This is a genomic window from Kiritimatiellia bacterium, from assembly GCA_026417735.1.
In the GTDB taxonomy this organism is placed as follows: domain Bacteria; phylum Verrucomicrobiota; class Kiritimatiellia; order PWTM01; family PWTM01; genus CAACVY01.
This window is the reverse complement of record JAOACR010000009.1, coordinates 1-57015: the sequence shown is the minus strand read 5'-3', so window position 1 is coordinate 57015 and position 57015 is coordinate 1. Positions and strand designations below refer to the sequence as shown.

The following is a 57015-nucleotide window of genomic DNA, read 5'->3' as shown; positions in this document are numbered from 1 at the left end:
GCGCGACGTGATCTCGCGGCTGGAGACGATGGTGCTGATGGCCGGTATGGACCTTCCGCTGCGCGCGATCCGCGAACAGATCGGCTCCGCGATTCACCTGATCGTGCACGAGGCGAGGTACAGCGACGGCACGCGCAAAGTGAGCCGGGTCGCGGAAGTGGTGGGGCTGGAGGGGGATCAGATCACGATGCAGGATATTTTCGTCTTCGAACAACGCGGCGTCGACGCGCGCGGGCGGGTGATCGGCCGACTGGTCCCGACCGGCTCCGTGCCGACGTTCGTCGAGGAGATGAAGAGCCGCGGCCTGTCGCTGGATCATTCGATTTTTGATCCCTCGAGGGCGGGATGAGCGCGCTGCTGGGCCATCTGCTGATCCCGGCGCTGTTCGGGCTCTGTTTTGCGCTGCTCGGCTGGGCGCTGCTCAGCGGACTGCGGGAAGGGATGGAGCAGTACGCCCGAACCTTCTCCGCCGACACGGCGCGGCAGTTTGAGGACCTCTTCCTGTTCATCCCGCCGAAGCGGATCGCGGACCTGGCCCGGTACGGCGCGTTGGGCGTGTTCCTGCTCTTCTACTTGCTCTTCGGTGACCTCGGCAGCCGTGCGGGCGTGATCCGCGGGGTGGTATTCGCTTCCGTTGGTGCGGGGCTCGCGCTGATGGCGCCCCGCGGCCTGCTGCACATCCTGCGACGCCGACGGTTGGCGCGATTCAACCAGCAGCTGGTGGACAGCCTGATCGGGATGAGCAGCGCGCTGAAGGCCGGGTTCAGCATCCTGCAGGCGTTCGAGACGATCGTGAAACAGAACGAAAATCCGATCTCGCAGGAGTTTTCACTCTTTCTGCAGCAGGTGCGGGTTGGCGTGAGGTTCGAGGACGCGCTGCGCAACATGGAGGAGCGGGTCGGCAGCGAGGACCTGATCCTGATGAACCAGGCGATCGAGATCGCGCGCCAGACCGGTGGCAACCTCACCGAGGTGTTCGAAAAGATCGCGGCGACGATCCGCGAACGCATGCGCATTCAGCGGCGCATCCGATCGCTCACCGCCCAGGGGCGCCTGCAGGGCATCGTGGTGGGGTTGATGCCGCTGGCGCTGCTGTTCCTGATGAGTCTGGTGGATCCGAAGATGATGCAGGCGTTTTTCGCATCGCGCCTGGGCATCGGGCTGATCGTCGCGGCGGGACTGCTGGTGGCGACCGGCGCGGTGGTGATCCGCCGGATCGTGGACATCCGCATATGACGGGCTGGCCGGCGACGGACATCTTACTCGGCACGCTTTGGGCGGCCGCCGCAGCGCTGCTCGCCTGGCACATTGGCCGGATTGCGGCCGATATCACCTACGTTACGCTTGCAGACGGCCGCCGCCGGGAACGGCGGCTGCCGCTGAGCTATCGGCTGTTGTTGCCGTTCGCGCCGAACCTCGCGCCGCTGGTGAACCGGCCGGAGTTCGCGCGGCTGCGCGAGGAACATGACCGGCGGCTCATCGCGGCGGGCTTCGAGGGTCTGCTGAGCGGCCGAGAGCTCATTGCGCTGCGCTTTCTGATGCCCGTGGTGTTCGGCACGTTGACCGTGATCGCGGTCCACGCGGTTCTCCGCCGCGTGCCGGGAGCGGTCGGCGCCGCGCTCGCGCAGCGCGCGGTGCTGTTTGATCTGGTGCTGGTGCTGTACTGGTTCATTCAGCCCTCGCTGTGGCTGCAGCGCCGGCTCCGCGAGCGGCACCTCCAGATTCAGCGCGCGCTGCCGTTCGTACTGGACCTGCTCACGCTTTCGGTCGAGGCGGGGCTTGATTTCATGACCGCGATCAAACGCATCATTGATCGCCGCGAACTCGACGCGCTGAACGAGGAGCTGATCCGCGTGTTTCGGGAGGTGCAGCTCGGGCGCACACGGCGCGAGGCGTTGCGGGATCTGGCCGACCGCGTGCAGCATCCCGACGTGCGCGCAGTGACGAACGCACTGGTCCAAGCGGACGAGCTCGGGGTGAGTATCGGGTCGATCCTGCGCATCCAGGCGGATCAAATGCGCGTGCGCCGGTTTCTCAACGCGGAACGCATGGCGAACGAGGCGCCGGTGAAACTGCTGTTTCCGCTGATCGTCTTCATCTTCCCCTCGGTCTTCCTGATCTTGCTGGGACCCATCGTGGTGCAAGTGCTGCAGCACGGATTCTGAACACAAGACCAGCGAGCGGGATTTTGCGCGCCGCAGTTGACGAAAAAAATTTTTCCACTATATGTTCCGCTAATGCGACGTGTGATCACGATGCGATCGGATCGTCGGGGCGACCCATCAGCCGTATCGTGGCACGTTCGTCCCAACGCTGCTTCTTCCGCCGTCTTGGTTGCGCCGCGGGGTTTCGCGATGCGATGTGAACGAACCGGATCCATGGATCCGGGCTGAAAGGGGGGAATGCGAAATGCCAGCGAAGAAGGCTGCGAAGAAACCGGCGAAGAAGGCCGCGAAGAAGAAGTAAGAGCGTCGCCGCCCGGCCGGGTGCCGCGAGCGGCAGCTCTTCACAAGGAAGCGGCGGACGCTGTCCGCCGCTTCTTTGCGTTCACCGACGCCGGCCGCGCTCCGAGCCGAGGAAACTCAGCGGACGCCCTCCGGAAGCTGAGCAGAGCGCTCGTCCACCGCACGCACCACAATCCGCACGCCGTCCACCGCGACCACGCGCACCGGCCGCCCCGCCTCAATCCAAGTGCCTTCGGCGGTGACGTCCACCCGGCGGCCGCCGATGCGCGCGATGCCGGCGGGTCGCAGATCAGTCACCGCCTCGCCCGTCATGCCGACAAGCGCGCGCCACTCCGCGGACGGCGCTTTGAAGTCCCGGCCATCGGCGGTCAATGTGAGCCGCTGACCTGCGCGCGTGCGCGGAAACCAGCGGATCCATACCCATACGCCGATGCCGGTCCCCAACACCACCGCCGCTGCGCTGAGCCAGCCGACCATCGGACCGAGCGTAAAGCCGATCGCGACCGCTCCCGCCAAACAGAGCAGCCCGAGCACGCCGAGCACACCGCCGGGCACGTAGATTTCGAGGCCGAGCATCACGATGCCGGCCAGAATCAGTGCCAGGTAGAGAAGGGTCGGCGGGCTCATGTGGTGAGGCGGCTTTCGGCCGCGCGGTCGCGCTCCACAATAATCCGGAACCCCTCGACCCGAACGATGCGCACCGGCGTGCCGACGGGGATGAACTCGCCATCGGCAAGCACATCAAGCCGGCGCTCGCCAAACAAGGCGACACCGGCGGGCCGCAGATCGCTCATGGTGACGCCCACCAGCCCCGTCAGGCCGGAGGGAGGTTCGTGGCTGACGAATCCTCCGCTGCGGGAGGTCGAGGCGGTCAACACCAGCTCGCGATAGGGGGCGGTCCGCGGCAGCACTCGCGCGGCGAGCCATCCGACTGCCGCGGTGCCCAACGCGGCGGCGGCCAGATGGCCGAGGGGGCGCAGCAACATCTCGGGCGTCGGCAGCCACCCGCCGGGCGGCCGCTCGGTCATCGCCAGCACGATGCCGCCGATCAGAAAAATCGAACCGAGCGCGCCCGGAATGCCGAACCCCGGCAGCGCGGCCTCCACGGCCAGTAGCACCGTTCCCACCACAATCAGCGCGAGGTCTTCGTAGCCCGCCAGCCCTGCGACATGATGACCCCAAAAGAACACCGCCAGCCCCAACAGCCCCAACGTGCCGGGCAAGCCGAAGCCGGGTGTTCGCAGTTCGACATAGATGCCGCCGATCCCGATCAGGAGAAAGAGCCAGCCGAGCGACTCAATCCAGCGCGCGATCCGTTCCGCCGAGGTCACCCGGAGCTCTTCAATGCGGCAACCGGACAACCCGGTTTCGCGCAGTACGCCTTCCAGGTTCGGAATCGTACCGGAGGACAGCAGCGGCTTGCGCTCGGGGCCGACCGGCCGGGCCGCTTCCTGGTCGGTCAGCGTTAACAGCCGGCCGGCCGGTTTGACCAGATCATCGCCGATTTTCAGTTCCATCTCTGCCCGTACCATCGCCTCCGCGACCGCGGGGTTGTGACCCGCCTGCTCCGCGGTTGCGCGAGCCAGCGCGGCGGTCGCGGAGACAATCTTTTCCTTCAGATCGAGGGGCATTTCCTGCGGACCCACGAGCGGAACGACCATGATCGGCAGTGCGTCCCCGATCACGCTGCCCGGCGCCATGTAGATGCGGTCGGCTGCGAGCGAGATCAGCGCACCCGCGGAAAACGCCTGCCGCTCGATCCACGCGTATCTCGGCACCTTGATCGAGCGAATCACGCGGATCAGCCGCTCCGTTGCCTCCAATTGGCCCCCTGGCGTGTCGATTGTGAACACCACCGCCCGAATGTCGTCCGCGGCGGCGCACTCCTGCGCGCCGCGCCGGACGATGTAGAGCAGCGCCGGCTCGATCGGGCCCCGAATCGGAATCACTAAGACCCGCCCGGCAGCATCTGCCGCGGAGACGGCTGTCGGCGGCGCAGCCGTTTCGCCCGCCGCGTTGAGCGTCGTCACGACCGCTGCCAGCTTCACAAACTTCCATCGCTGGCGAGGGTTGCTCATTTGCCTCCTGCCTGCCGAGCTCAGTCTAGCCCTGCCGCGGCGCCCGTTCAACGTGTGCGCCGAACGGTGGCGCAAGCGGCGATCGACACTTGTAGGCAGCGATTTCCCGGGCCGGGGTCTTCGGTGAGGCCGGCAGTCGAGATGCGTCGTGTTCTCAATGGGCGGCGCAGAAGGACGCCGGGGATCACGTCCGGCAGAGGCGTCGGTTCGGGAGCACCCTGAATTCTGCCGGCCAAGAGGACAGGGGCATGCGGGTTGGGAAAGACGGTAGGCTCTGACATTCTGACCGCAAAGTTCGCCAAACTCATGCCGGCGACCTATAATAGTTTTCACTGCGTATAAACATGCGGAGTACGTTCGATGAGAGACAATCCCTATCGTGAGTTTGTCGAAGGATATGTGAGGCTGATGGAACGGGGGCGGGCAGTGCAGCGAAGCGAGCTACAGTTCCCGTCTCCGCCGGCGCCCTCGGCGGGCTCTCCGGTGCTGATGCTCTTTTCTCCGCATCCGGACGATGAAGCGATAACCGGAGCGCTGCCGTTGCGTTTGGCGAGGGAAAGCGGTGTGCGGGTCATCAACGTCGCAGTGACGCTGGGTTCGAACGTGGCACGCCGCGAGGGGCGGCTGGCGGAACTGACGGAGGCCTGCCGCTACCTGGGCTTTGAACTGCGATTGAGCCGGCCTGGCGGCCTGGAAAAAATCAATCCGAAGGGGCGCGCGGAGGATCGGCGGAACTGGGCGGAGGCGGTCCGTCTGATCGCAGACATTCTGGTGGAGGTGCGGCCGCAGGCGGTCTTGTTCCCGCACGAACATGACTGGAACAGCACACACATCGGTACCCACCTGCTGGTGCGCGAGGCGCTCGCCGCGGCGGCGCTGGATCCGGCGCCGCTGGCGATTGAGTCGGAGTTCTGGGCTCCGATGGCGGCACCCAACTTGATGATCGAATCCACCGTGGCGGACGTCGCAGATCTGGTGGCGGCGGTCTCGCTGCATGCAGGCGAGGTGTCGCGCAATCCCTACCACCTCACCCTGCCGGCCTGGATGCAAGACAACGTGCGGCGCGGCGCGGAAATTGTGGGAGGGCAGGGCGGTGCGGCCCCCGCATTCGTGTTCGCGACGCTCTACCGCGCGGGCGTGTGGCGGGGGCAGCAGTGGTCGCCGGCTCCGCGAATGCCCCGCATCGTCGGCGCACGGGACCGGCTGGATCTTTGGTGAAGGGAGGAGGCAGGCGATGGAGGTGATCATTCGACCCGACGCGGAGACGGCCGCTCGGCTCGTGGCCCACCTCATCGCCCGGGCGCTGCGGCGCAAGCCGGATATCGTTCTCGGTTTGGCGACCGGCCGGACGATGGAACGGGTCTATCAGTTGCTCGTCGAATTTCACCGCCGCGACGGTCTGGATTTCTCTCACTGCACCACGTTCAACCTCGACGAGTACGTGGGCCTCTCGCCCGAGCATCCGGGCTCGTACCACCACTACATGCGGCGTCATCTGTTTGACCACGTGAACATCGATCCGTCGCGAACCCACCTGCCCAATGGCATGGCGCCGGATCCCGACGCGGAGGGGCCGCGCTACGAGGCGCTGATCCGCGCGGCGGGTGGAATCGATCTGCAGCTGCTCGGGCTGGGCCGCAGTGGTCACATCGGTTTCAACGAGCCGCTGTCGGCGCTGCGTTCGCGCACGAGAGTGAAGTGCCTCACCGAAACCACGATTCGGGAAAATCGCAGCCAGTTTCCGAATCCGGACGAAATGCCCCGCCGCGCCATTACGATGGGTGTCGGCACGATCCTCGAATGCCGCCGGCTGATCATGCTGGTCACCGGCGCGGCGAAGGCGGAGGTGCTGGCGCGCGCGGTGGAGGGCCCGATCACCGCGATGATCTCCGCCAGCGCGATCCAACTGCACCCTGCCTGTACTGTCGTAGTGGACGAGGCGGCCGCGGCGAATCTGCAGGAAAAGGAGTACTACCGCTGGATTTTCGCGACGGAGCCGGAGTGGCGCGAGTTTCAAAACCTCTGAGCGCAGCGTACCGGCCGCAGCCCGCGGCGACAAACGCTTGCCGCAGTCCGCCGGCACCGCTATGTTGAACGGTCCAATGAGCGGCGCTGACCCCCAAACGCTGTTCGAAAAAAGTGTGCCCGGCCGTCGCGCGGTGCGATGGCCCCAGCCGATTGGGCCGGCGCCGATCGAGTCGCATCCGGAACTGCTGCGCAGCCGACCGGCCGCGTTGCCGGAGCTCTCGGAGCTGGACGTCGTGCGCCACTTTACGGGCCTGTCGCGCCGGAATTTTTCGGTCGACACGCACTTTTATCCGCTGGGTTCCTGCACGATGAAATACAACCCGCGCGCCGGTGAGCTTGCCGCCGCGCTGCCGGGATTCGCGCATCTGCATCCCCTCTGGCCGCAGCTGCGACACGGCGGACAGCTCACGCAGGGCGCGCTTCAGCTGCTCTACGAGCTGGAGCGCATGCTCTCGGAAATTTGCGGCATGGCCGAGTTCACGCTGCAGCCCCTTGCTGGCGCGCACGGCGAGCTGACCGGCATCATGCTGATCGCCGCCTACCACCGCGACCGCGGTCATCGAAAAACGCACATCATTGTGCCCGATGCCGCGCACGGCACCAACCCCGCCAGCGCCGCACTCGGCGGTTACGACGTCGTCTCCATTCCGTCCCGCCGGGACTTCCACATGGACGTGGACCGACTGCTGTCCTCGATTCGGTCCGACACCGCCGGCGTGATGCTGACCTGCCCCGATACGCTCGGCGCGTTTCCCGCCCGGATCCGCGAGATTGCGGACGCGGTGCATGCGGTGGATGGCCTGCTCTACTACGATGGTGCGAACCTGAATGCATTGCTCGGGCGCGTGAAGCCGGGGCAGTTGGGGTTCGACATCTGCCATGTGAATCTCCACAAGACGTTTTCCACCCCGCATGGCGGTGGCGGTCCGGGCGCTGGGCCGGTCGGCGTCGTCGAGCGGTTGCGACCCTACCTGCCGATCTCCCGAGTGCGCGCGCGCGGCGACGGCACCTTCTACCTCGACTATGACGCGCCGAAGAGCATCGGCTACATCGCGCCCTTCTACGGCAATTTCGCGGTGCTGGTGCGCGCGTACGCCTACCTGCGGCTGCTGGGCCGGCAGGGGCTGCGCGCGACCAGCACCGCCGCCGTTCTGAACGCGAACTATGTGCAGGAACGGCTGCGCCCGCACCTGGACGCAGTGAACCCCGGCCGATGCATGCACGAGTGCGTGTTCACCGGCCGCCGACTCACGGCGCTCGGGTTGCACACGATCGACCTCGCAAAGGCGCTGATCGATCGGGGCGTGCACCCTCCGACGGTGTACTTCCCGATCCACGTGCCAGAGGCGATCATGATCGAGCCCACGGAGACCGAGTCGCGCGAAACGCTCGATCAGTTTTGCGATGCGGTAATCGAATGTCTCGCGCTTGCGCAGCGTGATCCGGAAGCGCTGCGGCGCGCACCGATCACCACGCCGGTCGGCCGTCTCGATGAGGTTGCTGCGGCCCGGCGAATGGACCTGGCCGCGCCGGAGTGAATCACGTGCGCGCTTCCGCTGTCGGCAGAGTCCTCCGACGGCTCCCAATGCGGGAGGCGGCCACCTCGCTGGTGTTCAATCCTTGGACCGCGCGGGGCCGCCCGCTCATCGCTCGGCCGTGCGACAGGAGCGTGACGGATCGCAGCAGCGGCCCGCGCGCGCAGCGTCGGGGTCGAACTCGCACGAGCACGCGCCAATGCGACGGCGCCGGCCCGCCAGCACGCCGATCCCGAGGCCGACGAAACACAGTCCGACCACGACCGCGGCGGCGAGCAAGCTGATCCATGGCGATGTGCTCATGTGGCGAACCTACGCGAGGGCGGCTGCCCGCGCAAGAGCGCCCGCCGCTGCGCGGCGTGATCTTCGACATGGACGGCGTGTTGTGCGATTCCGAAACGCTGATGGCCGAGGCCGCCTGCGCGATGTTTCGGGAACTCCACGGGGTGTGGCCTTCGCCAGAGGAATTTCGGCCGTTCATGGGCCGCGGCTCCGAAGCCTACTTTGGCGGCGTGGCGGCCCGGCATGGTGTGCGTGCGGTGCTTCCCCGTGACCGCGACCGCACCTACGAGATTTTTCGTGCGATGCTGCCCGGCCGCCTCCAACCGCTGCCCGGTGCCCGGCAGTTCATCTTGGACGTACGCCGGGCGGGGCTGCGGACCGCGGTCGCGACCAGCGCGGACATGATCAAGCTTCGTGCGATTCTCGACGCGATCCGGTTCCCCACCGAGTGGTTCGATGCGTTGACCGATGCCGAACAGGCGCCCCGCAACAAGCCGGCTCCCGATGTATTTCTCGCGGCGGCGCGGGCGATTGACCTTCAGCCTTCCGAGTGTCTGGTCGTCGAGGACACGGTGCCCGGGATTCAAGCCGCGCGCGCGGCAGGGATGCGGTGTCTGGCGCTCTGGACCACATTTCCGCCCGAGGCGCTCGCGGAGGCAGGGCCGGACTGGCTGGCGCCGGATCTGGCGACGGTGCCGACGGATCTGCGCGTCGCACTGGGCCTGGGGAGCCTCGGCGGCTGAACTGGGGACAGCCTGCGGCCGGCTACGGCCGCAGCTCACGCCAACACACGTTTCGCAGGCGCTTCCAGGCCCGCCGCCTTTGCTCATCAATCTGGCGATCCAGCAGTGTCCGCCACTCCCTCAGCAGACTGCTGAGCTGCGGATGGCCGGCGGCGGGGCGCAGTGCCATCAGCTCGTGCCGCACGGTGGCCAGATCCTGAAGGCGCCCAAGTTCATCCTGCAGCCCCGCCAATCGGCTGATCGCCTTTCGCACCGCCGGATCGCCGAAATGCCGCAGCAGTTCCAAACGGTATCGCAACGTTTTGCAGCGGATTCGGAGCTCGTGAAACTCTTCCAGCGGGGTGTCCGCACTGATGCGCCGTGCGGCGGCGCGGGCGGCTTTCCGCGCCGCATTGGCCTGTGCGCGAATCAGCGCGCGGGCGCACTCCGAACTGTCACTGCGGATCGTCTGCAGCAGCGCCGGCAGCCGCCGGTTCCATCGCTCTTGTGCGGGGTCGTGCAGCAATCGCCGCAGCCTCCGCAACCGCCGCTGACGTTCGCGCGCGAGCAGCGCGGTCATTTGCCCTCGCGCGGCCGGCGCGACGAGTGCACTCTCTCGCGCTGCGGGCTCCCGGCTCCATGCCAGCACGATGTCGAGATCGCGCACCCGTCCGGCAGCACGTGCGACCGACTTCAAGTCCTTCAACCACGCGGTCAATGAGGGCGTCAAAACTGATTCGAGCGCGGAGGCGGTTGCGCGCATTCGCCGGATCGCGACCCGCAGATCGTGCAGGAACTCCGGGTCGAATCCGGCTGCGGCACCCGGCCGGTTCCACTGGTAGTGGGCCCAGTACGCGGCGAGCACGCGGCGCGCCATTTCTGCGGTGGTCGCGTTGGGCGGTAGTTCTAGCGGTCGCTTCGCGGGTGGCTCGGGCAGTCGGCGTCCGGCGGCTCGGCAGGCGCGCTCGAGCTTGGAGACCCGCAGCGGCCGCCAGGGCGTCAGCGCCCGCAGCGACTCGATCGCGCGCTCCGCCGTCGCGGCGTCGGGGGGGCTTTCAATCTCGACCTCCGCAAACCGCACCCGCCGCACGCCGACCCGCGCGCAGACGTCGTCGGCGCACACCGTCACGGTGTGCCCCTGCGGCCACCGCGCGGTCCATGTGGTTCGCGACACCGTGAGCCGGGCGAGGGGCCTCATGCGAAGCGCCAGGCCGGCCTCGCGCAGAATTCGCCGCAGCTTCGTCCCGGGCACGGGTGCCAGCCCTGGGCGGTAGCACCATTCGCGGACAGTTTCAGACCACTCCAGCCGCTCAGCAAGGTCGGCGGCGATCCGGCCGGTCTTTAATGTTGCAACGGTGCGGCCCCCCATGTGCCGCACCCGGAACCCGACACCAGCGCGCCAAAGCCTCGCGTCGGGCGTGTCGAGATAAACGTCTTCATAGAGGACGGACCGCGCTCGGCCGAGTCGCACCCCCAGTTCCTGAAGGCGCAAGGGGACGGCCGCCAGGTGGGAGACATCCGGCAGCGCGAATCTGGCTTCCCGCTCCAGTCGCGCGCGGCTCAAGCAGTGTCCCTCAGCCCAGTTGTCGCAGTGCCCCCGGCTGGATCAGCCACTCCAGGCATCCGCGACCCGCCGCCGGCTCCCCGTCGAACTCGATCAGACAGGCCGCCGCTTTCTTGAACGTCATCGAGAACAACACCCGCCCGGTCAGACATCGTTGCGCGAACTCCGCGATGTCCGGCATGTGCCCGACCGCGAGAATCTCCTCCGCGTCCTGCTGCTCCACCCAGCTCATGAACTCGGCGAAGTTGCCGCCCGGCCGCAGAGAGTCGAGCTCCTGCACCTCTACCTTAGGTGCCAGCAGCTCGGCAACGATCTCCGCGGTCTCGCGAGCCCTGACCAACGGGCTGCTGACAATGATCCGGGGGCGACAATCGAGCGTGCGAAGACCACGGGCCACCTTCCGCACCCGCTCGCGTCCCTCCTCGGTCAGCGGGCGAAGTTCATCCGATGCCGCCGCGGCGCCATCCACCGCAATTCCGTGCCGCATGAACACGATCCGCATTGCCCACCTCGCGTTCTGGGCTCTCCGCTTGGTCGATCATACCTCGCCGGCTCGCTGTTGCCGAGCCGGAATTGGCGAGTGCGGAGACGGGAACGGTTCAGCGCGGCGGAGGTTCGTAGCTGAGCACGACGCTCCATCGCGAGGTCACGCCCACGCCGACGGTGGCGATGAAACCGACAACTCCAAGACCGGGGTTCGGCTCGTCGTATTCCGACTCCGGCCGCTCGGCGGGCCAACGCTCAAGCTGCGTGCGCTCCGGTGAGATCACCGTGATGCGGAGCCGGCGACCGCGTTGCATCAACACACCACCCGGCTCGAGCTCGGCACGCGTGACCAGCCCCCATCGCACCGTGGCCGGCCGGTCGCCGCCGACCAGTTCGTCGGCGATTTCCACCTCGCGGTTGTTCCGCACCGTGAAGCGGCGTCGCGCCGCGCGAAGGTGGTCGCGATAGGCATCGGACATTTCGACCACCGCAGTGATGCCGTCGGGGCGGGCCTGGTAGGAGGTGATCGGCGACTGGCTCTCGACACGCTGTTCGGCGCCGTTGACGACGAGGGTGCTGTGGCCCCGGGTGTGGTACCGGAAGAGCTTCCACCGGTCGCCCCCCTGGCGACTGTCCCACAGCCCGAAACCCCGTCGTTCGAGCTGGTGATAGTCCTGGGCGCCAGGATCGACCGACCACCGAACGCCGCCGGCCTCCAGCACGAACGAGCCGATGTCCATGTGCGCGTGGCTGGCGCTCGGCGTGCCGCCCTTCAGAGCGAGGTAGAGCGCATCCGGGTCGGTCCACGAGGCGCGGTAGATGGCAAGGGGATTCTCGCCGCGGCCGTACCACGCTCGCGCGGCGGGCACGGTGCCGCGCAGCGCGGGGTCCGCCCAAAGGAGGGCGACGCCGAACAGCCGGTCCTGGCCCGGCCGGCCGCGGGCGAAATGTTCGATCGCGGCGGGCCAGTCGCGATCGGCCCACCACAGCAGTTCCGGCCGCTGGGTGCGTGCGGCAAACCACAGAACCGCGGGCACAAACCCTGCGTCTCGCTCCGCGCAGTCCGCGTAGTTGTACAGCAGCCCGCTCGGGGCGCGGGTGTGGAGCAGGTAATCGGCCGCGTTTAGGAACCCCGGCCGCGCGCTCAGTCCGAAATCGGTCCCCAGCGCGGACTCGAGCATCGCGATCAAGATCACGTTGAAGGTGGTGCCGTAGATCCAGTAGCCGGGACCCTCCGGGTAGTTGCCGTCTGGTTCATACACTCGCATCGCGTTGGGGAGGCCCGCCAGCGCGCGCTCCACAACCTGTGCGGCGCGGTCGCGGTCGTGTTCGAGCAGCGCGAGCGCGCCGGCGACCATTCCCGCGTGGCACACCTGCGTCCAGTTGTTTCGCCCCCGTTCCCATCCGTGCGCGCGCGGCGCATCCAGATAGGGCGCCAACCCGTGACGTTCGATCGCCGCGCGGACGCTCTGCAGCTCCGATGCCGGCAGATGGTCGTGTAACCAGTCGTACCCGATCGCCAGTGCGAGCGTCATCTCCGCGGTGTCAAGGAAGTGGGAGGGATTCCAGTCGGGCATCCCCGCTGCGGCGGCCATCTCCGCCATCGCGCGGCGCGCATAGCGGTCGTCGCCGGTGAGGCGCGCGCACATGGACAGGTGCAACACGCGGTGCAGCGCCTCGCGGGAGCGGTGCAACAGGCGACGCCCCTGTTTCTGGTAGCGCACCGGCTGTTCGGAGAGCATGCGCTCCGCTGCGTTCGAAATGGCGGACCAGCTACGGCGGAGCCGCGCGTCGGCGCCGAGCCGGGCGCGCAGTGCCGCGTCACCGCCGGCGGGCCACAGCAGCCGGGGATGCGGTGCAGCCCGCTCGATCTGCAGTCGCACCGCGTCGATGCCGCCGGTCGCCGCGCCCAGCGCCACTGCGCACAGCCACGCGCTCATGCGCGCAGCCTACCAGTGGGCACCGACCGCTGCAAACGCGCTCGCCACCCAGCGTGCGGGGGACTAGCATCGCGGATTGATGCCGACAACGGAGGCAAACATGAACCAGCCGTGCAGACGAACATGGGTTGCGTTCTCGCTGGGGGTTGCGGCAACCGTGTGCGCTGCGAACTCCACTTCCTCACCGCCGGCACGTGCGGGCGGGATGCGGCCGGACCAACGCTACGCCTGGCTGGCGCTGACGAACCTGCCGCCCGTCGAGGTCTTCCTCGCCACGGTGACCAACGCGGAAGTGGAGACGACCGATGAATCCCACTGGCGCCGGCGCATGCGGCGGGCCGCATGGGTGCCGCGTCTCGAAGTCCGTTACGGGATGGCGGAACAGGGGCTGCGCCGGTACGGTTTTGTGATGCGGCCGGTGGACGGTCTCGACAGCTACGGCATCGGCGACGAGCCGGAATGGCTGAACGCCTGGGAGGTGGGACTGGTGTGGGATTTCTCGCTGCGCGTGTTCCGGCCGGAGGAGATTGACGCGCATCGCGCGCGGATCGAAGCCGAGCGGGTCCGCTTGGACCGGCAAACCGCGGAGGCGGACCTGCGGAGCCGGGTGATCCTGGCCTACTATGAGCTGGTCGAGGCGCTCCGGCTGCTGCAGATGGACACATATCGGGATTCGGTGCCGACCTGGATCCGCAAGGAACGCGCGGCGGCGACGCTGGACGATCTGACGCGGGGCGCGCTTTCGCGGCTGGCACCGCCTCCGGCGGGCGGCCGCTGAAGGGCAGCTAGCTTGCCGGCGTCGAGGTGGGGGGCAGCGTTCCGTCGCCGGAAATGAGCCGTTCACCGGCTGCGGAGGTCTCTGATGGCTCCGCGCCCCGGCGGCGGCGGATCTCCGCCTTCCATCGCTCCGGCACGAAGCGCTCGAACGCTTCGCTCCACCAGGGTCGGCCGACATAGATGTTCACCGCTTCGCCGGGCACGGCCGCGATCGGTTCCGAGAGCTTCACCTCGATGCGGCGGCCGCGAATGGTTTGGTTGCGGATCGGGCTGACGCGGGTCGGCAGCCAGGTGATGTCGGGGCTTACCGTGACGATGCGGGCGGGCGTCAGCCGCGAGCCGAGACCTCCGTGCGCAGGCTCGACGAACGCCTCCATGCCCTCGCGGACTTCCCGCGTCACGTATTCACTGAGGAAACCGGTCACCCGCTGGCGGTTCTCAATCAGCAACGTGATCGTCGGCGTGCCGGCGGGCACCACGTCACCCGGCTGAAACCAGACGCGGGTGACGATGCCGGTATGACGGGCGCGGAGGATGAAGTTCTCCCGCCGCGCGCGCGCGACCGACAGTGCCGCCGCATAGGCCTCCATGCCCGCTGGGGGTGTGCTGGAGCTCGCACCCTCCCCCGCCTCCATCCATCGGCGCGCCTCCTCCCATCGCTGGCGCGCCTCGGCCTCCTCCCGCTCGAGTTCGGCCAGCTCGGCTGGGTAGAGCGCCAGCGTCTGCGCGATCGCCTCGCGCTCCGCGCGCAGATACGCCAGCCGGGCGGCGTCCTCCACGCTAGCGGCGATCAACGACTGCACCCGTGCGAGCTCTGCGTCCAGAACCTCCAGGCGTCGCCGCTCGGAGGCCTCCCGCAGCCGCAGCTCGCGCCGGCGTTCCGCGATTGCCTGGATCGCATCCTTGAACTGCCGCTCAGCCTGCAGCCGCTCCACCGCCAGCTCCGCGTCCGCCAGGGAACTGTCGAACACCGCGAGCACCTGGCCGGGCACCACCCGATCGCCCGGCGCAACGTGGACCGCGACCAGCCGTGCGCTCTCGACCGGTGCGTCCTCCTCGCGCAGCGCCTCCACCACACCCGGAATCCGGATGGTGCGCACGCCGAAGCGATACAGCACCAAACACCCCCAGATCGCGGCCAGCCAGACCAGCAACGGCCACTTGTACTTCAGCCGGCTCCAGATCACGCGCGGATGTCGGGGCAGGCGCTGACGGCGGGTGACCATGCTCAGATCTCCACGGTCGAGCGCTGCATCAACAGGCTGACCTCCGCGATGTTGGGCAACTTGTGAAGCTCCTCCAGCAAATCGCCGTGGAAGGACGGATCCGACAGCCGGATCTGGTAGGAGTATTCGATCGCATCACCCTGCGCCGCTTCGCGGACTGCCACCAGCACGCTGCTTTCGCAGAACCGGCTGAGCACCTGCGGCACGAGCTGGCTCGTATCGCTGTGAGGCGGCAGCAGGAACCGTAGCAGCCCCTCGTACTCGCGCCGGGACGCGAACGGGGACCAGTGCAGATATAGCGCGATCGCGCAGAAGAACAGCGTGCCGACCACCGCGACCGCAAACACCGCCGCGCCACAGGCGATCCCGATTGCGAGCGAGGCGAACAGGAAGATGATGTCCCGCGGGTCACGGATCGGTGTGCGGAAGCGCACGATCGCCAGCGTGCCCAAAATGCCGAGCCCTCGCGCGAGGTTGTTGCCGATCGCCATGATCATCATGCACGAGACCGCCGCACCGAGCACCAGCGTGTGTACGAACGCCCGGGAATACGCCAGCGACTGGTAGGTGCGCCGATACACCCAGGCGACCGCCATCGACAGCACGAAGCTGATCAGCAGCGCCAGCGCCATCGCCTCGACGCCGAGCATCCGCGCCGGCCCGAACACCTCCATCAGTTCATCCATCGTGTGCGTCCCCGCGGGTGTTCGTCACCAGATGGTGCAGTTCTCCGATGCGTCCGAGTACATCGCGCCACGAAACAGCGACTCGGTCCGCACCGCGGCAAAATACTTCGAGAATCCGATCCGCTGCAGATCGAACCGCTCGGTCAGGTCCACCATCCACAACGGAGCATCGCTGAACGTTTTCAGCTCCAGGATCACCATCGAGCGGGGCCGCCCCAACAAGGTCGCCGAGTCCAGCGCGTACCAGCGTGCCCGCTCCGGCCAGAGTGTCCACTCGCGCGTCGGATGGTAACATAGCCGACGGTCAAACGTGAGGCGCGCATACCGGTCATTGCGGCCGAGATACGCCTCGCGGTGGTAGCGGAGGAGCACCACCGGCCGTGCGCCGATCTCCCGCACCAGCCGCACAAAATTGAGATAGTTCATCTCCTCCTGCGCGGTACGAAACGGCACCCATCGGCCGGGCGAGGTGACCAAATCGCTACCCCAGAGCTCCACCGGAATCGTCGCGCGGCTCTTCACGATGACGCCCTTGATCTTCCGCTTGATTTCTAAAAACACCGGGCAGCGACGGTCCAGCCCGTAGGTGCGAATCCGAAGTTTGAAGCGCGCGAGCGCCTCGTGCTCCTTCGCACGGTAGAGCGCCAGGTCCGGTGTGTCGAGCTGCAACGTCGTCACCACATACTCCGGCAGTGCACCCGCCGCGTGGTGATCCGGCTCACAAAACGGCGCAATGAACTCTCGAATCTCAGGCAGCCGCGCGGGGTCGACCAGGTATTTGGCCTCGTAGCGCTCAAGTTCGATCGTCGGCCGTTGTCGCTGGCGCACCGCAATCATTTCGAGATCACAAGCGCCCTATGATAAGTTGGTGAGAGGAAAAATCACGTCGTTCGCGGGCCTCAGAGCTCCCCGCCGGGCGGCCCGTGCACCAGCCACTCCTTTAGGAGCGTCACGCGCCGGTGAGTTTCGGTGCGGCGGACCGCGATCGCCAGCGCACGCGGGCTGCCGACCAGCACGACAAGCCGCCGGCCGCGAGTGACTGCGGTGTAGAGCAGATTCCGCTGCAGCATCACGTAGTGCTGAGTGTGGAGCGGCACTACCACCGCCGGGTACTCGCTGCCCTGGCTCTTGTGAATCGTCAGCGCGTAGGCGGGAGCCAGGCTGTCCAGCTCCAGTTCGTGGTAGGTCACCACGCGACCGTCGTCGAACCGCACCTTCAGCTCGCGCGTGTCCGGCCGCAGCTCGATCAATCGCCCGATGTCACCGTTGAACACATGCTTTTCGTAGTCGTTATCGAGCTGGATCACCTTGTCGCCAACACGGAACCGCTGGCCAAACCGCTCAACCGCCGGCCCCGTCGGGTTCAGCACCGACTGCAGCAGCGCATTCAGCTGGCGCGCGCCGAGCTCGCCGCGCTGCATCGGCGTGAGGACCTGCACGTCGAGCACCGGATCGAGCCGGAACCGGCGCGGGATCCGCTCGCGGACCAGCCGCACCACCAGCTGGCGGATTTCGTCGGGATCCTCCGCCTTCACGAAGTAGAAGTCCGTCGTTTCGCGCGGCGCGACCTCCGGCACCAGCGGCATCTTCCCGTCGCGGATGCGATGCGCGTTTTCGACGATGTGACTGCGCGCGGCCTGGCGAAACACCACCGAGAGCCGTTGTACCGGCACCACTCCGGAGTCGATCAGATCGCGCAGCACCATGCCCGGACCGACGGAGGGCAGCTGGTCCGCATCGCCGACCAGCAGCAGCGCCGCATGGGGGGGAACTGCGCGGAGCAACTGCGCGGCGAGCGTGACGTCGAGCATGCTGCACTCGTCCACCACCAGCCAGTCGCAGCGCAGAGGGTGCGCCGGCCCGTGCCGAAACCCGCCGGCCGCGGGATCGAAATCCAGCAGGCGGTGAATCGTCATCGCGGTGGCACCGGTGCTTTCCGCGAGCCGTTGTGCGGCACGGCCGGTCGGGGCGCAGAGGGCGACGCGCAACCGCTGCGCGCGCGCGAGCGCCACGACCGCCCGAACGAGCGTCGTCTTACCGACGCCGGGCCCACCGGTGAGCACCATCACCTTCGAGGTCGCCGCGGCGGCGATCGCCTCGCGCTGGGCCGGAGCCAACCGCAGTCCCATGCGCGGCTCGATCCAGGCGGTCAAGTCGTCAACCGAGGCGGCGGGCAGCGGATGGGCCCCGCGCAACAGACCGAGCACCCGCGTCGCGACGGTGCGCTCGTCGGCGTCCAGCCATGGCAACAGCGTGACCGGCACACTCCCCGGCGCGGTGCGCTCCACCAGCTGTCCCTCCGCCAGACACTGATCGAGCGCCTCCGCGACCCGCCCCGGCTCGATCGCCAGCATCTTGGCGGTCTGTGCAATCAGCGGCTCCCGCGGCCAGCCGCAGTGTCCCTCAGCGGTGAGCTCCTGCAGGACGTGGGTGAGTCCCGCCTTCGCCCGCAGGATCGAGTCGCGCGCGACGCCGAGCTGTTGCGCAATTCGGTCCGCGCCGGGGAACCCGATGCCGCGGATGTCGCGGGCCAGACAGTAGGGGTCCATCCGGATCACGTCGATCGCGCGGTCGCCGTACTGCTTGTAGATGCGAAACGCACGCGCCGGGCTGACGCCGTGGCTGAACAGAAACGTCATAATCGCGCGCACGGACTTCTGTTCTGCCCAGGCGGCGCGAATGCGGTCGCGCCGAGTCGGCCCAATGCCTTCCACTTCGAGCAGCCGCGCCGACTGCCGCTCGATCACGTCAAATACGTCGCGGCCAAACCGCTCGACGAGCCGCCGCGCGTACACCGGCCCGATGCCGTGAATCAGTCCGGAGCCGAGAAACCGCTCGATCCCCTGCGGTGTGTCCGGCGGCACCAACCGAAGTTCCTCGGCGACGAACTGCCGGCCGTGTTTGGGGTGCATCTCCCATCGGCCGCGCGCCTCGATCCACTCACCCGGATTGACGTCGGGGACCGTGCCCACCACCGCGACCTCGCCCCGGTGGCCCCGCGCGCGCACCTGGATCACGGAATACCCCGTGTCGTCGTTGTGATAGGTGACCCGCTCAACGACGCCGGCGAGGGTGTCCGCCTCTGCGGCCTCGCCCGACGGGGAGGACGAGGGGCGGTTCATTCCGCCGCCACCAGCACCTCAATGGCGCCCGCCCATCCCCGCGCGGCGGCACGCCGTTCCAGCGCGGTCGCCAGACGCCATCGCACAGCGGCGGCGCGCCGGCGGTTTCGCTCTCCCCGCAACCATGCGGGCCACTCGCGCAGCACCAGCACCGGCTGGTCCCCCGCTGGCCAGAGCTCCGCCAACGCGTCTGCAATTCGCTCCACCCGCGGCGCCAGCCACAGCTCCAGCGGCTCCGACAGCAGCGGCGCAACGGCCAGCGACCATGCGGGCTGTCCCGGCCGTGCGGCGGCCGCCGGCCGCAGCCAGCCGCGCCACGCCCAACGTCGCAGCTCGGCATGCCCGCTCATCCGCGCGACCCGCAGCGCACACTCGATCCGGCTGCGCTCGGCTGCCTCCGCAGCGTCGGGGGGCTCCTCCGTTTCTCCGCTCAACCCCGCCAGCGCCGCGAGCCGGCGCAGATCACGGTCAGTCACCGTTTCGCCCGGCCAGACCTCGGCGACAAAACAACGAATCCCCAACTCCGTGCCGGGCTGCTGCAGCGCGGCGCCCGCCTCCGCCCGCGCGACCATTCCGCTATCTCCCCATCAGACCCTCAACCTCGCTCACGAACTGCGTCACGTGGCGGAACCGGCGGTACACCGACGCGAACCGCACGTAAGCGACCTCGTCCAACTTCTCGAGCCGGGACATGATCCGCCGACCGATCTCCACACTGGGCACCTCGCGGTCGTACGTGGCCTCGATCTCCGAGATCACCGCGTCCACCAGCGCCTCGATTTCGGCCACCGCAATGGGCCGTTTCTCACAGGCTTTCAGCACACCGGTCAACATCTTCTGCCGGTCGAGGGGTTCGTGGCGCCCATCCCGTTTGATGACCCGTAGCGCGGTCTTCGCGATCTCCTCGTACGTGGTAAAACGGTGGCCGCATACGTTGCAGACTCGTCGCCGCCGAATCGCGACGCCGCCGCGCGCGGAGCGGCTGTCCACCACCTTGTCGTCGTCCTCGCCGCACTTCGGGCAGCGCATCTCGACCTCCGCCGCTCCCGGTGCTCCCCACCGGGCTGACGTTCTGCTAGCCGCCCGGTCCCGGAAAGTCAAGCGGCGAGCGCCGGCAACGGCTTGGCGGCTTCCGCGGGCTCGCGTAGGATGCGATCCACGCGAATGGATCCGGCGATCTCGATCGTGATTCCTGTGTACAACGAGGCGCCCAATGTGCTGCCGCTCGCGGAGGAAATTGCGGCGGTGGCCTCGCGGCTGCCGTCGCTGGAAGTGGTGTGGGTGGACGACGGCTCCACCGACTCGACGCCGGACCGGATTCGGGAGGCGGCGGCCCGCCATCCGTTCGTTCGAGGGTTGCGGTTCCCGCTCAACCAGGGGCAGTCGGCGGCGATGCTCGCGGGCATCCGCGCCGCGCGCGGCGCGGTGATCGTGACGATGGATGGCGATCGTCAGAACAATCCGGCCGACATTCCCCGGCTGCTCGAGGCGCTCGGGACCGCCGAGGTCGTCTGTGGCCGCCGTGCACACCGTCACGACTCGTGGTCCCGGCGGATCGCCTCGCGCATTGGCAATGCGGTGCGAAACTGGTTCACGCACGACGGCGTCCGCGACACGGGCTGCAGCCTGAAGGCGTTCCGCCGCGAGTGCGCGCAGGACCTGCCGCCGGTCCGCGGGGTGCACCGCTTCATGCCGGCGTACTTCAAGCTTCACGGCCGCCGCGTGGTCGAGCTGGACGTGGACCACCGACCGCGCGCGGGCGGTGTCTCGAAATACACCAACCTGCGACGGTTGCCGCAAACGGTGCTGGATCTGTTCGGCTTCTGTTGGTACCGGCGGCGTGTGCTGCGCACGCCGCCACCGGAGATCCTCGCGTGACGGTGGCCGGCCGCGCGGCCGCGGCGGACCGCCGGCCGCGGGCGGCGGCGATCGCCGCGGTCGCGCTGCTGACGTGGGTGACGTATCTGCCGGCGATCCACAACGGTTGGACGAACTGGGACGACACCGAGCTGCTGCTGAAAGATGCCCGCTGGCACGGCTTTTCCCCGGCGAACCTCGTCTGGATGTGGACGACCACCCGACTGGGCCACTATCAGCCGGTCACGTGGATGTCCTACGCGCTGGACTACCACCTCTGGGGGGTGAATGCAGCAGGGCTGCACCTGACCAACACCGTGCTCCACGCGATCACCGCAGCGCTGCTCACCGCACTGCTCCTGCGGTGGTTGGAGCGCGCGGGGTGGCTGGGCGAGGGCGCCGGCGCGCTGGAGTGCGCATGGGTCGGTGTCGCGGCACTGCTGTGGTCGCTGCATCCGTTGCGCGTCGAGGCGGTCGCGTGGATCACCGCACGACGCGACCTGCTTTCGGCGCTGTTCTGCGCATGGTCGCTCTGGTTCTGGCTGCCTCCGCCCGGCCTCGATGCGCCCGACCGGGGGCGGTGCGCGGCGGCAACCGCGACGGGGGTGGCCGCGATGTTGTCGAAAGGCCAGGCGATGGTGCTGCCGGTGCTGGTGGTGATCATGTTCGCGGCGGAGCGCGCCGCGACGGGAGCGGCACGAGACGCTGCCGGCTGGCGGCGTGGTGCGATCGCGACACTGCCGCTGTGGGCGGCTGCGCTGGTGATCGCGCTGGTGTCCGCACGCGGCGCCGCGGTGTCGGGCGCGGCGTGGTCGTGGGCCTCGCACGGGCTCGCCGCGCGAGCGATTCAGTCCGCTTGGAGTCTCGCGCGACAGCTCGTCGCGACGGTGTGGCCCGCCGGTCTCACGCCGCTGATCCCGCTGCCACGTCCCTGGAATCCGTGGGCGATCCGGTGGCTGGCGCCCGCGATGGTGACCTCGGTGGTGTATCTTTCGCTGCCGCTGTGGGCGCGCCGCGCGCCCGCACTCGCGTGCGCGCTGCTGTGGATCGCCGCCGCAATCGCGCCGGTGAGCGGCTGGCTGCAGAGCGGACCACAGCTCACCGCGGATCGCTACAGTTATGTGGCGTCGTGGTCGCTCGCGACGGTGTCGGCGGCCCTGCTGCTGGGCGGCTTTCGCCGGTTGCGCGGGCCGCAGCACCGCCCAATTGCAGTCGCCGTCGGCGCGGCGGTGATGGGGGGACTTGTGGTGCTCGCGTCGGTGACACGCGCGCAGATCCGCGTCTGGCGCGATCCGGTGTCGCTGTGGAGCCGCGCGATCGCGGTCCATCCCGACAGCGCGATTGCGCACGCGAACCTCGCGGAGGCATTGGCCGATGCCGGTGAACCGGCTCGCGCGCTCGAACACTATGCCAACGCGGTGCGACTGGATCCGGCCCTGCTGGCGCCGCGCGCAGGGTGGGCAACGCTCGCCGCGCGGCTTGGCGCAACGGACGCGGCGCGCGCGCAGTTCGAGGCGATCCTGAAAGCGGATCCCCGCCACGAGGCGGCGCTGATCGGTCTTGCCAACCTCGACCTGCTCGACGGCCGCACCAACGATGCGCTCCGGCGCTACGAGGCGGCGTTCACCGCGCACCCCGACAGCGCGGAGGCGGCATACAACTTGGCAACCCTCCGGCTGCGTCTCGGCGACGTCCGCCGCGCACGCGAGCTCCTGGAGCCGCTGGTGATGCGTCAGCCACACCATGCGCTGGCCTGGCACAATCTCGGGATCGCGCGGCAGCGCGAGGGCGACCGACTCGGCGCTGCCGAGGCCTACCGGCGTGCGATCGAACTGGCCCCTGAGCTGGCTCGACTGCACCCGCCGGCGGCCGAGCTCCGCTGAGAAACCGCCCTGGCGGCCGCGTCACACTTCCAGCGCGGAACGGAGTGCCTTCGCAAATGTGGTCGCCCGGTCGAACCGCTCGCCGGGCGTCGGCGACAGTGCCCGATCCAGCGCTTCCCGCACCGCGGCTGGCAGATCTTCTGAGGCGGTGGGCCGGTATTCGGCGGGACCGTTCGGACGCTGTTCGCCGGCATGATCCGGGGCGCGGCCACAGAGCAGTTCGTGCGCGAGAATCGCCAGAGAATAGACGTCCATGCGCGGATCGTCCGGCACGCCGGCAGCCAGCTCCGGTGCGATGTGGAACCAGTGCCGCGGCACTCCACCCCGGACCGCCATCCGCGCGATCTCCCGCTGCCCGAACCCGAGAATTTTCAGCCGCCGTTCGCGGTCGAGCATGAGCTGGTCTGCGCGAAGCTGCAGGTGCATCAAACCGTGCGCGGCCGCCTCATCAAGGGCGCTGGCGCAGGCGTCCACGATTTCCACCACCGCGGCGCGCTCCAAACACCCACAGCGGGCCAGCACCGACCGCACCGTGGTGCCGCGGATGTAGTCCATCGCGATCGCCACCACCGAGGGGGAGCGATCCAGCCGATGGGGTCGGACCACGCTGCGATGGGACAGCTGCGCTGCAGCGTGCACGTCGGCCTCGAGCCGCGCGACGGCCGTCTCGTCGGCGGCAAAGCGTGCGGCGAGCACCTTCAGCACAACATCACGGTCCTCCGCGGTGTCGCGCGCGCGATAGACCGCCCCCAGACCGCCGGCGTCGAGCAGCTGGAGCTCCGCGTATCGCGGACCGACCCGCGGTGGCGGGATCGGCGGCGCGAAGGTGGGACGCGACACTCCCGCCGGCGGCGACGGGGGAGGGCCGGGACGCGCGGACATGCGCAAACGTACCACCGGTGCCGGCGGGCGCACGCGGAGAGGGGAGGGCGCGGAGCGGCGCGGTTTCGTGTTGCCGGCCTCGATCGCGACACGTGAGCGGTACAACTCGACAGCTTCCCGAACCCAGCCGATCAGCGCCTCTTCCCGCCAGGGTTTTTCTACCACTTTCCACACGCCCGCATAGTTCACTGCCTCGATCACGGCTTCCTTCGTCGTCTGGCCGCTGACCAGCATGCCCACCGTGTGAGGGTGGTGCCGCCGAATCTCGGCGAGAACCTCAATGCCGTTGTGGATCGGCATCGCCAGGTCGCACAGCACCACCGAGAACTCGCTCGCGGCGGCGAGCTCCATCGCGACTTCCGCGTCGCTGCAGGCCAGCACCTGTAGCTCCGGGAATCGGGCCGCGATGTGGCGGCGCGTGACCTCCGCGACCGCCGGTTCATCATCAACGACCAGCACCGGCGGCACCTCACCGCTCGCGCGCTCGGGTTTCATCGCCCGGTCATCCTAGGGACAGAAGCGGCAACCGGACAAGTGCGGCTCGCCGCCCGTTGCTGTCCGGCGAGCGACCTCGCCGCGGCTACGGTGCGCGGGCGTCGCGTGCGCCGAGATCTGCTCGCAACCGTTCTTCCGCGCGGGCGCGGATCTGCTCAATCGGCGGCAGCCCGGTCCGCTCGCGGAGTTCCGGGTCCTGGCGATCGGCCATGTAGGCGCGCCAGCACAGCGCGGCGATTTCTTCATGCCCCGCGGCCGCGATCGGATCGCCCAGCAACCGCCACAATGCGGCCTGATAGAGCGCCGCCTCGACGGCGGCCAGCGCCTGATCGGTGTCGAGATCTCGAAGGTGGCCCGTCCACGTGTCCGCGACGAAGCGTTCGAAAGTGACGTTGGTCGCTTCGCCGTGTCGCCGCTGCAGTTCTGCGAACAGTTCTCGAGCCACGCCGGTGCGCTGATAGGCGGTGCAGATCATCACGCCGTCCACCAGAAAATTCCGATGCGCCTGCCGCACCGTGGGATCGTCAGGATGTCGCGCCAGCGCCTCGTCGAAGCTCGCGCGCACCGCGGGCAGCACGTCCGGTTCCGGCGCCAGCATCACCGTGCGACCGTCCGGCGAAAACGAAATCCGGCCGCGAAGAAAGGTCGAGTTCATCGCCTGGAAGATCTGACGCCGGAGGGCGACGTCATCGAAACGGGTGCGCGCGTGGGTCAGCCCGGTCGCCGCCCAGTAAAGCGCGTGAGCGTAGGGCCCGCGCCAGTCGAGCGGCACCCCGAGCTGCTGTTCGATCTGGAGCATCTGACGAGGATCCAGCCGGTAGCGCGTGAGCATGCGCTGCACCCGCGCGACGGCGCGGAGGGCGCGGCCCTCGGCCGAATCCGTCCACCTCGCTCGCAGCGGCTCCGGGATCTGGTGGAGTGCCGGCTCCTCTTCCGCGAACGCGTCGATGCCGTGGCGGGCGAGCTCTGCGGTGAACTGTGCAATCGCCGGCTCTGCCAGCCGGTCGGCCGCCGGCTGATCCGCGAGCCGGGCGAGCGTGGGCAGGTCCGGTTGCGGTCGCGCGCCGCCCAGCAGACGGGTCATTTCCAGCGCCCACTCCCGCTTGTAGAGCAGGTGCGCCTGGTCCAGGTCCATGCCGATCTTGTGGTAGAAGATCCAGGCCAGCTCGCGGTGCAGTAGCGCGCTGCCGGGATTGTAGGTCATCCCCTGATCGCGCAGCAGCGAGATCCCGTGCCGCACCCAGCGCCAGCGGTCGTTTGGATCCGGCAGCATGACGCTGACGTTGTAGGCGAGGTTCCAGCCATGGAACGCCCAGATCGAGGCGAACCGCGGTTGGAGTTTCGTGATCCAGTCCGCCAGCTGCACCAGCTCGAAGTACTGGCCGCGATCCTGCAGCTCGCTCGCGCGCATCCAGAGGATGTCGGCCGCGAGGCCCCGGAACGCCCCGAACGCGACGGTGGTGAACGCGACCAGCGGCGGCGCGTTCTCCAGCGGCTCGCCCTGGTTCAAGCCTCCTGCGCGCCGCAGTTCCAGAAGCGGTTCGTGCAGCCGGCCGCACGCCCACAGCGATGCGATGGCCATCAGCACCAACAGTATCGAGTTGCGGCTCATTCCTGCACCCCGCCCAGCTCGCGCACACGCAGCAGCGTCGCACCCAGACATGCGAGCAGACCGCACCCCACCGGCAGGCTCCACGCGATCATGTGCAAGGTTTCGGCCCAACTGATCAGCTCACCGGCCGCCAATCGCTCGAACACGCCGGTCGTGCGCACCGGCCGCAGCAACCAGTTCATCACACTGAAGTAGGTCTGCCAGATGCGTTCGGCCGCCGCCGCCCAGCCGCGGGCCGTCGTCGGGTCCTCCACAAACACCGGCTGGCCCGCCATCGTCGAAACATAGCCCGCCATTCGCGCGACCAGTACCGCAGCGACCGCCAGAAACGACGCGACCGGCATCGACAGCAACGAACCGGCCGCCAGCCCCACCGCGCCGAGCACTGTGATCTGGCACCAGGTCACCAGCCACCCCCGCACAAAGTTGCCTGCCGCGCCGCCCTCTCGAATCAGCAGTCGAATCCCCTCATCGGGATCAAACAGCAGCGTGCCGCGCAGACGGTCCCGGTTCTCGAACACCAGCCGTACGCGTCGTGAGCCCGCCAGCGCGCTGGCCGGTACCGACAGCGAGTGCACTGCGCCCGGCGTCCACGCTCCCTCCAATGACCATCGTTCCGCACCCGACTCCGCCAGTAGCGACCATCGCCCCGCCACCTTGGAAGTGTCCAGCGTGGACGTGGCAAACCGGAATCTCAGCTGCGCAGTCCCGTCGGCGCGCACGTGTTCGGGCAGTTCGATCTCCCAGGTGCCGCGCGAGCTCGGCAGCACAGTATGATCCGAGGCGCGCAGGCTGTCCCGCAAGCGTCGCCGGGCTTCGGCCGCGGGCTCGCCCTCCGGCGGCCATCGCCCCGCAGCGGTCGCTTCGCGGATGTGCTGCTGCACGCGCTGTTCAACATCCGGCGTGATCGGCGCCAGTGCTCGTCGCGCCACAAGAATTTCCTCTCGCAGAACGCGCAGGTCCGCGGCTTGCCATGGTCCACGTCGAACCGCGGTACTCAGCGCCACCGCGGAGCCGGCGGCCGCCGCCGCGCACAGCGCCGCGGAGAGCACCGCCAGCGCCAACCATTTACCCACCCATACCTCGATCGTGCGGACCGGCTTGGTGAGCACCTGGTGCATCTGGCGGTCGCGCACCTCGAGCGCGATCGCACCGCAGCCCACCCACACCGAGGCCAAAGAAATCAGCAGCGACGTGAGCCACATCGTGTAGGTGATCGCGATGCGGCACAACCCTGTGATGGTGCCGTCGCCCTTCACGGTCACCGGCAGGCCGAGCGCGATCGCAACGATCATCACCGTGAGCACCAGCCACAGGCGCGACCGGATCGCGGCCCGGAGAGCCACCACCGCGATGGCGGTGACCGCGCTCATGAGGAAGGCGGTTTCACCAGATGGCGGAGCCGCTCGTCCGCCGTCGTTGAAGCCTGCGAGACCACCGCGTCGCGACCGGCCTCGCCGGCCAGATACGATGCCACCTGCGGGGTTCCACCCGGCGCCGTTTCATCGCCGGTTCCCTCGCGAGCGCGCCGAACGACTGCCAGAAAGTACTCTTCCAGGTCCATCCGCGGGTGGTCCACTTCCGGCTCGGTCCCCGTCAGCTCCCGCGCCACCGCGCACAGCCGCTCGAGCGTTCCCGGCGGCGGCCGTGTGAGGGTGAGGCGGCACCGCTCGCGTTCCTCCAGAAGTTCCGAGATCGCGCCCATCGCCTGCAGCCGTCCTCCGTAGAGGATCGCGACGCGATCGGCGACGTCCTCGACATCGGCCAGCAGGTGCGAGGACAGCACAACGGTCTTTCCCCGTCCGGCCAGCGTTCGAATCAGCTCTTTCATCTGACGGCAGCCGATCGGATCCAGACCCGATGTCGGTTCGTCGAGAATTACGAGGTCGGGATCGTTGATTAGCGCCTGCGCGAGCCCGACGCGCCGCGCCATCCCTTTCGAGAACTCGCCCACCCGGCGCCGGCGAGCCGCGGTCAGGCCCGTCATTTCGAGCAATTGCTCGATGCGCCGCCGGCGCTCCGCCGTTGGCAGATCGAAGAGACGCCCGAAGAAGTCCAACGTCTCCTCCGCGGTGAGAAACGGGTAAAGATAGGATTCCTCCGGCAGATAGCCAATGCGCGACTTGATCCGCACGTCGGTCGGAGGCCGTCCCAGCACAATCAGCCGGCCGGAGGTTGGCCGCAGCAAGCCGAGCAGCAGCTTTAACGTGGTACTTTTCCCCGAACCGTTCGGCCCCAGCAACCCGAACACCTCGCCTCGCCGCACCTCGAAGCTGAACCCGTCGAGCGCCCGCACGCGAGGACGACGCCAGAAATCAAGGAAAATCTTCGTCAGCCCAACCGCTTCAATGACGGTCTCCGCGCTCATCGGCGTGCAGTATACCCCGGCCGCGTCACGAGGACACGCAAGGGGCGTTGTTCCCCCCGCGGCCCCATCGCTTCTTCGGGGGCGACCACCTCAGCCGCAGCCACCGGACCAGTTCGTTCCCGCCCCAACAGCGCAGGCGCCGGTTGGGCGGGACCGCCGCGGGCCACAGGGCGCTGCGAGCGCGGAAAGGGGACAGGCTCGAAGTTTCCAATCCATGGACATGCTTGAGCACGGGCGCTCCAAGGGTTGGACGCGTGACCCAATCGCCGCCCCGCCATGTGTTTGACGAGTAGAGCCGGACATCTGACCGGCGCTGCACACGCACACCGCTCACATCAGGGCGGGATCTGCGCGACTGCCGCGGATCGACCCTTCCGAGCGCTGTTCGTTCTCGCCCACGACACATTTCGGCGTGCCTGCTCGTTGATCTCTGTCCCTGGCCAAAGGCGCAGTGACAGAAGGGCCTAATACGTGCGCAAGTCGGAGGTGGGCGAAACGGCCGCGGCGGACGGTGTGGTGGGCGATCGCCTCCGCAGCGGCGGGGACAGCCAAGGCGGCGGGGGAGGGGGGCCTTGAGTTGCCGTTTCAACCCCGCGACATTGGTGATGCCGCCGTGCGGAAGATCCGGCTAGACGTTCAGATCGCGGCAGTCGTCGGATTTACACGTATAACCGCTTTCCTGGCGTTCAAAATTCCGTCGGTTCTTCTGCATGTACAGCTCGTAGACGTCCCGGGCGCGGAGTCCGACGATCTGCGCAAGCGAAATGAGGAAGTGGAACAGATCTACGATTTCGACGCGGGCGTTCTGCCGGTCGTAGGTCTGGTACCGGGCCCACCACTTCCACGGAACGCTGTCGACCAGCTCAGCGGTCTCCTGTTGAAGCGCGCGACAGAAATTCAGAATCCACTCGGGCTGGCGCTCTTCCGGCAGCGCCGTGGTGTCGACGCCGATTCTGCGGTTGAGTTCTGCCTGCAGCCGGAACATCTCTTCCAGCATGTCAGCGGGCTGGTTCGACATCGCTGATGGCCTTTCTTGCGGCGGCGGACGACCGCCCGGCACAGCCTACCGCGTGAGGCGCTCGGAACCAAGTCGCCGGCCGAATCGGGCCTAGGAGGCCGGTGTGCGGCCCGGCGGCGCGAGTCGGAACACGATCTCGTCGGGCGCTTTGTCGGTGACCTCCGCGATGACGGTGGAGCCTTCCGGAATCGCACCGCTGAGCAGCTGACGCGCGAGGACATCGACGACGCGGCGCTGGATCGCCCGTTTCAATGGCCGGGCGCCGAACGCGGGATCGTAACCCTCCCGGCAAAGCAGGTCCCGCGCGCTCTCCGACAACTCGATTCGGATATGCTTTTCCGCAAGGAAGCGGGCCAGTCGCTCGAGCTGCAGGTCCACGATTCGCCGAAGCTCGTCGCGGCGCAGACTGTGGAAGAGCACGATCTCGTCAATCCGGTTCAGGAATTCCGGACGAAACTGCCGCTGCAACAGTTCGTGCACCTGTTCGCGCATGCGCTCCCAGAGTGGGTCGCCGGGGCCGAGATTGGGGTGCCGCTGGAGCGTATCGTGAATCAGCTGACCGCCGATGTTCGAGGTGAGGATGATGATCGTGTTGCGGAAGTCCACGGTCCGGCCCTGCCCATCGGTCAGGCGGCCCTCATCCAGGATTTGAAGCATCACATTGAAGACGTCGGCGTGAGCTTTTTCGATCTCGTCGAACAGCACCACCGAATAGGGACGTCGCCGAACGTGCTCGGTGAGCTGGCCGCCCTCCTCGTAGCCGACGTAGCCGGGCGGTGCACCGATCAGGCGGCTGACGGAGTGTTTCTCCATGTACTCCGACATATCGATCCGCACCATCGCGGACTCCGAGTCGAAGAGGAACTCCGCCAGCGCGCGCGCCAGCTCGGTTTTGCCGACGCCGGTGGGACCCAGGAAGATGAAGGAACCGATCGGGCGGTTCGGGTCTTGCAGTCCCGAACGGGCGCGTCGGACCGCGTTGGCGACTGCGCTGACGGCCTCGTCCTGGCCGATCACACGCCGGTGCAGCTGCTCTTCCATGCGCAGCAGCTTTTCGCGCTCGCTCTCGAGCAGCTTCGCGACCGGAATGCCCGTCCACAGCGCGACGACCGCCGCGATGTCTTCGGCGTCCACCTCTTCTTTCAGCATTTTTTGTTGGGACTGGACCTCCGCGAGGCGTTGCTTCGCGGCGGCGATCTGGCGTTCAGTCTTGGGGATGCGGTCGTACAGCAGCTCCGCCGCCCGTTCGAGCTGACCGGCGCGCTGCGCGGATTCCTGCTCGGCTTTCAGCAGATCCAACGCGCGGGTGAGCGAACGGAGCTCCGCGATGAGTTCCTTCTCCTTCTGCCAGTGTGCCTTCAGCTTCGCGCTTTCCGCGCGCAGGCGTTCGAGCTCCTCCTCCAGCTTCCGCCGGCGTTCGACCGCGTCGGGATCGGTTTCCTTCTGCAGCGCCTGCCGCTCGATTTCGAGCTGCAGGATGCGACGCTCGATCTCGTCGATTTCGACCGGCATGCTATCGATTTCCATGCGCAGGCGGCTGGCCGCCTCATCCACAAGGTCAATGGCCTTATCCGGAAGGAAGCGGTCGGTGATGTAGCGGTGCGAGAGCACCGCCGCCTGGACGAGCGCACCGTCTTGGATGCGGACGCCGTGATGAACCTCGTAGCGTTCCTTCAGACCCCGCAGGATTGCGATGGTGTCTTCCACAGTGGGCTCGCTGACGCGGACCGGCTGGAACCGGCGTTCGAGCGCAGGGTCTTTCTCGACGTACTTTCGGTATTCATCCAGCGTGGTCGCGCCGACGCAGCGCAACTCGCCGCGGGCGAGGGGGGGCTTGATCATGTTCGAAGCGTCCACCGCGCCTTCGGCGCCGCCGGCGCCGACGAGCGTGTGCAGCTCATCAATGAAGAGGATGATGCGGCCTTCCGCGGCAAGCACCTCCTTCAGAAAGGCCTTGAAGCGTTCCTCGAACTCGCCGCGGTATTTCGCGCCGGCGACCATCGCACCAAGATCCAGCGCGACGACACGGCGGTCTTTGAGCCCTTCCGGCACGTCGCCCGCGACAATGCGCTGCGCGAGCCCTTCGACAATCGCGGTTTTCCCGACGCCCGGTTCGCCGATGAGCACCGGGTTGTTTTTGGTGCGACGCGACAGCACCTGGATCACCCGGCGGATCTCCGCATCGCGCCCGATGACGGGGTCCAGCTTGTGCTGGCGGGCCAGGTCGGTGAGGTCCCGCCCGTACTTGCGGAGCGCGTCGTATTTGTCTTCTGGCGAAGCGTCCGTGACCCGGTGGCTGCCGCGGATCGTCTGCATCGCCCGAAGCAGCGCGTCCGGCGTGACGCCGAACTGCCGCAGAACTCGGCCGGCGGGCAGCGCCTCCTCCTCAACGGCCGCCAACAGGATGTGCTCAGCGCTGACATACTCGTCGCGCATGCGCTGCGCAATTTTCCATGCTGCGTCGAGCAGACGCAGCAGCGCGCGCGAAGCAGTGCCTCCCAGAGCGGCGCCCCCTTCGACGCGCGGTAGCGTGTCGAGCCGGCGTTCCAGTTCGGCCAGCACGCGTCCCCGCGGCGCGCCGATTGCTTCGATCAGTGACGCCGCCACTCCGTCGCTGGGCTCCAACAGCGCCAGCAACAGGTGGTCCGGCTCCACTTCCGGATTGCGCCGGTCCGCCGCCTTCGCCATCGCGGCTTGCAGCGCTTCCTGACATCGAACAGTCAAACGGTCCGGTTGCATGTGATTCACCTCTGCCCCTCCTCCCTAGCAGTGCGAGTGCCAATCCATAAATAGACACGATGGCCCCCGATTAGGGACAGTTTGACACTCCAGGCCCAGACACGCAACCCTGCACAACGGTATCGGCGAGACATTGTGACACTGGCGATCTGGATTTATATACGCAAAATGTTTTTGTGCAATGATATAAGATTTACGCTTTGCGCTTGGCATGCACAGTGCTGAAGAAATTGGCGGCGACGAAAGAATGGAGGTGCCGGCGATGAGAATGACTGACATGCTGTGGGATCCGATCGTGGACCTGATGAGGTTCCAGCGCGAAATGAACCGGCTGCTCGATGCCTACTGTCGGCCGGCGGACGTCTTCCCGCGGATGAACGCGAAGGCGGATGACGAGTCGGCAGTAGTCCAGGTGGAACTTCCGGGCGTTGACCCGGCGTCGGTGAAAGTATCGGTAGCCGGTGACGTGCTGACGATTGAGGGTGAGCGGCCGTCGGCGATTCCGGACACTGCGAAGGAGGTCCACCGCCAGGAGAGGGCGACGGGCTCATTCGCGCGGTCGCTGCGGCTGCCGTGGGAGGTCGAAGCCGACAAGGTCACGGCTTCGCACAAAAACGGCGTTCTGACCGTGACGCTGCCCCGGCGCGAGGCGACGAAACCTCGTACGGTGGCGGTCACAGCCGAATAGTCGGATGGGAGGTGTGACCATGACGGAGACAAGGGCGGTATCGGTGAAGGACACGGAACCCCGCGCGGTGGACGCGATCCGGGATCGGCCGGTCGTGACCCCGGCAACGGACATCTACGAGACGGACGAGGCGATCGTCGTGGTGGCCGATCTGCCAGGGCTGGACCAGTCGTGCGTGAACGTCGAGCTGGATGACGAGGTGCTGCGAATCCGTGGCACCGCGCCGTCCGGCCAACCGGAGATGGTGTCGCCGGATCTGGAGGAGTTTTGTGTCCGGGACTATGAGCGCTCGTTCGCGATTCATGTACCGGTGGATCGCGATCACGTGCGGGCGCAGATGAAAAACGGGGTGTTGACAGTGACGCTGCCGTTTGCGCCGGAAGTTCGTCCGAAACCGATCAAGGTGGAGGCCGAATGACCGGTATGGCGGCAGAGAGGTCAAACTGCGAAAAGGAAGGAGGAATGAACCATGAGCCGTAGCCTGATCCCTTGGCGGCGCGGGCGCGGCGCAGCGCCGGCCCGGGCTGAAGAGAGTCCGTTCGATGCGCTGCATCGGGAGATGACCTCGCTGTTTGACAGCTTCTTCCGCGACATCGAACAGACGTTCCGCGGATGGCCCGCCTGGCGCGGACCTTCCGCGTTCGTCTCGCCGTCCGTTGAAGTCTCCGAGACCGACGACGAGCTGCGGGTGGCCGCGGAACTCCCGGGCCTCTCGGAGAAGGACGTGGAGGTCTCGGTGGACAACGACGTGCTGGTGATCCGTGGCGAGAAGAAGCAGGAACGCGAGGAGAAGAAGCGCAGCTATCACCTCGTCGAGCGGGCGTACGGCCGCTTCGAGCGCGAGATTCCGCTGCCGGCGGGTCTCGATCTCGAAAAGGTCGAGGCGAAGTTCAAGAACGGCGTCTTGACCGTGGTGCTGCCGAAGACGCCCGAGGCGAAGTCGCAGCGGCGCGTGATCCCCGTGAAAGAGGCATAACGCGGCTCGAACGGACCGCGCGGGTCCTCAGGGGCCCGCGCTTTTTTGCGTTCCCGCGCTGCGGTCATCCCCGAAGGTTCGACAGCTGCGGGTCGATGGGCTAGGCTCGGATCCGTCCTGGGCCGCGCGCAAGGAGTCGACGCTGTGAGCCGAGCTGTCGCATGGAGTGTTGTCGCGTGCATCGCGTTGGTGATGCGCGCGGGGAGTGGTACGGAAGAGAACGGGTTTCGCCCGCTCTTCAATGGCCGGGATCTCGCCGGCTGGGTGGACGTGAACACTTCGCCGGAAACCTGGCAGGTTCGCGAGCAAGGGATCCTGCACTGTACTGGTACGCCGATCGGCGTCATTCGGACGGATCGGCAGTACGAGAACTTTGTTCTGGAGCTGGAATGGCGGCATCTGCGGCCGGCGGGGAACTCCGGTGTGATGATCTGGGCTTCTCCAGCGCCGGCGCCGGGTCAACCGTTTCCCAAAGCGATCGAGGTGCAGATCCTCGACCACCAATTCTATACGAACTACGTCGCTTCCGGAAAACAGGCCGGCTGGTTTACCACTGACGGTGATGTGTTCGCGATCATGGGCGCGACGATGACACCGTTTGAGCCGAATGATGGCAAGATGCGCAGTTTCCCTCGTGAGCGTCGGACGCGGGGATCTCCGGAGTGGAATCATTACCGAATCACCGCCAGCAACGGGGTGGTGACGCTCGCCGTGAATGGCGCGGTGGTGTCCGGCGGTTCGAACTGCGTCTGGAGGAAGGGGTACATCTGCCTGGAAGCCGAGGGCAGCCCCGTCGAATTTCGCAACATCCGGATCCGGGAGTTGCCCTCTACGGATCCGCCGCCGGAGATGGTGGCGCCGCTGGCGGACTGATGAGGAGGGTGCACCGTCCGGGGCCCTCAGGAGGATTTGCGCAATGCCAGCGGTACGCCACAGAGTCGTCGCCTGTTTGTTGGCCGGTATGAGCGTGTGGACGGCTGACGCTGCGACAGGGCCGGAGGTCGAGGGGGAGCTGAAGCAGTGGCATGCGGTCAGTCTGACGTTCCGGGGCCCTGTCGCCGCTGAGACGGACGACGACCCGAATCCGTTTCGCGACTATCGGTTGGTCGTAACGTTCCGCCACGAGGGTGGGGCGCCGCCGCGCCGTGTGCCCGGCTATTTTGCCGCCGACGGTCGGGCGGCGCAGACTGGCGCGGACCGGGGCGACGCCTGGCGGGTGAAGTTTTCGCCCGATCTGCCGGGGCGCTGGGAATGGAGGGTGGAGTTCGTGCGCGGACGCGGCGCGGCGATTCGGGACGTCGCCGGCGAGCCGGTGCTGCCGTGGCACGGCTTGCACGGCGAGCTGGAGATCGGCCTGTCGGACAAGTCACCGCCAGACCTCCGCGCGCGCGGTCGGCTGGTAACGACCGGCACGCGTTACCGTCGGTTCGCGGGCGATGGCAGCTGGTTCCTGAAGGCCGGTCCCGATGCGCCGGAGACCCTGCTGGCATTTGCGGATTTTGATGGAACGGAAGCGCGCCGGCATAACGCACCGCTGAAAACCTGGGCGCCACACTGGCGCGACTGGCGGCCGGGAGACCCCCTCTGGCGTGGCGACCGCGGGAAAGGTCTCATCGGCGCGCTGAACTACCTGGCGGCGGTCGGCCTGAACACGGTCTCGATGCTGCTGTACAACGCCGGTGGTGACGGCGACAACGTCTGGCCGTTTCGCTCACGGGACGACAAGTGGCACTACGACTGCTCGAAGCTCGACCAGTGGCAGCTGGTCTTCGAGCATGCGGCCCGCCGGGGACTCCATCTGCACTTGAAGCTGCAGGAAACGGAGAACGATGACGATCGACCGCCAGAGAAGAGGGCCAGCCCGGTTGCGACGTCGCTGGACGGCGGACGGACCGGCCCGGAACGCCGGCTGTATCTACGGGAGATGGTTGCGCGGTTTGGGCATTTGCCGGCGCTCACGTGGAATCTTGGCGAGGAGTGCACCCTTTCGACCGAGGAGATTGCTGAGATGGCGCGCTATTTGCGCATGCTGGATTCATATGGCCACCACGTGGTTGTGCACACCTATCCCGGCCAGCAGGAGCGGGTGTATCGCCCGTTGCTCGGCCGGCCCGAAGTGCTCACGGGCGTATCGCTCCAGAACCACTGGAATGCGACCCACCGTTTGTGCTGGCAGTGGATCTGCGAGTCCACAGCCGCCGGCCATCCGTGGGTGGTCGCGAACGACGAGCAAAACCCTGCCGAACTCGGAGTGCCACCCGACGAAGGATGGAACGGTTTCGACGGCGTTGCGCGCCCCGCTGGCAGCCGGGAGGGCGGACAATACACGCGGCACGACATTCGGCGGTACTGCCTATGGGGCGCATTGATGGCCGGTGCGGAGGGAGTGGAATACTACTTCGGTTACCAACTTCCTCAGACGGATCTTGATTGCGAAGACTTCCGCAGTCGCGAGCGCTCGTGGGCAGACGCGCGTCGCGCACTGGAGTTCTTCCGGCGCGAGGCGATCCCCGTTGATGAGATGCGGAACCTGGACGAGTTGGTCGCCAACCCGAAGCGATCGAACACCGCCTACTGCTTCGCGAAGCCGGACGCATTGTATCTGGTGTATCTGCCACGGGGCGGAACGATCACGCTGGATCTTTCCCGCACTTCCGGCCGGTACCGCGTCTGGTGGTTCAATCCTCGAGCGGACATGCCGATGTTGGCGGATCCCCGGCGGGAGGTGGAGGGGGGAGCTCGTGTGGCGCTCGGTCCTCCTCCGGCGGAGCCGGACGAGGACTGGCTGGCCGTCATTCGTCGGCAATGAACCGGCGATGCTGACGGGTGCAGAGAAAAAGATGTCGCCGGCACATCCGTGCGGTGAGCCGGGCTGGGCGGCCACGCTGGCAACGGAACTCGAAGGCGAGCTGGACCTTTCTGCGCTGGCGCGTCGGTTGTATGCGCAGGACGCCTCAATCTACGAGCAGTGGCCGCTCGGTGTGGCGCGGCCGCGGTCTGCGCGCGACTGCAGGGCCATCGTGCGCGCGGCGGCCGCGCACGGCTTTGGGGTGATCGCGCGAGGCGGCGGCACGAGCCTTGCGGGGCAGTGCGTCGGCGACGGCCTCGTGGTCGAGTTCACCCGGCACATGAATCGTGTGCTGCAGATGGACGCTGTGGCGCGGCGGGCGGTCGTTGAGCCGGGGCTGGTGCAGGACGACCTCAACGATGCCGCTGCGCCGTACGGTCTGATGTTTGCGCCGGACACGTCGACATCGCGGCAGGCGGCAATCGGGGGGATGATCGGCAACAACTCGTGCGGCGCATTCTCCGTGCTGTTCGGGACCACCCGCGATCACGTGGAAGGACTGGAAGTGGTGCTGGCCGATGGCGAGCTTGCGCGGCTGGGGCCTTTAGATGACGAGGCGCTGCGGCGTCAGATGGAGGAGCCGAGCGCCATCGGCCGCATCACGCGCGACATCGTGCGGCTGGTGGATCTTCATCGCCAGGTAATACTGCGCAACGCTCCCAAGCCGTCGGTGCGGCGCCGGAACGCGGGGTATGCGCTGGATGCGCTGGCGACGGGACGCCCCTGGGTCCCAGACGGTCCGCCCTTCAACCTCGCGCGGTTGATTTGCGGCAGTGAGGGCACGCTGGCACTGGTCACTGCCGCGGAGCTGCGCCTGGTACCGCGGCCGAAGGAACGGGGGTTGATGTGCATCCATTTCGGCTCGGTGCTTGAGGCCTGCGCCGCGGTGCCGCGGCTGCTGGCGCACGGTCCCGCCGCGATCGAACTGATGGACGGCGCGCTTCTGAACGCGACGGAGCACCACGCCGAATATCGCCGTGACCGCTTCTGGGTGGTCGGGGTGCCTGGCGCGGTGCTCGCGGTGGAGCTGTGGGCGGAGACTGCGGCGGAACTGGCCCGGCGGATGACGGAGTTGGAGCGGGACGCCGCGGCGGCCGGGCTCGGCTACGCCCGCCCGGTCGTAGCGGCTGGCCGTATCGCCCGCGTGTGGGCGCTGCGCAAGGCGGGGCTCGGCCTACTGACCGGCGTGCCCGGCGATGCGAAGCCCGCCACCGCGATCGAAGACATTGCCGTCGCGCCAGAAGACCTTGCGGAGTTCGTGCGCGAGATCGGTGCGCTGATGGCAGCGATCGGCTGTTCCTGCGTGTACTACGGACATGCCTCCGTGGGACTGTTGCACTACCGGCCGATGCTGAATCTGAAGGAGCCCACCGACTTCGAGAAGTTTCAGCGACTCTGTGAGGCGGTCGTGCCGTTGGTCCGGCGGTTCGGAGGGTCGCTTTCGGGCGAGCACGGCGATGGCCGGCTGCGCTCGCCGTTCCTGCGGGAGGCATTGGGGTCGGAGCTGTATGAGCTGTGCAAGGAGGTCAAACGGATCTTTGATCCGCAGGGAGTGCTGAACCCGGGCAAGATTGTGGATCCGCGGCCGCTAACCGCCGACCTCCGGGTCTCGCCGGCGAGCCGTACGCCGGAGGTCCGCACGGAGTACGACTGGTCCCGCACGCTCGGATATGTGCGAGCGGTGGAGGCCTGCAACGGTGTCGGCCAGTGTCGGCAAAGCAGCGGCCGCGGACTGATGTGCCCCACCTACATGGCGACCGGTGATGAGGCGATGACCACTCGGGCCCGCGCCAACCTTTTGCGCCAGGCGCTCACCGCGGGTGACGAGCAGATGGCGTGGTTGGATAAGGACGTTGCGGCGGTGCTCGATACGTGCGTGATGTGCAAGGGATGCCGCACGGAGTGCCCCTCTGGCGTGGACATGGCTCGCATCAAGGCCGAGTGGCTGCAACATCACCATGATCGGTGTCGGCCGGATCTCCGCAGTCGGGTGTTCGCCGCGTTTGCAACGCTGGCGCGCGGCGCGCGTCTCGCCCCCCGCCTCACGGCGAGGCTGGTCAACCTGCCGGTCGTGAAGCGCGTTCTCCGAATCGCACCGCAGCGCACCTTGCCGGCGTACGCGACGGAGACGTTTGCCGAGAACTGGCATCGCCGCCGCACGCCGACGAAAGGCCCCCGTGGGACGCTCGTTCTTTATTGTGACGAATTCACGGATTCGTTGGAGCCGGAAATCGCCTGGGCGGCGGTGTCGGTGCTGGAGGCGCTGGGATGGCAGGTCGAGGCGGTGACGGGTGTCGAATCGGCTCGCTCATGGATTTCGAAGGGGTTTCTGCGGGTTGCGAGGCGGCGGCTGGACCGGGCGGTGAAGTGTTTAGATCGATGGGCGTCGCAGGGGGTTCGGATCGTCGGCCTGGAACCTTCCGCGCTGCTGACGTTCGTGGACGAGGCGCCGGACCTCGTCTCACCGGCGGTGCGTGGCGCGGCGCTGCGCGTGAAAGAAGCCTGCCAACTGTTCGACGATTTGATCGCGGAAACCGAAGACGCCGGTGAGCGTGCGGCATGGCGGCCGCTGCCGGTCGCGCACGCGCTACTGCATGTGCATTGTCACCAGAAAGCGTTGGTGGGTTCGGCGGGGACCCGACGGGCGCTGGCGCTCATCCCGAACCTGCGCATCACGGAGCTGGCGACCGCCTGCTGCGGGATGGCGGGCGCGTTCGGGTACGAGGAGGAGCACTACGAGCTCTCCATGCGTCTTGCGAACCAGATTCTGTTTCCGGCGATCCGGCGCGAACCAGAAGCGTGGATCTGTGCGACCGGCACCAGCTGCCGACGGCAGATTTTGGACGGTACCGGGCGGCGGGCATGGTCGCTCCCTGAGCTGCTGGCGTTTTCGCTCGGTCTGCGGCCCCCTCAGGAAGCATAGGGAGCAACAAATTGAACGTTCGGGCGCGCCATCGGCGACTCCGAAGCCACCGAATACGGGTCGAGGCGGTCCAGCCGGGTGAGAAGCTGGTCGACGTGGAGGTGGTGCTGCCACGCGGTCCAATCGTCCTCCGGCTGCGCTGGGTTCCCTGAGGGACGTCTTGGCTGGGCCGGCACCGGCAACGGGGGCGGAATCCTCGGGCGACGAACGGCAAGGGAGCGAGGGGAAACGCCGCGAGTCAGACGATCCGCGCGCCCAGTGGCTCGCCTCGCGCGGTGATCAGCGAGTAGCCGTACGTATCGCAGAGATCCGCGATCGGCGCGTCGCCCACCACCCACACGATCCCCGCGCGGTCGCCGCCGACCGCGCCGGCGCCGCAGACCTTCGCCGCACCACCGCGTCTTTCGACCGCTTCGATGAAGCGGTGGACACGATCGGGCACCACGCCGAGCCGGTGCAGCAGCTGGTGGTTCTTGCGAACCGCGTCGCGCAAGACTAAGGCATCGTTGCGCGCGAGCGCATGCTCCATTTCGGTGGTCACCGCGCCGAAGTCGTCCCAAATCGAGGACGTCTCACCGTAGCGCCGCCGGACTTCCGCGACGCATTCCCCCGTCGTGGTTTCCGGTGTGCCGGTTTGCACGAGGGTCAGCGGCAAGCGGGGCAACGGACGCCGTTCGGCCGCACCGCGTTCGAAGCGCGCGCAGCCGCCGTGAAGTGAGATGTACGTGTCCACGCCGCTCGGGTGGCCATGCTGAAGTCGTTCCACCTCGAGGCTGTACTGGTAGTACCAGTCCGGACGAAATTCGACGCGGAAGTAGTGCCCGATACCGCGCAGCACGGAGAGAATCGCTGCGGCGGACGAGCCCAGGCCGCAGCCCATCGGGATGTTCGACCGAAGCCGGATGTCCAGGCCGTGGCTGAGTTTCAGGTGGAGGCCGTCGAGGATGATAATGAATGCGTACTGGATGAGTTCGATCGGCTTGCGCAGCACCTGGCGGATCGTCAGCCGTCCTTCGAGGAAGAGCTCGTAGTTCCGGCGGACGCGGCGCTGAAAATCGCGCAGCGCCATCAGCGTGTACGACTCGCGCACCTGGAAGTCGCCCAGCTGAAAGCAGACCCGGGCGTCGCCGCTGATCGCGCCAGTCTCGATCTCTGCGACCGCGCTGCGGTCGATGGCCATCGCGAGCGCAGGCCGCCCGTAGACGACCGCGTGCTCACCGCTCAAGATCAACTTGCCCGGCGCAATCGCTTTCACAGCCGTTCATACACCCGTTTGTGCTGGCTCATGCCGGCGAATCGGAAGGGCCCTGTGCGGTACTGCGCGAACACATGGTCGCGACCGTCGCGCGGCAGTGGCAGCTGCACAATATCCTCGTACTGCGCACAGTCCAGTTCAACACGGTCTTCGAGCCGGCGCGCGTGGGCGGCCGCAAAGAGCGCTTCGCGGTAGTCCGGCTGCACGACGCCACTGAAAAATTCGGCGGTGCAACCGGACCCGTAGCTGTAGAGTCCTACCGGCATCCCCGCCAGGTCCTCGGCGGAGGTGTCGAGCATCGCGGTCACCGACTCGTAGAGGGAGGCCGCGTAGGTGTTGCCGGTCTGGCGGTTGTACCGCAGACCGTCCGCGATCCTTCGCTCGATCTCCGCCGCGCTCCACGCCGGCCATTGGGCGGCACGTTGCAGCTGCGCGACCGCTTTTTCCGCCATACGGGTAAAGGGCAAATGAACACAGAGGCGGGCCAGCTCGTCCGGGGGTCGTCCGCCCGCCGACCGGTACCGTTGCCAGGCGGCGGTGAGACTGTTCAGATACACGCGGGTGGAGTACTGACCGTCGACCAGCGCCTCCTCCCGGTAGTTTGGGCGCCAGAAATCCATCACATCTTCCGCGTGCGCGCCGCGCATCGGATCGAGCGCGATCAGCCTGGGATTCGCACTGACGCGCAATGCGACCGCCCCCGCCCCCTGGGTTGGTTCACCCGGGCTGCGCAGCTCATAGCGCGCAATGTCCGCGGCTATGATCAGCACTGCGCGACCGGGGTGGCGAGCGACCCAACCACAGGCGAACTGAAGTGCCGCGGTGCCGGAGTAGCACGCCTGTTTGATTTCGACCGCGGTGCAACTCGGGGGCAGTTCCAGCAGCCCGTGTACGAACATCGCCGCGGCCTTCGACTGGTCCACCCCCGTCTCCGTCGCAAAGAGCAGCCAGTCGAGATCTTCGGCGCCGTCCGCTTCGATGATCGGCAGCGCCGCACTCGCGCCCATCGTGACGATGTCCTCATCGGGAGGTGCCACCGACATCCGTTCCTGTCCGAGCCCACGCAGGTACTTGGCCGGATCGGCGCCCCGAGCCGCGGCCAGCGTGCGCAGATCGAGGAAGTACGCGGGGCAGTAGAAGCTCAGCCGGTCAATCCCGACGCTCACCGTCTCCATGTGGAATCCTCTGGCAGCAATCGGTCCTCGCGGTCGAACAAATCGTGAAAACAACGTGCACCGCACAACCACATCGCGAGCGCGAATTCACGGCGCAGACGCTCGATCTCGGCCCGAACACGCTCCGCCGATTCCATCGCGGGTGCCAGCAGCGGCCGGGCGATGCCGGCGAGCGTTGCGCCGAGCACCACCGCCTTCGCAATGTCCAGCCCATTGCGGATGCCCCCCGACGCGATCAGCGTCGCACGGGGCCGGAACGGCCGCAGCAGCCGAAGCGCCAGTGGTGTCGGGATGCCCCAGTCCTGAAATGTCTCGCCCAGATGATCGTGAACTCCCGACGCGCGGCGGCGGTGGTCTTCGATGCGACTCCACGAAGTGCCGCCCGCACCCGCGATGTCGAGGATTCGGACTCCCGCCGCGAGCAAACGTTCGGCATCGGTGGGCGAAATTCCGCAGCCGACCTCCTTCACGATCACCGGCACCGGCAGCTCGGCGGCGATTTCTGCGATGCGCTCAACCACACCGCGAAAACGTGGCTGACCCTCCGGTTGGATCGCCTCTTGGAGCGGATTGCAGTGGATGATCAGCGCGTCTGCCCGGAGGTGATCCACCACGCGCCGGCATTCCGTTAGCCCCCAGCCGCGGGCAATCTGCGCAGCACCGAGGTTGGCCATCAGCACCGCAGTCGGCGCCACCGGCCGCAGGTCGAAACTGTCTGCCGCCTCCGGATGCTCCAGCATCACGCGTTGGGAACCAACGCCCATCGCCACACCGGCCGCTTCCGCGGCGGCCGCCAGGTTCCGGTTGACCTGCCGGAGCCGGTCCGAGGAGCCCCCCGTCATCGAGGAGATCAACAGGGGGAACGACAGCCGCCGGCCGAGAAACTCGACCGAAGTGTCCACCTCGTCCAGATTCACGTCTGGCAATGCCCGATGCGTCAGCCGGATGTGGTCGAAATAGTGTCGCCGGCGGTCGGTGTCGGGGTCCGCACGCAGGATTTCGATGGCCTCTTCCTTGCGCCGGGGCGTTGCGCTGGCGGGGTCTGGGGCTGCCGGCGAGTTCATCGGGATGTCTCGGCGCCCGGCGTCCCACGGCGAGCGCGCCGGCGCTCCATCGTCAAATGCGCGCGGACCAAATCGCCCGGTGATCCGAGCGAGGCCAGCAGGGACAGCTCTCCGCAGAGCACCACCCCCGCAATGATCGCCGCAAGACGACGGGCGTTTTCCCCCAATGGCCGCTGTTCCCGGCAGCCGAGCCTGCGCAAATGCCCAGCCACGGGCTCGGACTCCTTGCCGGCGCCCACCGTGCCGACGATCAGGTTGGGCAGGGTGACCGAGAATCTGAGCGTCTCCCCGCGCACAAACGCCAGCGTGAAGCCCTGGGAACCCTCGACGATGTTCGCGGCATCCTGACCCGTCGCCAGATAAATCGCCAACAACATATTCGCGAAATGCGCGTTGGCGGAGCGGATCGAGCCGGCCAGCTGGGAGCCGATAAGATTTTTGTGGATGTTGAGCTCGGCAATTGTTTCCGGCTCGGTCCGGAGAAGGCGGCGGCAGACCTCGCGCTCCACCGCCAGCTCCGCAACCGCCCGCCAACCACGACCGAGCAATCCGTTGATTGCGGAAACCTTCTTGTCGCTACAGAGGTTGCCCGAGACCGTCACTGCCCTCAGCTCCGGCCAGCTCGCGGTCAGCCAGTCCAGCGTTTGTTGCGCGGCGCGAGTGACCATATTGTGGCCGGCGGCATCGCCAGTATTCATCGCAAGGCGCACAAAGATCAGCGGACCGCAAACCTCTACGTGAAGGTCGATCAACCGAGCATACCGACTGCCCGCCTCAGCGGCCCTGGCCAGGTCGTCCTGCCGATTTCGGATCTCTTCGGCGATGGTCATCGCTCGCATCGAGCTGGCCGCTTCGATCACGACCGACCGGGTCATGCCCGCGCTGTGCACACGCACCGCGATTCCGCCGGCTTCCCGGGAAACCCGTGCGCCCCGCTCGACGGACGGCCACAGGGGTACTTCATAGGTCGCCAACGGTACACACACTTCTTCGTCCAGTATGCCGCCGTGAAACCGAATCGGTCCGACCCATCGCATCGGAACCGGCAGAGCCTCGGATGAGACGCCGTTTACGGTCGGCGAGGTCGAGTCAGCTGAAACCATCGGAGCCGGAACCCCCCTCATGGTGCCCCGCCCGGCGAGCAAAATCAAACTACGGCCGGCACGACTTTTGCGTCCGGTCCCGGAGCAGCAGGGCCGGTGACCATGCGGTGAGGGGGGAGAGGGGGCCCGTGGGTGCCCGCCCCAACATCGGAGGGGTCCGCGTAGTTTCGAGCCGGGAATCCGGTGCGTTTGGGGGCAACGTGCTCTGACGTTGCGGGTGCCCACTCGCACTGTGGTGACGGCGTCGCCAGGCGGTCGCTCAGGGGGCGGTTGGTTGCCCGGCGCACGCGACATGATAGATTCAGCATATGTGTTTGGGCGTTCCGATGCAGCTGACCGAGATCCGGGAACCCGCACGTGCGCTGGCCGAAAGCGACGGCCTGCGGCTGGAGGTGGATGTTTCTTTGATTGAGGACCCGCGGCCGGGCGACTATGTGATCGTGCACGCTGGTTTCGCGATCGAGCGCCTGAATACTGCAGAAGCGGAGGCGCGGCTGTCGCTGTTGGAGGCGATCGGCCGCGCGGCACCGGAAGAGCCTCCGACCTCGCCAGGGTAACGGTGCGGTTCCGGAGGTAGGGTATGCGTTACGCGGACGGATTTCGGCAGCCTGCGGCAGCCGAGTCGCTTCTGAGAGCTCTGCATGCGGTTCTGGCGGACATGCGCGGCCGCGCTGATCCGTTGCGGGTGATGGAAGTCTGCGGTACTCACACGATGGCGGTCGGCCGCCATGGTCTTCGAAAGCGTCTTCCGCACTCTTTGCGGCTGATCAGCGGGCCTGGCTGTCCCGTTTGCGTGACCGACAGCGGTTACCTCGAGGCTGCGCTGGCGCTGACGGCGCGCGGCGTCGCGATTGCGACGTTTGGTGATCTGCTGCATGTGCCGACGGCCAATGGTGATTCGCTGGCGGCCTGCCGGAGTCGGGGCGGTCGGGTGCAGGTTTGTTATTCGCCGCTTGACGCGGTACGGCTGGCGGCGGCGGAACCATCTCGAGAGTGGGTGTTTCTCGCGATCGGGTTTGAAACGACCATCGCGCCGGTCTTGGCGGCGCTTGAACGCGCCGAGGCGGCCGGGGTGCGGAATCTGACTGTGCTGGTGGCGTTCAAACGGGTTTTGCCGGCGATGGAGGCGGTGCTGGCGGGGGGGGCAGCGATCGACGGGTTTCTCTGCCCTCCGCATGTGAGCACGGTGATTGGAGCGGCGGCCTACCGGTCAATCGCGGAGCGGTATCGCCGGCCATGCGTGGTGGCGGGATTTGAGCCCTTGGACATCCTGGTGGCGTTGGTGGAACTGGCGCGGTTGATTGTGGCGGACCGGCCGGCGGTGGTGAACGAGTACGACCGCGTCGTCACGGAGCAGGGCAACCCCCGTGCGCAACGACTGATTGAGGCATGGCTGGAGCCCTGTGTCGCTCGCTGGCGCGGCCTGGGTGACCTCCCCGACAGCGGTTACCGTTTGCGCCGAGAGCGCGCGGTGCGGTTCGATGCGGAGCTGCGGCACGGCGTCCGGGTGGGGACGGGCCGTGAGGTGCGGGGATGCCGTTGCGGGGAGGTGATCGCCGGCCGGCTAGATCCGCCGGAATGTCCGCTCTTCGCACGGAAGTGCACGCCGGACTCGCCGGTGGGCCCGTGTATGGTCAGTTCGGAGGGAAGCTGCGCGGCGTGGTTCAAGTATGAACGTGCGGAGGAGCCGAGCCGATGAAGACTCCCGATGAACGGGTGCAGCTTGCGCACGGAGGGGGCGGCCGTTTGATGGCGGAGTTCATTGAGACACACATCCGGGCCCGGTTCGGCGACGGTCCACTGCGGGATTTGCCGGATGCGGCGCGGTTGCGCGGCGAGCACTCGACGTTGCTGTTCACGGCGGACAGTTACGTCGTTCAGCCGCGGTGGTTTCCGGGAGGCGACATCGGTGCGCTCGCGGTGCACGGCACCGTGAACGACCTGGCGGTTTGCGGTGGCCGCGCGCGTTGGCTGGCGCTGAGTCTGATCCTGGAGGAGGGGTTGCCGCTGGCGGAGGTGGGGCAGGTGCTGGATTCCGTTGCGCAGGCGGCCCGCCGCTGTGGCGTGCAGGTGGTAACCGGCGATACCAAAGTCGTGGGGCGGGGCCAATGTGACGGTATGTTTGTGAACACGGCGGGTATCGGGGAACCGATCGGAGATTTTGTCCTGTCCCGGGATACGATCCGTGTTGGCGATCGCGTGCTGGTGAGCGGTCCGATTGGCGACCACGGGCTGGCGGTGATGGCGGCACGGGAGGGGCTGGCGGCGGCGGGAAGCGGGCCAGTGAGCGACAGCGCGCCGGTGGTGGAGCTGGTGGAGGCGATCGCGGAGCTGGCAGGGGCGGTCCGATGGATGCGCGATCCTACCCGCGGCGGTGTTGCGGCAGTGCTGAACGAGTGTGTGCGTGGGCGCGATTGGAGCATCGAGATCATCGAGGAGCGGCTGCCGGTTGCGCCACCGACCGCCGCGCTGGCCGATCTGCTCGGCATTGATGTGTTGCAGGCGGCGTGTGAAGGGCGGCTGATCGCGGTGTGTGCGCCGGAAGTTGTCGGCGACATTCTCGGCCGGTGGTGCGCGCTCGAGGAGGGGCGCGGTGCCGCCGAAATCGGGAGGGTGGTCGAACACCCCGCCGGCGTCGTGGTGCTTGCGACCCGGATCGGAGGTCGCCGCCTGGTGGATCTTCCGCGCGGCGAGCTGCTGCCCCGGATCTGCTGAAGCGAGGGATCGCGTGCACGAGCTCTCGATTGCGGAGGCAATGGTCGAGGCGGCGCTCCGGGCGGCCCACGGCGTTGGAGGGCGGATCGTGACTCTGCGAGTGAGCGTCGGCGCGTTGTCCGGCGTGGATCCGGACGCGCTGGCGTTCGCCTTTCCGGTTGCGGCCCGTGGAACCCTCGCGGAAGCAGCGCGGCTCGAAATCGTACGCTATCCCGCCCAGGTGCACTGTGAGCAGTGTGGCGCAACTACCGCGGCGGACGCGCTCGTTCTTGTCTGCGGGCAGTGCGGCTCCGATCATGTGGAGATCACGGACGGGCGCCAACTGCGCCTGGAGTCGCTGGAAATTGAACCGATAGAGACTCCGCCAGATCGGAGGCACAGCGATGTGTGAAACGTGTGGTTGCAGCAACACGGGCGGTGAGGCTTCCGCGAGGGCGGGCGCCGCGGCCGATCATCACCATCATCACGAGCATCCTCATTCCCACGTCCACGCACATTCCCCGGAAGGGGAGCACGGCGCTCGCCGGCGCATCCAGGTGGGGACGGATCTGCTGGCGGTGAACGCGGAGATCGCCGCCCGAAACCGTGCGTGGCTCGACGAGCGCGGTGTGGTCGCGTTCAACCTCATTTCCGCGCCCGGCTCCGGCAAGACGCTGCTGCTCGAGCGCACGCTCGACCGGCTCCGCGATCGCGTGGGTTGCGCGGTGATCACGGGAGATGTGAGGACTGACCGTGACGCTCGCCGGCTGGAGGGCCGCGGCGCGCAGGTGCACCAGATCGAGACGCTCTCCGCCTGTCACCTGAACGCGGAGCAGGTGAGGCGTTGTCTGCCACAGGTGATCAAAGAGGACACCCGGCTGCTGTTCATTGAAAACGTGGGCAATCTGGTGTGCCCGGCCGCATTCGATCTCGGCGAGCATCTGAAGGTGGCACTGCTTTCGGTGACCGAGGGAGAGGACAAGCCGCTGAAATATCCCGCGGTGTTTGCGGCGGCGGGGATGGCGATCATCACGAAGCTCGACCTGGCGGCTGCTGTCGGCTGGGACCGGGCGGCGTGTTTGCGGGCGTTGCGGTCGGTTCATCCGGGTCTTTTCATTCTTGAATTGAGCGCCCGTACCGGCGAGGGGATGGACACGTGGATCGAGTATCTGGTACGGGCGGCGGGGTGAGCGGGCGGCGGCGGGGCAAGGGGAGGAGCGGAGAATGACCGCCCGGGCAATGCCGGCGACCCAGCGGCAGGGAGGTATCCTGCTACATGTCACATCGTTGCCCGGCCCCGGCGGGGTGGGGGACCTCGGGCGGTGGGCACGTGAATGGCTCCAGCGGCTGCGCGAAGCCGGCCTCGCGCTGTGGCAGATGCTGCCGATTCATCCGCCCGGCGGGGGCGATTCGCCCTACGATGCGGTCAGTTCGTTTGCCGGCAATCCGCTGTTGATCTCGCTCGAAGATCTTGCGGCGGAGGGATGGATTGGCGCCGAGGAAATCGCCGGCGCACCCGGTGGTGACGGGGGCCGGGCGGAATTCGAGGCGCTTCGCCCCTGGAAAATGGAGCGGCTGCGGGCGGCGGTCGCGCGATGGCGGCAACGAGCGCGCCCGGACGAGCATCTGGCCTATGGGCGCTGGCTTGCCCGTGCAGGTAGGTGGGTGGACGACGTGGCCCTCTTCCTGGCGCTGCGCGAGCGGAACGGTAACGCGCCATGGTGGCAGTGGCCACGCGACGTGCGGCTGCGGAAGCCCAGGATCGTGGAGTCTCTTTTGCGAGATCTGCGGGAGGAGGTGGAAACCCAGCGGGTGATCCAGTTTTGGTTCACTCGACAGTGGCGGCGGCTGCGGGCCACCGCTCGCCGAACCGGTGTGGAACTAATCGGCGACGTCCCCTTTTTCGTCGCCGCTGACAGTGCGGACGTCTGGGCTCACCGGGAGCTTTTCCAGCTGGACAGCGAAGGTCGTCCACGTGTGGTCGCGGGGGTGCCGCCCGATTATTTCAGCGCCACAGGGCAGCTATGGGGTAACCCCGTCTACGCGTGGGAACAGCATCGCAGAACCGGGTTCAAATGGTGGATCGAACGGCTGCGTCATGCGGCTGCGCTGTTTGATCATGTGCGGTTGGATCACTTCCGCGGTTTTGAGGCGGTCTGGGAGGTGCCGGCGGGGGCAACAACTGCTGTGGAAGGGCAATGGCGGCCGAGCCCCGGCGCGGAGCTGCTGGCCGCGGTGCGCCGCCGGCTCGGCCGGCTGCCGATCGTTGCGGAGAACCTGGGGGTCATCACGGACGCGGTTGAGGGGCTTCGACGCCGCTTTCGACTGCCGGGTATGCTGGTGCTGCAGTTTGCGTTCGAGCGTCTGCTGGAAACGCCGCCCGCGGTACCCGAAGCGTGTGAACCGGACACGGTGATCTACACCGGCACACACGACAACGACACCGCGGTGGGATGGTTTTCTGCTGAGCCGGGGCAAGAGTCCACAGAAGGCGTGGAGCGTCATCGCCGGCTCCGCGAGGCGGTGGCGCGGTATCTGCAGACAGATGGTAGCGACGTGCACTGGCGCATGATCGAGGTCGTATGGCGCTCACCCGCGAACTGGGCAATTGTGCCGATGCAGGACGTGCTGGGGTTGGGGCGCGAAGCGCGAATGAACGTGCCGGGGGTTGGGGTCGGCAACTGGCGATGGCGCATGCGGACCACGGAGCTGGCAAGGGCCAACTGGTCGTGGCTTCGAGATCTCTGCCGCCAGTATGTTCGGACACCACCGGAGGGGACAACGCCGCAGTCTGCGGAGGCGACCTGAGGCCCAGGCCATCGTCAGCGGCGCGGGCAGCAACCGGCGGGATAGCTCCCGCAGGTGTTCTCCTTCTTTCGAGGTATGGGCCAGCTAGGCGTGGTCAGCCTTTCGGTTGCTGTATCCTCTCGGGCGAAGAGAGAAACACCCCAGGACGACGGGCTGGAGACGGTCTTGAGTCGAGCTGGCGGAAGGCAGACGCGCTGCAGCCTGGCGACCCTTGGGTATGGACCCGAGGGCGTTTTCCGACGCGCGCCGGAGCTTGCGAGCGGTCGCGAAAAGCGCGATAGTCGAGGTGGCAAGAGGAGCTGCGCCATGAGCCGGCGACGACGAACCGCGAGGGCGTTTACGCTGATCGAGCTGCTGGCGGTGATCGGGATCATCGTGGTTCTAGTCGGGCTGGTTCTGGCCGGCGCAGGTATTGCGCAACGCCAGGCCGATCGGAATCGCGCCCGGTCGGACATGCAGAAAATCGAGACGGCGCTGAACCGCTACATCATGGATTTCTATAAGTATCCCAGTGTGCTGACCAATGCGGCGGTGTGGCAGCGGTTGACGAACTACGTGAGCGATCTGACGTGGACGGATCCGTGGGGGCAGCCCTACCGCTACAACCGTCTGAAGGGCTTCCGGCATTTGTCCGATGGTTCGAACGTCGAGCGCGAGCGGGAAGACGCCTACGAACTTCGCTCCGCCGGGCCGGACGGCATCTGGGACACTGCCGACGACATCGTAACCTCGCGCACGGAGTAGGCGGCGGGGGCCAAGGACTCAGGTCAGGTGGTGTTCGGGGGGGCTTCACCGGTTGGCGGGCTGCGCAGCAGGAGGGGCGGGAGGTCGGCCAGAGAACCAACCACCGCGTGCGCACCGGCCGCTTCAAGCATCTCGCGGGAATGAACTGAGTTCTCGATCGCGACGGACCACAAGCCGGCGGCGACTCCCGCCCGGACATCGTCGGGCGTATCCCCTACGGCGGCCGCTTCCGCGGGCTCCGCGCCCAGCTTTTCCAGGGCCTGCCAGATCGCGTCGGGCGCGGGCTTGGGACGCCGCATGTCTTCGAGTGCGACCAGCGCGCCAAACCAATGGGCGGCATCGAACCGCTCGAGGATCATCCGCGCCCCCTCGGCCATCCGATGTGTTGCAATCGCCATGCGGATGCCTGCGGCATGCAGCGCGGCCATCGCTGCGTCAAAACCCGGTGCCGGGCGCGAAAGCCGCGGCGCGACACGGGCAAAGACACGACGGTACTCGGCCACCAGCGTTTGAATTTCCGCAGGTGTTGCGGACTCTACGACCGTTTCGAACATTTCTGTTAGCGGCCGGCCGATCAGCCTCGTGATGACCAATGAGGGAACGTCGCGCCGACCGGTGGCCTGCAGCGCGGCACGGAACGAATGCACAATCGCGTCGGCGGTGAAAAACAGTGTGCCGTCAAAGTCGAACACCACCGCTCGGATCCGAGGGGGAGCCGCCGTCATCGGGCTGTCAGGGCAGCGTCTGTGGCGCGCACCACCACCAGCAGCGGACGGTGATCGGAGGCGATGAGAAGGTCGGGGTCGCGGACGACGCGGCATTTTTCTCTGACCACTTCACCGAGCATGCCGGCACTGACCAGCGCGTAGTCGATGCGGCTGTAAATATCGACTGTGCTGCTGAAGTGGGTCCAGACGTCGCCAAGATCATCTGAGGGACGTAGATCGTGTAGCAGGCGAGTATCCTCGCCCAACAGCCGCTGCACTGGCGCGGAGTCGGGCGAGTCGTTCAGATCGCCGAGCAGCAAAAGGTTCAATCCGGGCTCGCTTTGGAGTGCGCTATGGACGTGTTGGGCGATGATCCGGGCCTCGTTTCGCCGCATTTCCGTTTGTCCAAGAGGGTGATAGACCTTTGATTTGAGGTGGACGACGAAGAGGCGAAAACGATACCCACGCTCCGTTTGTAGCTCGACGTCAATGAATCCGCGCAGCACGGGCAGATTGGTCGTTCCAATGCGATACACATCATCGAGGCGGGAGCGTCGCGCGACGATCGGCAGCCGGCTCAGTACAGCAAGTCCGATGGTGGCGTCAGGACGGATCAGATGCTCGAGGTGCGGATAGACAAGCCCTTCGGCCTGGAGCGCACGGCGAAATTCGTCGAGAACGGCGGAGATTCCGATTTCCTGCACGGCGAGCACATGAGGGCGGCAACGCGCAATGATCCGGCTAATGGCAGCCCGCTCGGTCGGCGGTTTCGGCTCGGTGCGCTGGCCGTCTCCGTCGCGGTCCTCGATCGAGTACATCCGGAGATTCCAGCTCATCAACATGAGTTCGTCGGCCGCAACCGGCGGGACCGCAAATGAGGTAGGGGCGCGGTGACGAGGAGCACAACCCAACAGCAGGGCGGCCACCCCGCCGGCGGCGAGCGCCGTCCACCACGAACGACGCATAGGGTCGGCTCCCTTTCAGGCGGGACCGGACGCGCCACCGGCCTGTGGCGAGGACTGTGACTTGTAGTACCGCTCGATACGGTCAGCGACGTCCCGATACGCGATATCGACGGCGTAGATTTCCTTGAACAGCTCCACCGCCTTGTCGCCGCGGCCCATGCGTTCGTAGACAATGCCCAGCTCGTACAGGATGTCCTTTTTGGTGTTGTCCAGCACGGTGAGTTCCGAGGCGGCCTTTTCGAGCTGCTCGGCTGCGATGTCGAGCTGGCCCTTTTGTTCAAAACAGCGCGCCAGGTAGTAGAGCGAACGCGTGCGGCGCTGTGGGTTGCGCTGCGACTGCTGGAACTGCTGAATCGCTTCGTTGAACATGCCGCGCTCAAACAACAGCACGCCGAGTTCGTACTTGAACTGCAGATCGTTCGGATAGCGGCGCACCCGCTCCTGGGCGTCGTTGAACAGAAACTCTTTCTTTTCTGCCTCGAGTTGGGTCGCGCGGGCCTCGTCGCCGGCGTTGCGGGCTTGTTGAATCGCCGCGTCGAACTTTCGCACGTGGATCTGGCTGATCGCGCGGTCAATCTGCGGGTCACCACCTCCGCTGAGGCGGTCAGCCTCCTGCAGCGCGGCCAGCGCCTCGTCGTACCGCTCGGCGCGGGCGTAGAGATCGGCGAGCGCGCGGCGGTAGTTCACATTGTTGGGTTCCCGCTCGATTTTCTGGAGGTGATCCGCGATCAGACTTTCGATGTCGCTGGCGGTCTTGACGGCTTTCGCGGCCTGTTCCAGCCGAAGCGCCTCCTCCCGGTCGCGGAGCACCTTGCGGTAGTCGCCTTTTTCGCCGACTTCCACCCAGCGGCCCTTCTGCATCGAGTCCATCGCCTGCGCGTCCTTCAGCGCCTTGAGGATCTTGGGGTCGTTGGGACGGAGGCGATAGAGCACTTCGAAGCATTCCCGCGCTTTGTCGGTGATGCCGTTGTCTTTGTAGAGGGTGCCGAGCTGAAACAGCAGTTCGACGTCGTTCGGGTAGGCTTCGCGGGCCACTTCCAGCGCATGGATCGCCGTCTGCGGCAGGTCCGCCGCCAGTGCGGCGCTTGCCAATAGCTTGATGAAGGGCCGATTCAGCGGATCTTTGTTCATCAGGCGCTCCGCAATCTGCAGCGCCTTTAGCGGCTTGGTCTTCACCAGTGCCGATGCCGAGATCATCCCCCCAAGGCCGGTGAGCGATGCGATCACATGACGGGCCGCTCCGCCGCCGCCGGCGACGAAACGGGCGATCTGCGCGTTGCGGAGCAGCTTCCGCGCCTCGAGAAGGCGCGGTTCGGTGTCGAGCACATTCAACAGCATCTCCACCGCGTAGTCCGTGTTGCCGCGCTCCATCGCCGCGGAGGCCTTGTCGACAAGCTCGCGAAGCTTGCGGGGGATCTCGTTGAGTGTCACCTCGGGCATGATCGCATCACCTCTAAGCGTGGCCGGACCGGCGGTTCCGCTTGTGGCGGCCAGAACATTCAGCCGATCCACTCTGGCGAGCCTAACGACGCGCGGGCGGACTTGCAACCGCTTTGCGTTCTGCTGTAGTTGAGTGCCCTGTTGTTCAAGAACGGCGTGGCGATGTTGCATGGGATCGGGGCAAGTGCTGCAGCGGCGGCCCGGCCAGGCCGCCGGCCTGCGGTGGTGATGGTGGTGTCTGCCATTTGTGTCGCGCTGGCGGGATGGGGGAGTGCCGCTCCTGAGAGCCTGCCGCTTTGGAAAGCGGGCGGCGAAACATACGTGCGGTTGGCCGACGTGGCGAAGTTCTATGGCCTGCGGGCAACGCCGGTGGGCGACCAGCTGGTGCTCTCCAGCGTGTACCACTCGATGATCTTCGAGTCGGCGAGTCGCCGCATGTCTCTGATGGATGTTCAGGTGTGGCTGCAGTATCCGGTGGGCCGGATGCGCGGTCGGTGGGTGTTGCACCCCTCCGATGCGCAACTACTGATCGACCCGATTCTCCGCCCCTACCGTCACCTTGCGCACCGCGGCAGCGGGTTGGTGGTGTTGGATGCCGGTCACGGCGGCCGCGACGGCGGTGCGGAATCCGTGGCCGGTGGCCTGCTGGAAAAAGATTTAGCCCTGGACATTGCCCGACGTGTCCGCGAGTACCTTCCGCCACAGGGCTGGACAGTCCGTATGACCCGGGACTCGGACACCTTCCTCGAGCTGGAAGAACGCAGCCGGCTGGCCGCTCTCTGGCGGCCGGACGTGTTCGTCAGCATCCACTGCAATTCCGGCCCGGATGCCAATGCCCAGGGGGTCGAAACGTACATCCTCTCAAAGGCCGGTGCCGCCTCGACGAACGCGCGCGACCCTTCGCCGGCCCCGTCGTATCGCTTTCTTCCCGGCAACCATCACGATGCGGCCAGCGCGGTCCTTGGTTTTTCGTTGCAGCGCCGCATGCTGCGGTGGACGCAAGCACAGGACCGGGGGTTGCGGCATGCTCGCTTCGCGGTGTTGCGCGATGCACCCTGCGCAGCGGCGTTGGTGGAGTGCGGTTTCCTCTCCAACCGGGACGAGGCGCAACGATTGGCGGACCGCGAGTACCGCGATCGGTTGGCGCGCGCAATTGCGCAGGGCATCCTCGACTATGGCGCAGCGGTGCAGAAGGCACGGCTTGCGGTCTCGCGATAGCGAAAGAGCGACCGGATGGGACGGCGCGGTGACGGTGATCGGGCAAGACGCATCTGTCCGCCGTGGCGACGGGCGCGATTGGATCGTGTGCGGCAGTGGGCGCGCCGCGTCCTGCGGCGCCGGCCGCCCTCGTCCGGCCTATCGGGCTGAACAACGGCAATCCCGAATGCGCTAGCCGGCTGCCGCTTTCTCGGCGGCGCGCAGTGCCGCGTCATAGTCGGGCTCGCGCGTGATCTCCGGCACCAGCTCCGCATGCACGACACGGTTCTCTCGAGAGAGCACGAGCACGGCGCGCGCCATCAGGCCGGCGAGCGGTCCCTCCTCGATCTGTACGCCGTAGGCGGTGCCGAACACCGGCGAGCGGAAAGTGGAAAGGGTGATGATCCGGTCGAGGCGCCCCGCATCACAGAAGCGTTTCTGCGCGAATGGAAGGTCGGCCGAGATGTTCAGCAGCAGTACCCCGGGTAGCCTGCCCAACGCCTCGTGAAAATGGCGAGCGGAGGTTGCGCACACGGGGGTGTCGAGGCTCGGAACGATGTTCAAGAGCTTCACGTGGCTCCCGAAGTGCTCCAGCCCTACGTCGGAGAGGTCGGCGGCGGTCAGCCGGAAGGGCGGAGCCGCCGACCCGACGGCGGGAAGCTCACCGACGAGCCGATACGGCGATCCTTTGAACGTAACGGTTGCCATCTGTCATCCTCCTATGGCGCAAAGCTACGCGCGGGCGGTTGTTTTTCAAGTGGTGGACGGCTACGCTCTGCGCGCGATTGCGCCGTCGATCGGACGGCGGAGGTGAACGGCCAATGATACGGGCGAAAGTTGTCGGCGCGGGCGGATATGGCGGTGTAGGGCTGGTGGAGCTACTGCTTGGCCACCCGGAAGTGAAGATTACCACGCTGGCGGCGGCGGCGGATGTTGGGGTCGCGATGAGCGAGCTCTGGCCTCACTTGCGAGGATTCTGTGACCAGACGATTCTCTCCTATGAGGATCCGCGGGCGAAGGAACCTGCGGATGTTGTTTTTTTCGCCACCCCAGACGGTGTTGGCATGCGCCATGCAGAGGCCGAGCTGGCGACGGGCGCCCGCGTGATCGATTTCAGTGGCGATTTTCGCTTCCAGAACGCGGCGCGGCATGCGGAATATGCGCGACTGGCCGGACGAGCGATTGAACACACCGCTCCCCATTTGCTCGGCGAGACAGTTTATGGACTCCCAGAGCTGGACAACCCGCGGCTCGGCCCCAATTGCCGACTGGTGGGGAACGCCGGCTGTTTTGCGGTAAGCGTCCTCCTGGGCCTGGCGCCCGCCGCGAAGTACGGATTGATTCGGCCGGAACGGGTGATTGCGGACTGCAAGACTGCTGTCTCAGGGGCCGGGAAGAAACCGCAGGCGACCTACCACTATCCCGCCCGCTATGAGAACATGAACGCCTATCGGCTGAGCGGCCACCAGCACGTGTGTGAGATTGAAGACGAACTGCGACGGATTTCCGGCGAGAACTACCATGTGCTGTTCACGGCACAGGTTGTGCCGATGTGTCGCGGCATCTTGTCGTGCCTGTATGGTGAACTGCGAGAGGGCGTTGCCGCCGGAGCAGTGATGGAGGCGTACCGCGAGTATCATCGCAACCATCCTTTCGTCCGGATATTCGATCGGTCCGCCAGTGTGGGGACCGCCCATGTGCGAGGATCCAATTTTGCGCATCTGGTCGTTGACGTGGACGAGCGCACCCGGACGCTTCGGGTGATTTCGCACATTGACAACCTGGTGAAAGGACAGGCCGGCAACGCGGTCCAGAATATGAACATCCTCTTTGGGCTTCCTGCGACAACCGGGCTCTGGAAGTTTGGTGTGTGTCCCTGAGGTCATGGCCGAGGGCGGGTCCGGCTCCATTCGCTATCTCCTATCTGATCTTGGGGGGGTGGTCGTGCGTTTAGATTTGGCCCGACCGGCAGCACTGATGGGGTCGCGGTGCCGACCTTCATGGCGGAAGAATCCGGCGAGGATACGGCGGGCATTTGCGGAAGACCGGCTACTGGAGCAGTATGAGCGGGGGCAGATCTCCCGTGTCGAGTTTCTTGCGCACGTGAGGCGGCGGACAGGATTTTCCGGAACGGATGAAGAATTTGTTGCGATCTGGCGGCGCATGTTCCGACCAGATGATGAAATGATTCGGGCGTGGCGCCAGATGGTTGGCCGGGGTGTAGGGCTTTGGTACTGGTCCAATACGAGCGAGATGCACGTGCCATGGATCTTTGACGCGTTTCCAGAAATTGCAATACACGCGGGCGCAGTGTTGTCGTATCAGCTCGGGGTCACAAAGCCGGATCTACGGTTTTATCGGCTCGGATTGGAGGCGATGGGAGCGGCGCCGGAGCAATGCGTCTTTGTGGATGATGACCTCAACAATTGCATCGCGGCTGAGGCGTGCGGGATTCGTAGTGTGCACCATGTGGAACCCCGCCGCACGATTGCTTCCGTCCATCGCCATTTCGGATTCTGACGCCGGTTGCGTGGAGCTGAACGCTTCGTTCCTTTCGGTCGCCCGCAAGTAAACATCTCCGTCCCTCAGTTCGTCCCTCAGGCTTAGGCGTGAACATCTCCGTCCCTGGGGCGCTCGGGCGCTGGCATCTGTGTGCCTGTGGC

Annotated in this window: 52 protein-coding genes (1 of these 52 only partly in view); 26 read left to right on the top strand and 26 right to left on the bottom strand. The window is 66.9% G+C overall.

The features are described from left to right. The 3 genes in view from N2652_03940 to N2652_03930 are tightly spaced (each overlapping or abutting the next) and all read left to right on the top strand, a layout consistent with a single transcriptional unit that may run on beyond the window. Positions 1 to 349, top strand: the end of a protein-coding gene (locus tag N2652_03940) for an ATPase, T2SS/T4P/T4SS family (GenBank protein MCX7818348.1). 1328 nt of this gene lie to the left of the window's left edge; the window shows 349 of its 1677 coding nt (coding positions 1329–1677); its start codon lies beyond the left edge, outside the window; it ends in the stop codon at positions 347 to 349. Beyond that, the gene (locus tag N2652_03935) at positions 346 to 1236 is read left to right on the top strand and encodes a type II secretion system F family protein (GenBank protein ID MCX7818347.1); all 891 of its coding nucleotides are present in this window, start codon (positions 346 to 348) and stop codon (positions 1234 to 1236) included. The genes N2652_03940 and N2652_03935 overlap by 4 nt, the downstream gene beginning before the upstream one ends. Next, the gene (locus N2652_03930; GenBank protein MCX7818346.1) at positions 1233 to 2165 is read left to right on the top strand and encodes a type II secretion system F family protein; all 933 of its coding nucleotides are present in this window, start codon (positions 1233 to 1235) and stop codon (positions 2163 to 2165) included. The genes N2652_03935 and N2652_03930 overlap by 4 nt, the downstream gene beginning before the upstream one ends. Positions 2166 to 2582: 417 nt before the next feature. On the opposite strand, the gene N2652_03925 is transcribed toward N2652_03930, so the two are convergent. Beyond that, entirely contained in the window at positions 2583 to 3092 is a 510-nt protein-coding gene (locus tag N2652_03925) for a hypothetical protein (GenBank protein ID MCX7818345.1), read from the bottom strand. Beyond that, positions 3089 to 4543, bottom strand: coding sequence for a serine protease (locus N2652_03920; protein ID MCX7818344.1), 1455 nt, complete (start codon positions 4541 to 4543; stop codon positions 3089 to 3091). Before N2652_03920 ends, N2652_03925 begins: the two co-directional genes overlap by 4 nt. A gap of 360 nt (positions 4544 to 4903) precedes the next feature. On the opposite strand from N2652_03920, the gene N2652_03915 reads away from it, so the two are divergent. The 3 genes from N2652_03915 to gcvPB all read left to right on the top strand — a co-directional run bounded on the left by N2652_03915 (position 4904) and on the right by gcvPB (position 8109). Then, a complete protein-coding gene (locus N2652_03915) occupies positions 4904 to 5761 on the top strand; it encodes a PIG-L family deacetylase (GenBank protein ID MCX7818343.1) in 858 nt (285 codons plus the stop codon). Positions 5762 to 5777: 16 nt separating this feature from the next. Continuing rightward, positions 5778 to 6569, top strand: a complete 792-nt coding sequence (gene nagB / locus N2652_03910) for a glucosamine-6-phosphate deaminase (protein MCX7818342.1) — start codon at positions 5778 to 5780, stop codon at positions 6567 to 6569. 76 nt (positions 6570 to 6645) lie between these two features. Beyond that, on the top strand, positions 6646 to 8109 hold the full coding sequence (gene gcvPB, locus N2652_03905) for an aminomethyl-transferring glycine dehydrogenase subunit GcvPB (protein ID MCX7818341.1): 1464 nt from the start codon (positions 6646 to 6648) through the stop codon (positions 8107 to 8109). 105 nt (positions 8110 to 8214) lie between these two features. Here the strand turns inward: gcvPB and N2652_03900 are convergent, their stop codons facing one another. Next, a complete protein-coding gene (locus N2652_03900; GenBank protein MCX7818340.1) occupies positions 8215 to 8409 on the bottom strand; it encodes a hypothetical protein in 195 nt (64 codons plus the stop codon). Between N2652_03900 and N2652_03895 the strand changes: the two genes are divergently transcribed. Next, positions 8400 to 9131: an HAD-IA family hydrolase gene (locus N2652_03895; GenBank protein MCX7818339.1), complete on the top strand. Its 732-nt coding sequence runs from the start codon at positions 8400 to 8402 to the stop codon at positions 9129 to 9131. The two genes, N2652_03900 and N2652_03895, sit on opposite strands and share 10 nt — an antisense overlap. 22 nt (positions 9132 to 9153) lie before the next feature. Here N2652_03895 and N2652_03890 read toward each other — a convergent pair whose 3' ends face one another. From N2652_03890 to N2652_03880, 3 genes are all read right to left on the bottom strand, one after another. After that, complete coding sequence (locus N2652_03890) at positions 9154 to 10674, bottom strand: CHAD domain-containing protein (GenBank protein ID MCX7818338.1); 1521 nt, start codon at positions 10672 to 10674, stop codon at positions 9154 to 9156. A gap of 10 nt (positions 10675 to 10684) precedes the next feature. Then, the gene (sixA, locus tag N2652_03885) at positions 10685 to 11176 is read right to left on the bottom strand and encodes a phosphohistidine phosphatase SixA (GenBank protein MCX7818337.1); all 492 of its coding nucleotides are present in this window, start codon (positions 11174 to 11176) and stop codon (positions 10685 to 10687) included. 97 nt (positions 11177 to 11273) lie between these two features. After that, positions 11274 to 13100 (bottom strand): heparinase II/III-family protein, encoded by a 1827-nt coding sequence (locus tag N2652_03880; protein ID MCX7818336.1) that lies wholly within the window; start codon positions 13098 to 13100, stop codon positions 11274 to 11276. A gap of 100 nt (positions 13101 to 13200) precedes the next feature. Between N2652_03880 and N2652_03875 the strand changes: the two genes are divergently transcribed. Further along, complete coding sequence (locus tag N2652_03875; GenBank protein ID MCX7818335.1) at positions 13201 to 13878, top strand: hypothetical protein; 678 nt, start codon at positions 13201 to 13203, stop codon at positions 13876 to 13878. A 7-nt stretch (positions 13879 to 13885) separates the two neighbouring features. On the opposite strand, the gene N2652_03870 is transcribed toward N2652_03875, so the two are convergent. The 6 genes from N2652_03870 to nrdR all read right to left on the bottom strand — a co-directional run bounded on the left by N2652_03870 (position 13886) and on the right by nrdR (position 19940). Then, positions 13886 to 15103: an HlyD family secretion protein gene (locus N2652_03870; GenBank protein ID MCX7818334.1), complete on the bottom strand. Its 1218-nt coding sequence runs from the start codon at positions 15101 to 15103 to the stop codon at positions 13886 to 13888. A gap of 2 nt (positions 15104 to 15105) precedes the next feature. After that, on the bottom strand, positions 15106 to 15789 hold the full coding sequence (locus tag N2652_03865; GenBank protein ID MCX7818333.1) for a DUF4956 domain-containing protein: 684 nt from the start codon (positions 15787 to 15789) through the stop codon (positions 15106 to 15108). 24 nt (positions 15790 to 15813) lie between these two features. Next, the gene (locus N2652_03860) at positions 15814 to 16626 is read right to left on the bottom strand and encodes a polyphosphate polymerase domain-containing protein (protein MCX7818332.1); all 813 of its coding nucleotides are present in this window, start codon (positions 16624 to 16626) and stop codon (positions 15814 to 15816) included. A gap of 62 nt (positions 16627 to 16688) precedes the next feature. After that, positions 16689 to 18911 carry an ATP-dependent RecD-like DNA helicase gene (locus N2652_03855; protein ID MCX7818331.1) on the bottom strand — a complete coding sequence of 741 codons (2223 nt, stop codon included), beginning with the start codon at positions 18909 to 18911 and terminating at the stop codon, positions 16689 to 16691. Next, on the bottom strand, positions 18908 to 19483 hold the full coding sequence (locus N2652_03850; GenBank protein MCX7818330.1) for a hypothetical protein: 576 nt from the start codon (positions 19481 to 19483) through the stop codon (positions 18908 to 18910). The genes N2652_03855 and N2652_03850 overlap by 4 nt, the downstream gene beginning before the upstream one ends. Before the next feature lie 4 nt (positions 19484 to 19487). Then, on the bottom strand, positions 19488 to 19940 hold the full coding sequence (nrdR, locus tag N2652_03845; protein ID MCX7818329.1) for a transcriptional regulator NrdR: 453 nt from the start codon (positions 19938 to 19940) through the stop codon (positions 19488 to 19490). A gap of 135 nt (positions 19941 to 20075) precedes the next feature. Between nrdR and N2652_03840 the strand changes: the two genes are divergently transcribed. Both N2652_03840 and N2652_03835 read left to right on the top strand, forming a co-directional pair. After that, positions 20076 to 20789, top strand: a complete 714-nt coding sequence (locus N2652_03840) for a glycosyltransferase family 2 protein (protein ID MCX7818328.1) — start codon at positions 20076 to 20078, stop codon at positions 20787 to 20789. Next, complete coding sequence (locus tag N2652_03835) at positions 20786 to 22651, top strand: tetratricopeptide repeat protein (protein ID MCX7818327.1); 1866 nt, start codon at positions 20786 to 20788, stop codon at positions 22649 to 22651. The genes N2652_03840 and N2652_03835 overlap by 4 nt, the downstream gene beginning before the upstream one ends. A 21-nt stretch (positions 22652 to 22672) precedes the next feature. Here the strand turns inward: N2652_03835 and N2652_03830 are convergent, their stop codons facing one another. The 6 genes from N2652_03830 to clpB all read right to left on the bottom strand — a co-directional run bounded on the left by N2652_03830 (position 22673) and on the right by clpB (position 31765). Continuing rightward, on the bottom strand, positions 22673 to 24028 hold the full coding sequence (locus N2652_03830) for a response regulator (protein MCX7818326.1): 1356 nt from the start codon (positions 24026 to 24028) through the stop codon (positions 22673 to 22675). A gap of 85 nt (positions 24029 to 24113) precedes the next feature. Further along, positions 24114 to 25640, bottom strand: a complete 1527-nt coding sequence (locus N2652_03825) for a hypothetical protein (GenBank protein MCX7818325.1) — start codon at positions 25638 to 25640, stop codon at positions 24114 to 24116. Further along, complete coding sequence (locus N2652_03820) at positions 25637 to 27013, bottom strand: hypothetical protein (protein ID MCX7818324.1); 1377 nt, start codon at positions 27011 to 27013, stop codon at positions 25637 to 25639. Before N2652_03820 ends, N2652_03825 begins: the two co-directional genes overlap by 4 nt. Beyond that, positions 27010 to 28008: an ABC transporter ATP-binding protein gene (locus N2652_03815; GenBank protein MCX7818323.1), complete on the bottom strand. Its 999-nt coding sequence runs from the start codon at positions 28006 to 28008 to the stop codon at positions 27010 to 27012. Before N2652_03815 ends, N2652_03820 begins: the two co-directional genes overlap by 4 nt. Positions 28009 to 28636: 628 nt before the next feature. Then, positions 28637 to 29026: a dUTPase gene (locus tag N2652_03810; protein MCX7818322.1), complete on the bottom strand. Its 390-nt coding sequence runs from the start codon at positions 29024 to 29026 to the stop codon at positions 28637 to 28639. A 90-nt stretch (positions 29027 to 29116) separates the two neighbouring features. Next, positions 29117 to 31765, bottom strand: coding sequence for an ATP-dependent chaperone ClpB (gene clpB, locus N2652_03805; protein MCX7818321.1), 2649 nt, complete (start codon positions 31763 to 31765; stop codon positions 29117 to 29119). Between the two features lie 262 nt (positions 31766 to 32027). On the opposite strand from clpB, the gene N2652_03800 reads away from it, so the two are divergent. The 6 genes from N2652_03800 (at position 32028) to N2652_03775 (ending at position 39200) form a co-directional block, all read left to right on the top strand. Beyond that, positions 32028 to 32453: an Hsp20/alpha crystallin family protein gene (locus tag N2652_03800; protein MCX7818320.1), complete on the top strand. Its 426-nt coding sequence runs from the start codon at positions 32028 to 32030 to the stop codon at positions 32451 to 32453. A 19-nt stretch (positions 32454 to 32472) separates the two neighbouring features. Then, positions 32473 to 32871, top strand: coding sequence for an Hsp20/alpha crystallin family protein (locus tag N2652_03795; GenBank protein MCX7818319.1), 399 nt, complete (start codon positions 32473 to 32475; stop codon positions 32869 to 32871). 51 nt (positions 32872 to 32922) lie between these two features. After that, positions 32923 to 33429, top strand: coding sequence for an Hsp20/alpha crystallin family protein (locus N2652_03790; GenBank protein ID MCX7818318.1), 507 nt, complete (start codon positions 32923 to 32925; stop codon positions 33427 to 33429). A gap of 144 nt (positions 33430 to 33573) precedes the next feature. Continuing rightward, positions 33574 to 34302 (top strand): DUF1080 domain-containing protein, encoded by a 729-nt coding sequence (locus N2652_03785; protein ID MCX7818317.1) that lies wholly within the window; start codon positions 33574 to 33576, stop codon positions 34300 to 34302. A gap of 88 nt (positions 34303 to 34390) precedes the next feature. Continuing rightward, positions 34391 to 36238, top strand: a complete 1848-nt coding sequence (locus N2652_03780; protein MCX7818316.1) for a DUF5060 domain-containing protein — start codon at positions 34391 to 34393, stop codon at positions 36236 to 36238. Between the two features lie 7 nt (positions 36239 to 36245). Beyond that, entirely contained in the window at positions 36246 to 39200 is a 2955-nt protein-coding gene (locus N2652_03775; protein ID MCX7818315.1) for an FAD-binding protein, read from the top strand. 238 nt (positions 39201 to 39438) lie between these two features. Here the strand turns inward: N2652_03775 and mvk are convergent, their stop codons facing one another. Genes mvk through N2652_03755 form a run of 4 tightly spaced genes read right to left on the bottom strand, consistent with a single transcriptional unit; the run spans position 39439 to position 43731 of the window. After that, a complete protein-coding gene (mvk, locus tag N2652_03770) occupies positions 39439 to 40455 on the bottom strand; it encodes a mevalonate kinase (protein ID MCX7818314.1) in 1017 nt (338 codons plus the stop codon). Next, the gene (locus tag N2652_03765) at positions 40452 to 41621 is read right to left on the bottom strand and encodes a hydroxymethylglutaryl-CoA synthase (protein MCX7818313.1); all 1170 of its coding nucleotides are present in this window, start codon (positions 41619 to 41621) and stop codon (positions 40452 to 40454) included. Before N2652_03765 ends, mvk begins: the two co-directional genes overlap by 4 nt. Beyond that, on the bottom strand, positions 41618 to 42694 hold the full coding sequence (fni, locus tag N2652_03760; protein ID MCX7818312.1) for a type 2 isopentenyl-diphosphate Delta-isomerase: 1077 nt from the start codon (positions 42692 to 42694) through the stop codon (positions 41618 to 41620). Before fni ends, N2652_03765 begins: the two co-directional genes overlap by 4 nt. Next, positions 42691 to 43731, bottom strand: coding sequence for a hydroxymethylglutaryl-CoA reductase (locus N2652_03755; GenBank protein ID MCX7818311.1), 1041 nt, complete (start codon positions 43729 to 43731; stop codon positions 42691 to 42693). The genes fni and N2652_03755 overlap by 4 nt, the downstream gene beginning before the upstream one ends. A gap of 374 nt (positions 43732 to 44105) precedes the next feature. On the opposite strand from N2652_03755, the gene N2652_03750 reads away from it, so the two are divergent. From N2652_03750 to N2652_03720, 7 genes are all read left to right on the top strand, one after another. Next, a complete protein-coding gene (locus N2652_03750) occupies positions 44106 to 44354 on the top strand; it encodes a HypC/HybG/HupF family hydrogenase formation chaperone (GenBank protein ID MCX7818310.1) in 249 nt (82 codons plus the stop codon). A gap of 23 nt (positions 44355 to 44377) precedes the next feature. Continuing rightward, a complete protein-coding gene (gene hypD, locus N2652_03745; GenBank protein MCX7818309.1) occupies positions 44378 to 45496 on the top strand; it encodes a hydrogenase formation protein HypD in 1119 nt (372 codons plus the stop codon). Beyond that, a complete protein-coding gene (gene hypE, locus N2652_03740) occupies positions 45493 to 46512 on the top strand; it encodes a hydrogenase expression/formation protein HypE (GenBank protein ID MCX7818308.1) in 1020 nt (339 codons plus the stop codon). The genes hypD and hypE overlap by 4 nt, the downstream gene beginning before the upstream one ends. A gap of 13 nt (positions 46513 to 46525) precedes the next feature. Next, positions 46526 to 46903: a hydrogenase maturation nickel metallochaperone HypA gene (gene hypA / locus N2652_03735; GenBank protein ID MCX7818307.1), complete on the top strand. Its 378-nt coding sequence runs from the start codon at positions 46526 to 46528 to the stop codon at positions 46901 to 46903. Then, a complete protein-coding gene (gene hypB, locus N2652_03730) occupies positions 46896 to 47681 on the top strand; it encodes a hydrogenase nickel incorporation protein HypB (protein MCX7818306.1) in 786 nt (261 codons plus the stop codon). Before hypA ends, hypB begins: the two co-directional genes overlap by 8 nt. Before the next feature lie 34 nt (positions 47682 to 47715). Beyond that, positions 47716 to 49299, top strand: a complete 1584-nt coding sequence (malQ, locus tag N2652_03725; GenBank protein MCX7818305.1) for a 4-alpha-glucanotransferase — start codon at positions 47716 to 47718, stop codon at positions 49297 to 49299. A gap of 306 nt (positions 49300 to 49605) precedes the next feature. Further along, positions 49606 to 50043, top strand: a complete 438-nt coding sequence (locus N2652_03720; GenBank protein MCX7818304.1) for a type II secretion system protein GspG — start codon at positions 49606 to 49608, stop codon at positions 50041 to 50043. A gap of 23 nt (positions 50044 to 50066) precedes the next feature. On the opposite strand, the gene N2652_03715 is transcribed toward N2652_03720, so the two are convergent. The 3 genes from N2652_03715 to N2652_03705 form a co-directional block, all read right to left on the bottom strand. Then, the gene (locus N2652_03715; protein ID MCX7818303.1) at positions 50067 to 50768 is read right to left on the bottom strand and encodes an HAD family hydrolase; all 702 of its coding nucleotides are present in this window, start codon (positions 50766 to 50768) and stop codon (positions 50067 to 50069) included. Next, entirely contained in the window at positions 50765 to 51586 is an 822-nt protein-coding gene (locus N2652_03710) for an endonuclease/exonuclease/phosphatase family protein (protein ID MCX7818302.1), read from the bottom strand. Before N2652_03710 ends, N2652_03715 begins: the two co-directional genes overlap by 4 nt. Positions 51587 to 51730: 144 nt before the next feature. After that, positions 51731 to 53326 carry a tetratricopeptide repeat protein gene (locus tag N2652_03705; GenBank protein MCX7818301.1) on the bottom strand — a complete coding sequence of 532 codons (1596 nt, stop codon included), beginning with the start codon at positions 53324 to 53326 and terminating at the stop codon, positions 51731 to 51733. 57 nt (positions 53327 to 53383) lie between these two features. On the opposite strand from N2652_03705, the gene N2652_03700 reads away from it, so the two are divergent. After that, complete coding sequence (locus N2652_03700) at positions 53384 to 54373, top strand: N-acetylmuramoyl-L-alanine amidase (protein MCX7818300.1); 990 nt, start codon at positions 53384 to 53386, stop codon at positions 54371 to 54373. A gap of 171 nt (positions 54374 to 54544) precedes the next feature. Here the strand turns inward: N2652_03700 and tpx are convergent, their stop codons facing one another. After that, entirely contained in the window at positions 54545 to 55060 is a 516-nt protein-coding gene (gene tpx / locus N2652_03695) for a thiol peroxidase (protein MCX7818299.1), read from the bottom strand. A gap of 113 nt (positions 55061 to 55173) precedes the next feature. On the opposite strand from tpx, the gene argC reads away from it, so the two are divergent. Continuing rightward, positions 55174 to 56232, top strand: a complete 1059-nt coding sequence (argC, locus tag N2652_03690; GenBank protein ID MCX7818298.1) for an N-acetyl-gamma-glutamyl-phosphate reductase — start codon at positions 55174 to 55176, stop codon at positions 56230 to 56232. A gap of 4 nt (positions 56233 to 56236) precedes the next feature. Next, positions 56237 to 56872 carry an HAD family phosphatase gene (locus tag N2652_03685; GenBank protein ID MCX7818297.1) on the top strand — a complete coding sequence of 212 codons (636 nt, stop codon included), beginning with the start codon at positions 56237 to 56239 and terminating at the stop codon, positions 56870 to 56872. Positions 56873 to 57015 lie beyond the last annotated feature (143 nt).

Coding starts and splice junctions, on each gene's coding strand:
- N2652_03880 (MCX7818336.1), bottom strand. CDS start 13,100: ATGAGCGCGTGGCTGTGCGCAGTGGCGCTGGGCGCGGCGACCGGCGGC.
- sixA (MCX7818337.1), bottom strand. CDS start 11,176: ATGCGGATCGTGTTCATGCGGCACGGAATTGCGGTGGATGGCGCCGCG.
- tpx (MCX7818299.1), bottom strand. CDS start 55,060: ATGGCAACCGTTACGTTCAAAGGATCGCCGTATCGGCTCGTCGGTGAG.
- N2652_03810 (MCX7818322.1), bottom strand. CDS start 29,026: ATGTCGAACCAGCCCGCTGACATGCTGGAAGAGATGTTCCGGCTGCAG.
- clpB (MCX7818321.1), bottom strand. CDS start 31,765: ATGCAACCGGACCGTTTGACTGTTCGATGTCAGGAAGCGCTGCAAGCC.
- N2652_03865 (MCX7818333.1), bottom strand. CDS start 15,789: ATGGATGAACTGATGGAGGTGTTCGGGCCGGCGCGGATGCTCGGCGTC.
- N2652_03775 (MCX7818315.1), top strand. CDS start 36,246: ATGCTGACGGGTGCAGAGAAAAAGATGTCGCCGGCACATCCGTGCGGT.
- N2652_03720 (MCX7818304.1), top strand. CDS start 49,606: ATGAGCCGGCGACGACGAACCGCGAGGGCGTTTACGCTGATCGAGCTG.
- N2652_03870 (MCX7818334.1), bottom strand. CDS start 15,103: ATGGTCACCCGCCGTCAGCGCCTGCCCCGACATCCGCGCGTGATCTGG.
- argC (MCX7818298.1), top strand. CDS start 55,174: ATGATACGGGCGAAAGTTGTCGGCGCGGGCGGATATGGCGGTGTAGGG.
- N2652_03710 (MCX7818302.1), bottom strand. CDS start 51,586: ATGAGCTGGAATCTCCGGATGTACTCGATCGAGGACCGCGACGGAGAC.
- N2652_03860 (MCX7818332.1), bottom strand. CDS start 16,626: ATGATTGCGGTGCGCCAGCGACAACGGCCGACGATCGAACTTGAGCGC.
- N2652_03795 (MCX7818319.1), top strand. CDS start 32,473: ATGACGGAGACAAGGGCGGTATCGGTGAAGGACACGGAACCCCGCGCG.
- N2652_03800 (MCX7818320.1), top strand. CDS start 32,028: ATGAGAATGACTGACATGCTGTGGGATCCGATCGTGGACCTGATGAGG.
- N2652_03850 (MCX7818330.1), bottom strand. CDS start 19,483: ATGGTCGCGCGGGCGGAGGCGGGCGCCGCGCTGCAGCAGCCCGGCACG.
- gcvPB (MCX7818341.1), top strand. CDS start 6,646: ATGAGCGGCGCTGACCCCCAAACGCTGTTCGAAAAAAGTGTGCCCGGC.
- hypB (MCX7818306.1), top strand. CDS start 46,896: ATGTGTGAAACGTGTGGTTGCAGCAACACGGGCGGTGAGGCTTCCGCG.
- N2652_03825 (MCX7818325.1), bottom strand. CDS start 25,640: ATGAGCCGCAACTCGATACTGTTGGTGCTGATGGCCATCGCATCGCTG.
- hypE (MCX7818308.1), top strand. CDS start 45,493: ATGAAGACTCCCGATGAACGGGTGCAGCTTGCGCACGGAGGGGGCGGC.
- N2652_03895 (MCX7818339.1), top strand. CDS start 8,400: ATGTGCTCATGTGGCGAACCTACGCGAGGGCGGCTGCCCGCGCAAGAG.
- N2652_03915 (MCX7818343.1), top strand. CDS start 4,904: ATGAGAGACAATCCCTATCGTGAGTTTGTCGAAGGATATGTGAGGCTG.
- N2652_03935 (MCX7818347.1), top strand. CDS start 346: ATGAGCGCGCTGCTGGGCCATCTGCTGATCCCGGCGCTGTTCGGGCTC.
- N2652_03755 (MCX7818311.1), bottom strand. CDS start 43,731: ATGCGATGGGTCGGACCGATTCGGTTTCACGGCGGCATACTGGACGAA.
- nrdR (MCX7818329.1), bottom strand. CDS start 19,940: ATGCGCTGCCCGAAGTGCGGCGAGGACGACGACAAGGTGGTGGACAGC.
- N2652_03705 (MCX7818301.1), bottom strand. CDS start 53,326: ATGCAACATCGCCACGCCGTTCTTGAACAACAGGGCACTCAACTACAG.
- N2652_03750 (MCX7818310.1), top strand. CDS start 44,106: ATGTGTTTGGGCGTTCCGATGCAGCTGACCGAGATCCGGGAACCCGCA.
- N2652_03930 (MCX7818346.1), top strand. CDS start 1,233: ATGACGGGCTGGCCGGCGACGGACATCTTACTCGGCACGCTTTGGGCG.
- N2652_03780 (MCX7818316.1), top strand. CDS start 34,391: ATGAGCGTGTGGACGGCTGACGCTGCGACAGGGCCGGAGGTCGAGGGG.
- N2652_03790 (MCX7818318.1), top strand. CDS start 32,923: ATGAGCCGTAGCCTGATCCCTTGGCGGCGCGGGCGCGGCGCAGCGCCG.
- N2652_03840 (MCX7818328.1), top strand. CDS start 20,076: ATGGATCCGGCGATCTCGATCGTGATTCCTGTGTACAACGAGGCGCCC.
- N2652_03920 (MCX7818344.1), bottom strand. CDS start 4,543: ATGAGCAACCCTCGCCAGCGATGGAAGTTTGTGAAGCTGGCAGCGGTC.
- N2652_03830 (MCX7818326.1), bottom strand. CDS start 24,028: ATGAAACCCGAGCGCGCGAGCGGTGAGGTGCCGCCGGTGCTGGTCGTT.
- malQ (MCX7818305.1), top strand. CDS start 47,716: ATGACCGCCCGGGCAATGCCGGCGACCCAGCGGCAGGGAGGTATCCTG.
- N2652_03820 (MCX7818324.1), bottom strand. CDS start 27,013: ATGAGCGCGGTCACCGCCATCGCGGTGGTGGCTCTCCGGGCCGCGATC.
- N2652_03875 (MCX7818335.1), top strand. CDS start 13,201: ATGAACCAGCCGTGCAGACGAACATGGGTTGCGTTCTCGCTGGGGGTT.
- N2652_03815 (MCX7818323.1), bottom strand. CDS start 28,008: ATGAGCGCGGAGACCGTCATTGAAGCGGTTGGGCTGACGAAGATTTTC.
- N2652_03700 (MCX7818300.1), top strand. CDS start 53,384: ATGGTGGTGTCTGCCATTTGTGTCGCGCTGGCGGGATGGGGGAGTGCC.
- nagB (MCX7818342.1), top strand. CDS start 5,778: ATGGAGGTGATCATTCGACCCGACGCGGAGACGGCCGCTCGGCTCGTG.
- N2652_03715 (MCX7818303.1), bottom strand. CDS start 50,768: ATGACGGCGGCTCCCCCTCGGATCCGAGCGGTGGTGTTCGACTTTGAC.
- N2652_03685 (MCX7818297.1), top strand. CDS start 56,237: ATGGCCGAGGGCGGGTCCGGCTCCATTCGCTATCTCCTATCTGATCTT.
- fni (MCX7818312.1), bottom strand. CDS start 42,694: ATGAACTCGCCGGCAGCCCCAGACCCCGCCAGCGCAACGCCCCGGCGC.
- N2652_03855 (MCX7818331.1), bottom strand. CDS start 18,911: ATGAACCGCCCCTCGTCCTCCCCGTCGGGCGAGGCCGCAGAGGCGGAC.
- hypD (MCX7818309.1), top strand. CDS start 44,378: ATGCGTTACGCGGACGGATTTCGGCAGCCTGCGGCAGCCGAGTCGCTT.
- N2652_03900 (MCX7818340.1), bottom strand. CDS start 8,409: ATGAGCACATCGCCATGGATCAGCTTGCTCGCCGCCGCGGTCGTGGTC.
- N2652_03925 (MCX7818345.1), bottom strand. CDS start 3,092: ATGAGCCCGCCGACCCTTCTCTACCTGGCACTGATTCTGGCCGGCATC.